We start from the raw sequence: 55,996 nt of genomic DNA, 5'->3' as shown, positions 1-55,996 counted from the left end.
CCCTGGCGATGACGTCGTCACCGAGCGCCGCCAGATGCCGGTTCGTCTCCTCGGACGTCTGGCCCTCCGGCATGACCCAGACCGGGGTGGTGCCGTAGTGGTTCACGTGGTCCGCGACCTCGTCCAGATCGGCCCGGGTCCGGCAGACGTACTTGAACACCGTCCCGGGCACGGCCGCGAGCGCGATCAGTGCCTCGGGCACGATCCGCCGTTCCTCCCGGTCGCCCGAGTGCGCCAGCTTGGGCGAGATGTTGAACCGCACTCCCGTCGCGATGAGTTCGGAGCGGGGCACGATCGTCCCGTTGCTCTCGATCTCGACCCGGTGGCCGGTGGCCACCAGCGCCCGGATCAGCGGCACCAGCCGCGTCTGCTGGGAGAGCGGCTCCCCGCCGGAGATCACGATCAGCGGGACGTTGTAGGAACGCAGTTGCTCGAACACCTCGTGCCAGGGCGTCGGATGCAGTTCATCGCGGGGGTTGTAGGCCCGCCGACCGTCACTGACCCCGGTCCAGTCCCAGGTGTACGGGGTGTCGCACCAGCGGCACGACAGATTGCAGCCGCCGAGCCGGAGGAACGCGCACCGCTGGCCCGCCGACGGTCCTTCTCCCTGGACGGCCCTCAGGTGGGGCCGAAGATCTCGTTCACGACGAGCTTCGAACCCACAGCGGCATCACCTCCTCCGATGCCGAGCGTCGTCCGCCCGGTCACGGCCGGTACTCCGCCCAGGTCTTGGCCGTCTCGCTGACCCGGACCGAGCTCAGCTCCGGGTAGTGCGGCAGCCAGCGTTCGAAGAGCCACCGCGACAGGTTCTCCGCCGTGGGGTTGACGCCCACCAGCAGATCGTTGAGGTGCCGGTGGTCGACATCGTTGTCGAGCCATTTGCCGAAGTCGCCCAGCTCGCCGTAGTCGCGGACGAACCCGATCGCGTCCAGTCCGTCACCGGCCGCCGAGAGCTCCAGCTCGACCACGTAGTTGTGCCCGTGCAGCCGGCCGCACGGATGCTCCGCCGCCAGCCCGCCGAGCCGGTGGCTGGCGGAGAAGTGGAACTCCTTGCTGATCCTGAATCCCATGTCGTACCTCCCGCGTTCATCGTGCGCGGGCCGCGGTCCGCCGCACATCACGGCAGTGACCGTGGTAAGCGGAGGGACGGCACCGAGAAGCGGCACCCGTCCATGCCGAAGGAGTGCGTCGGAGCCCGCCCCGGCAGCCGGTGTCCGGACCGCCGACAGCGCGCGTTCCGACCGCGCCGGTGGTACGCGCCGCCGACCGGGGAGGGGATCGGAGGGCCCGGAGCCGCCCTCCGTGCGGGACGGTGAAAGCGGGACCAAAGGCCCCTGGACTCTTCGACCCGGAGAGTTACAGTGAGCTATGAAGATCCTGATCAGTGCCGATATGGAAGGCGCCACCGGTGTCACCTGGCCGGCCGACGTACTGCCGGGCACACCCCAGTGGGAGCGCTGCCGGCATCTGTTCACCTCCGATGTGAACGCGGCGGCGTTGGGCTTCTTCGACGGCGGCGCCGACGCCGTCCTCATCAACGAGGCGCACTGGACCATGCGCAATCTGCTCCTTGAGCAGTTGGACGAGCGGGTGGAGATGCTCACCGGCAAGCACAAGGCGCTCTCCATGGTCGAAGGCGTCCAGCACGGCGACGTCGACGGGATCGCCTTCATCGGCTACCACACCGGCGCCGGCGATGAGGGCGTCCTCGCCCACACCTACCTGGCCAACTCCATCACCGGCGTCTGGCTGAACGGCACCCGCGCGAGCGAGGGCCTGCTGAACGCCCATGTGGTCGCCGAGTACGGCGTGCCCGTCGTCTTGGTCACCGGGGACGATCTGACCTGCGTCGACGCCGACGGGTACGCCCCGGACGCCCGCAAGGTCGCGGTCAAGGACCATGTGTCGCGGTACGCGGCGGTGTGCCGGACCCCCACCCGTACCGCCGCCGACATCCGCGCCGCGGCCCGGGAGGCCACCGCGCTCGCCGTCCGGTACGAACCGGTGGACGGCGGGCCGTTCACCGTGGAGCTGGAGTTCGACGCGGAGCACCTCGCCGCCGCGGCCACCGTCGTGCCCGGAGTCGGCAGGGGCGGCGGCGAACGGCGGATCACCTATCTCAGCACGACCATGTACGAGGCCATTCGGACCTTCAAAGCGGTCACGACGATCGTCTCGGCGGCAGTGGAGGAACAGTATGGCTGATGTGACAGCGCCCGGGGGCCGTACGGTGCCCCCCGGCGGACGCGATGGATCGACCCCCGTCGACGCCGTGGCCCTCGACGAGGTGGTGACCTTCACCTCCGAGCTGATCCGGATCGACACGACCAACCGGGGCGGCGGGGACTGCCGGGAGCGGCCCGCCGCCGAGTACGCGGCGGAGCGGCTGGCGGCGGCCGGACTGGAACCCACCCTGCTGGAGCGCACCCCCGGCCGTACCAATGTCGTCGCCCGGATCGAGGGCACCGACCCCTCCGCCGAAGCCCTGCTGGTCCACGGCCATCTCGACGTCGTGCCCGCCGAGGCCGCCGACTGGTCGACGCACCCCTTCTCCGGTGAGGTCCGCGACGGCGTCGTCTGGGGCCGGGGCGCCGTGGACATGAAGAACATGGACGCGATGATCCTCGCGGTCGTCCGGGCCTGGGCGCGCGCCGGCGTCCGCCCCCGGCGCGATATCGTCATCGCCTTCACCGCCGACGAGGAGGCCAGCGCCGCCGACGGCTCCGGATTCCTCGCGGACGAGCACCCCGGCCTCTTCGAGGGGTGTACGGAGGGCATCAGCGAGTCGGGTGCCTTCACCTTCCACGCCGGACCCGGGCTGACGCTCTACCCGATCGGGGCCGGCGAGCGCGGCACCGCCTGGCTCGAACTCACCGCCCACGGCCGGGCCGGTCACGGCTCCAAGGTCAACCGGAACAACGCGGTCAGCGCGCTCGCCGGCGCCGTCGCCAGGATCGGTGAGCACGACTGGCCGGTGCGGCTCACCCCCACCGTCCGCGCCGCCCTCGGTGAACTGGCCAGGCTGCACGGCCTCGACATCGACGCGCAGGCGCCCGACCTCGACGTGGACGCGCTGATCAACAAGCTCGGCCCGGCCGCCGCCCTGGTGGAGCCGACCGTCCGCAACAGCACCAACCCGACCATGCTCGACGCCGGCTACAAGGTCAATGTGATCCCGGGGCACGCCACGGCCTTCATCGACGGCCGGATGATGCCCGGCGCCGAGGACGAGTTCCAGGCGACGATCGACCGCCTCACCGGCCCCGACGTGGACTGGAAGTTCCACCACCGCGAGGTGCCGCTCCAGGCCCCCGTCGACTCACCGACCTTCGCCAAGCTCCGCGCCGCCGTCGAGCGCTTCGCCCCGGAGGGCCATGTCGTGCCCTACTGCATGGCCGGGGGCACCGACGCCAAGCAGTTCTCCCGCCTGGGGATCACCGGCTACGGCTTCGCACCGCTGAAGCTGCCCGTCGGCTTCGACTACGCGGCGATGTTCCACGGCGTCGACGAACGCGTCCCGGTCGAGGCGCTGCACTTCGGTGTCGACGTCCTCGACCACTATCTGCGGTCCGCGTGACCACCCGGTCCACGTGACCACCTGGTTCGCCGGGACCATCCAGCTCACCGAGACCACCGAGACCACCGAGACCACCGAGAACACTCAGCTCACCGAGGGGGAGCGGTACATGGTCAGCACGGGCGCCTACGGCACCTGGCCGTCACCGATCGACGCGGCGCTCGCCGCATCGCACGACGGCCGGCCCGATTTCCTGGGCACGGTCGGCGACGAGGTGTGGTGGACCGCCCCGCGCCCGACCGAGGGCGGCCGGCGCGCCCTCATCCGGGGCCGCGCCGACGGCCGCGAGGAGTCGCTGCTCCCCGCCCCTTGGAACGTGCGCAGCCGCGTCATCGAGTACGGGGGACACCCCTGGGCGGGCACGGTCCGCGGCGACGGCACGCCGTTCGTCGTCTTCGTCCACTTCCCCGACCAGCGGCTGTACGGGTACGAGCCGGACACCCCCGGCGCCGTGCCGTACCCCCTCACCCCCCTCTCCCCGACCGGCGACGGGCTGCGCTGGGCCGACTTCCGGATCGTCACGGACCGGCACGAGGTGTGGTGTGTGCTGGAGGAGTTCACCGGGGACTCCCCCACGGACGTCCGCCGGGTGGTCGCCGCCGTCCCGCTGGACGGTTCGGCGGCCGATGACCGCTCCGCCGTACGGGAACTCTCCGACGACCGGCACCGGTTCGTCACCGGTCCCCGGCTCTCCCCGGACGGCCGGTACGCCGCCTGGATCGGCTGGGACCACCCCCGGATGCCGTGGGACGGCACCGAAGTGCTGCTCGGCGAGGTGACCGGCGACGGGCCGTTCACCGGGGTACGGCGGATCGCCGGGGGAGCGGACGTCTCGGTCTGCCAGCTCGACTGGGCCCCCGACGGCTCGCTGATCCTGCTCTCCGACCTGGACGGCTGGTGGGAACCCCGGCGGCTGGTGCCCGGGACGGGCGACGACCGCGGGGTCCCGCTCTGCCCCGGCCGGGACGAAGAGTTCGGCGGACCGCTCTGGAAGATCGGCCTCCAGTGGTGCCATCCGCTGGCCGACGGACTGATCGCCGTGATCCACGGCAGGGGCACCACCACCCTCGGCATCCTCGACCCCGCGACCGGTGAGGTCGTCGACGCGGTCGGCCCCTGGACGGAGTGGGCGCCCACCCTCGCCGTCCAGGGCGAGCGCGTCTTCGGGGTGGCGGCGGGCCCCCGCAGCGGTTACGAGATCGTCGAGCTGGACACCCGTACCGGCCACACCCGGGTCGTCGGCTCGGCCCACCACGACGCGGTCGACCCGGCGTACTACCCGCCCTCCCGGTCCCGGGTCTTCACCGCCCCCGGCGGGCGGGAGGTGCACGCCCATATCCATCCGCCGCACCACCCCGACCTGACCGCGCCCGACGGCGAGCTGCCGCCGTTCGTGATCTGGGCGCACGGCGGCCCCACCGGACACTCCCCGCTCGTGCTCGATCTGGAGATCGCCTACTTCACCTCGCGCGGCATCGGCGTCGCCGAGGTCAACTACGGGGGCTCCACCGGATACGGGCGGGAGTACCGCGAGCGGTTGCGCGAACAGTGGGGTGTCGTGGACGTCGAGGACTGCGCCGCCGTCGCGCGGGCGCTCGCCACCGAGGGCAGTGCGGACCCGGCGCGGCTGGCGATCCGGGGCGGCAGCGCCGGAGGCTGGACCGCGGCCGCCTCGCTCACCACCACCGACGTCTACGCCTGCGGCACCATCATCTTCCCCGTACTGGATCTGCTGGGCTGGGCCACGGACGGCACCCACGACTTCGAGTCCCAGTACCTGGAGTCGCTGATCGGACCGCTCGCTGAGGTCCCCGACCGCTACCGCGACCGCTCTCCGATCCACCAGACCGACCGGCTCGATACCCCGTTCCTGCTGCTCCAGGGGCTGGACGACGTGATCTGCCCACCCGCGCAGAGCGAGCGGCTGCTCGCCCGGGTCGCCGGGCGCGGCCTTCCGCACGCGTACATCGCCTTCGCCGGCGAGGGCCACGGCTTCCGGCGCGCGGACACCATGATCCGCGCCCTGGAGACCGAACTCTCCCTCTACGCGCAGACCTTCGGGGTCGCCCGCCCCGACATCCCGCCGCTGGAGCTGACGGTATGACCCCCGCGCCGCTGCCCCTCACTCCGCTGACCCGTCCCCATCGGCTGCGACCGGGCGCCCGGGTCGCGATCGTCGCCCCCTGCGGGCCCGTACCCGACGACCGGTTGGACGAGGGGCTGGCCATCCTGCGCGGCTGGGACCTCGATCCCGTCGTGATGCCGCATGTGCGCGGACGGCACCCCGGGTTCGGCTATCTGTCGGCCTCCGACGACGACCGTGCGCGGGACCTGACCGACGCCTGGTGCGATCCGGCCGTCTCCGCCGTCATCTGCGCCCGCGGCGGCTACGGCGCCCAGCGGATGGTCGACCTGGTCGACTGGACCGCGATCCGGGCGGCCGGGCCGAAGGTGTTCGTCGGCTACAGCGATGTCACCGCCCTGCACGAGGCGTTCGCCACCCGGGTGGGACTCGCCACCCTGCACGGACCGATGCCCGGCGCGGCCACCTTCATCGAGGACGAGGCCACCAGGGAGTCGCTGCGGGCCACCCTCTTCGAGCCCGATTCGGTGCGCTCCCTCGGGCTGCCGACGGCCCGTGCGATGGTCCCCGGCCGGGCCGTGGGCGTCACCCTCGGTGGCTGCGTCAGCCTCCTCGCTGCCGATCTGGGCACCCCGCACGCGCGGCCGTCCGCCCGCGGCGGGCTGCTGCTGCTGGAGGACGTGGGGGAGGAGGACTACCGCCTCGACCGGATCCTCACCCAACTGCTGCGCGGCGGCTGGCTGGACGGGGTCGCCGGCATCGCGCTCGGCTCCTGGGCGGAGTGCGGACCGTACGACCGGGTACGGGCGGTGCTGCTGGACCGGCTCGGCGGGCTCGGGGTCCCGGTCGTGGAGGAGTTGGGGTTCGGCCACTGCGCCACGACCCTGACGATGCCGCTGGGGGTTCCGGCGGTGCTGGACGCGGACGCGGGGACGCTGACCCTGACGGTGCCGGCGCTGCGCTGACCGGGCGGGGGTGCGGAGCGTCGGTGCGCCGCCGTAGCCATCCCTCGTTCGCCATCGACGATCTGGGCTTCCGACTGGCGCGGACCATCCAAGCACCGACGGACGGAGGACGATGACCTCATCGCGACGGACCATCACCCGGCGCACTCTGCTGGGGACGGCGGCGCTCGTGCTGCTGGCCGGGTGCACGAAGGACACGGAGCCGACATCGGCTGCATCCCCTTCCACCGCCTCCCCTTCCACCGCGGCGCCGTCGCCCCCCGCGCCGTCGGCCGCCGCGCCGTCGGCCGCCGTGGGGGAGGGGCGCCGCCACCGCCGCCTGGTCGAGCTGGAGCGGGAGTTCGGCGCGCGGCTGGGGGTCTACGCCCTCGCCACCGGCACCGGGGTCACCATCGCCCACCGGGCGGACGAACGGTTCGCATTCTGCTCGACGTTCAAGGGGATCGCGGCGGCGGCAGTGCTGCACCACCGCCCGATGTCGTACCTGGACACGGTCGTCCGATACACCGAGGGCGACCTGATGAAACACTCACCCGTCACCCGGCCCAAGCTGGGCACGGGAATGACGATCCGCCAGTTGTGCGACGCCGCGGTCCGTCAGAGCGACGGCACGGCGGGGAACCTCCTGCTCCGTGATCTCGGCGGGCCGGGCCGGCTGACGGCGTACGCGCGGGGCCTCGGCGACACGGTGACCCGGATGGACCGGATCGAACCGGCGATCACGGAAGCCACCCCGGGGGACCCCCGCGACACGACGTCCCCCCGGGCCTTCGGCACCAACTACCGGAAGATCGTGTTGGGGGCCGCCCTGCCGGCCGACAAGCGCGACTTCCTCCGTGACCTGCTGGAGCGCAACACCACCGGGGACCAGCGCATCCGGGCGGGTGTGCCGCGGGGGTGGCGGGTGGCCGACAAGACCGGCACCGGTGACTACGGCACCCTCAACGACATCGCTGTTGTCTGGCCGCCGAAATCCGCGCCGCTCATGATCTCGATCATGTCCAGCAAGGCCACCAAGGACGCCGCTTATCAGCAGGCCCTCATCGCCGAGGCCGCCGCTTACGCCGTGGCCACCCTCACCTGAGCGGGGGGCCTCCCCCGCGACCCGCCCGCCCGGTCGCTGGTCAGACGGCGCGCAGCGCCGCGTACCCCGGCCGGACGACCTCGTCGATCAGTCGCCGGCGCTCCGGCAGCGGTAGGAACGCCGACTCCAGCGCGGCGACCGTGAACTCCTCGAAGACCTCCGGGCCGTAGCCGAACGCCGTCACCAGGTGCTGGAACTCCTGGCTCATCGAGGTGCCGGAGACCAGCCGGTTGTCCGTGTTGAGGGTGACCCGGAAGCCGAGCCGGCGCAGCAGGTCGATGGGGTGCGAGGCGTAGTCCTTGGCCGCGCCGGTCTGCAGGTTGGAGGTCGGGCAGACCTCCAGGGCGATCCGGTTGTCCCTGAGGTAGGAGGCGAGCCCGCCCAGGGTGGCCGTGCCGTCGTCATGGACGGTGATGTCGTCGGTGATGCGCACCCCGTGCCCGATCCGCTCGGCGCCGCAGATCTGCACCGCCTCATGGATCGACTCCGCGCCCACGGCCTCGCCCGCGTGGATCGTGAAGTGGCAGTTGTGCCGCTTCAGGTGCTGGAAGGCGGGCAGGTGGCGGGCGGGCGGATTGCCGATCTCGCCGCCCGCGATGTCGAAGCCGGCCACCCCGCCGTCGCGGTGGGCGACGGTCAGCTCGGCTATCTCCAGGGAGCGGTCGGTGTGCCGCATCCCGGTGAGCAGCGCGCGGACCGTGATCCGGCCACCCGCGCGGCGCTCGCCGGCACGGAAGCCCGCGTTCACCGCGGCCACCACCTCGTCGAGGCTCAGCCCGCGCTCCAGATGCTGTTCGGGGGCGTATCGCACCTCCGCGTAGACCACACCGTCGGCAGCCAGGTCCTCGGCGCACTCGGCGGCGATGCGCTCCAGCGCCTCGGCCGTCTGCATCACGGCGCAGGTGTGCGCGAAGGTCTCCAGATAGCGCTCCAGCGAGCCCGAGTCCGCCGCGTCCCGGAACCAGACCGCCAGCGCGGCCGGGTCCTCGGTGGGGAGGTCGCGATAGCCGTAATCGCGGGCCAGTTCGATGATCGTCGCGGGGCGCAGGCCGCCGTCGAGGTGGTCGTGAAGGACGACCTTGGGCGCGCGGAGGATGTCAGACAAGTGCATACGCCGGGAGTGTACGGCACCCGCGATCGGGGTGCCGTGACGCCCGTCTCGTGCGGCCGGCGAGGTCAGCGGGGGTCGGTACGGTGCCGAGCAGGGGGCCTCAGTTCGACTGGAGCACGGGTAGCGCGGGCGCTCCCGTCGGCAGCATCTGCTTGGCCGCCAGGACCGGGGTGTCCCCGACCCGGACCACCTGGGTGACCAGGACCGCCGGGGTGTCCGGGGCGCGGTCCAACTGCTCCCCGCGCCGCTGCCCCAGCAGGGTCGCGGTCACCCCGCCGTGGCCGGTCAGCGGTACGCCGACGGAGGCCCCCACCAGTACCGCGAGCATCGAACCGCCGGGCGCGCCGGGGGACCGCAGGGCGTCGGCGAACGCCGGATGGGCCCGTTCCAGGACGTCGTCGGGCGCCGCCCACTCCTGGCTGAGCGCCGCCGCCACACCCGCTCCGGCCAGCACTGACTCCCAGAATCGCAGCTCCGCCCCGGCCGGTGCGAGTAGCTGCTGTGTGGTGAAGTCGGTCGGCTCTTCGACGGTGCGCAGCAGGGGACGGACCCGAACCGCCCCCTGCTGCGCACCGTTCGACAGCAACTCCTCCAACGGCCGCAGCCGCTCGTAGCCGCGCTGCGGGGGGCTGTCGTTGACGGTCCGCCCGACCCCGCGCCGTACGGAGAGGAGTCCGTCCTCCTGGAGCAGGAGCAGCGCCTCCCGGAGCGCGGGCCTGCTCACCCCCAGCTCGGTCGCGAGACGGGGCTCCGACGGCAGGGTCGAGCCTGGCGGATAGGTGCCGTCGCGCAGGGCGTCGGCGATCCGCTCGTACAGGACGACGACCGGCCTGCGCTGCTGCCCGCTGACTGCCATGGCTCCTCCTCGGCTGGGAAATCCATCCCCAGCTTGTCAGACAAGAGTGGTGAATGTGTGTCGGTGTGGCCGATGCCTGTCGGTGTTGGTCGGGGTTGGTCGAGGTCGATCCGGGGTTGGTCGGTATCCGTCGGGGCGCCGGCTCTCACCCGTACGGCCCGCTCCATCGCACCCGGGAGGGGACCGCCGTCCATCCTGGTGCCATGAGAGCGAACGATGGGTCGAGAGGGGGGCGGGACGGCCTCCGGGAGTGGTTCACGCCCGGGCGGATCGTGGTCCTGCTGATCACGGTCCTGGCCGTGATCTTCATCTTCGAGAACACCCGGGAGGTCAGGATCCGGCTGCTGATCCCTGAGGTCACCATGCCGCTCTACCTGGCCCTGCTCGCGATGTTCGTCGTCGGCGCACTGTGCGGAGGCTACTTCTTCCGCCGTCGCCGGCCTCGCTGAGCCCCCCGCCGAGGGCGACGGATAGCCTCACCGGATGCCCGAGTCCGCCACGCCTCCCCCCGCCACGCCTTTCCTCGCCACGCCGGAGTCCACTGTGCCGGAGTCCACTGTGCCGGATCCCGCTGTGCCCGGCCCCGCGCCGCTCGCCAGTGGGCCGCGGATCGCGATCCGCCCCTTCACTCACGACGACGGCGACGCGTTCACGGCGGCGGCCCGGCAGAGCGTCGCCCACCACCGGCCCTGGCTCTTCCCGCCCCTCACCACCCAGGAGTACGCCGCCTACGCGGCGAAGCTCATCGAGGACCCCGCGAAGACCGGATTCCTCCTCTGCGAACACCAGCGGGCCGACCGGATCGCCGGCTTCATCACCATCAACAACATCGTCGCGGGCGGCTTCCGCTGCGGGGCGATCGGCTACGGCGCCTTCGCGCACGCCACTGGCCGCGGACTGATGCGCGAGGGCCTCGCCCTGGTGCTGCGCCACGCCTTCGGCCCGCTCGGCCTGCACCGGTTGGAGGCCAACATCCAGCCGGGGAACGCGGCCTCGATCGGACTCGTGCGCGGCGCCGGATTCCGGCTGGAGGGCTTCTCGCCCGACTTCCTCTTCATCGACGGCGCCTGGCGCGACCACGAGCGCTGGGCGATCACCAGCGAGATGGTGACCGGCTGACGGTCGGTGTACCCGGGGGCACCACCAGGCCCGCGCCTGCCTTCCGCGGCTTCGTCGGGCGGGCGTCTCACCACCTCAGGCGGGGGACTTTGCCGAAGACTGACGCCCGGAACCCCTGTTCGGCACGGCGCTGACACTGTTCCATGGTCATCGGGCCGCGGCACCGGAGCCGGCCGGCCCGTCCCGAGGGACGTGAGCGAAGTGAGGTTGCCTTGGCCACCACCGTGCGGCGTACCGTACTGACCCTGCCCGCGGCCCCGGTGGGCCCGGCCAATCCGTTGCCCGCCCTGCGCCCCCTCGGCGAAACGCACTCCTTCGACGAGCTAGACGAGCGCGCCAAGAGGGATCTGCCGCGCGAGATGGCACGGCAGATCGGCTACGAGCCGCTGCGCACCCTGTTGCCCGTACGAGTCCTCGACGGATACGGCCGGGACCGGGTCCCCACCGGCTTCGACGCGATCGTGATCGAGAACGAACGGCTCCGCGCCACCGTCCTCCCGGGCCTCGGCGGCCGTATCCACTCGCTCCACCACAAGCCCACCGGCCGGGAACTCCTCTACCGCAACCCCGTCTTCCAGCCCGCCGACTTCGCGCTCAACGGCGCCTGGTACTCCGGTGGCATCGAGTGGAACATCGGCGCCACCGGCCACACCACGCTCTCCGTGGCCCCCCTGCACGCCGCGATCGTGCCCGCCCCCGACGGCGGCGAGATGGTCCGGCTCTGGGAGTGGGAACGGCTGCGGGACCTGCCGTTCCAGGTCGATCTCTGGCTGCCCGCCGACTCCGACTTCCTGCACGTCGGCGTCCGGATCCGCAATCCGCACGAACGGACGGTACCGGTCTACTGGTGGTCCAACATCGCCGTCGAGGAGCATGAGCGGACCCGGATCATCGCCCCCGCCGACGAGGCGTGGCACTACGGCTACGAACGCACCCTGAACCGGATCCCAGTCCCCGACTACCGGGGCGAGGACCGGACCTACCCGCTGCACGGCGACTACCCCGCCGACTACTTCTACGAAGTGTCCCCGGACGCCCGGAAGTGGATCGCCGCCCTGGACGCGGACGGGCGCGGCCTCGTCCAGACCTCCACCGACGCGCTGCGCGGGCGCAAGCTCTTCACCTGGGGATCGGGACGGGGTGGCCGGCGCTGGCAGCGCTGGCTCACCGAACCGGACACCGTCGGCTACGCCGAGATCCAGGCGGGGATAGCCCGTACCCAACTGGAGCATGTGCGCCTCGACGCGGGCGAGGCGTTCAGCTGGCTGGAGTCGTACGGGCCGCTGGCCGCCGACTCCGGCACGGTGCACGGCGCCAACTGGGCCGCGGCCCGCGCCGAGGTCGAGTCCCGGCTCGCCGCCGCGTTGCCCCGGGAGGCGGTGGACGCGGCCTACGCCGCGTGGCTGCCGTACGCCGACGCCGAACCGGTCCGCACCCTCGCCACCGGCTCCGGCTGGGGCGCCCTCGAAGTGCTGCGCGCCGGGTTCGACCTGCCCGGCACCCCCTTCGCCGAATCGACCCTCGGGGACGAGCAGGAACCCTGGCGTGAGCTGTTGGCCAATGGGGTGCTCCCCGAGCCACGCCGGGTCGCCCCGCCGGGGGCGTCACTGGTCGCCCCGCACTGGCGGGACATGCTGGAGACCGCGCCCGCCGACCCGCTCACCGAGTACCACCTCGGGATCGCCCAGTGGCACGCCGGTGATCTCGCCCAGGCCGTACGGAGCTGGGAGCGCGGCCTCGGGCTCGCGCCGTCCCGCTGGCCGCTGCTGCGCTGCCTGGCCGTCGCCGACGAGGAGGGCGGCAATGGCGAGCGGGCCGCCGTCCGGTATCTGGAGGCGTTCGACGACCTCTGCCAGGAGCGCCGTGACGACGGCGAGGTCTGGACGGCGGCCACCGCCGCCCTGGGCCGGGAGGCCATCGACGCACTGCTGACGGCGGGCCGCGCGGCCGACGCCCGCTCGGTCTGGGCCCGGCTCCGCCCGGCCGTCCAGGCGCGCGGCCGGTTCCGGCTGATCCACGCCAGGCTGCTGCTGGCCGAGGGGAACCGGGAGGAGGCGCGGGCGGTCTTCGACGCGGGGTTCGAGGTCGCGGACCTCCGGGAGGGAGCAGAGATCCTCAACGAGGTGTGGACGGAGCTGACGGACGATCCGCTGCCGGAGGCGTACGAGTACCGGATGCGCCCCGCGTCCTAATGTGTGTCGCGAAAGTCCCCCTGGCCCGCGACCCCCGGCACGCACTCCTCCTCCGCCCTGGGGGCGCGGGAGGCGCCCCCTCGCTGTGTTGTCGGAGTAGGTCCAGTACGAGGACGATCTCCCCCTGGCTTCACCGGGGAGCCTCCACCGCCTTGCGATGCGTTCCCTAGGGAGTGTCTTCACAGTAGCGTCGCCCGCCCGGAGGGCGGGTCTGGCGGGGTCTGGTGCATGGGATCTCCCCAGGCCCCACAGGGCCGAAGCGTGGGGTCTCCCCAGGCCCGCAGGGGCCGAGGGGACGGATCCCAAGGCGGAGGATGGGGGCACCTCCCGGCCGGAGGCTGGGGGAGAGTCAATGCGGTGTATTGGCGACTGACGACAACGCAGGGTGGGGGGTCCCCCAGGCCCGCAGGGCCCAGGGGGCGTGCGGGCCAGGGCACGGCAGACAGACGGGACTTTGAAGACACGACCTAGGCCCTGTGGGGCTTGGGGAGACCCCATACCTCGGCCTGTGGGGCTTGGGGAGGCGTCACGCCTCGGCCCGTGGGCCTGCGGAGGCCCCACGCACCGGACGTCGCAGGCCCGGTCCTGCGGGCGGACGGCGTTACTTCGCAACACGCCTTGCCGTGCCCGCAGGCGTGGGCCTCGGCCCCCCGGACGCCCTTCCGTTCGGCACTCGGGGGCCGGGGAGGCGGGAGGCCCGGGTCCGACGCGTCATTGGGGTTCTTTATCGGGATTCCGTGGAGCGGCGTTATAAGGATTCCTTGGAGTGGCGGGCGGAACGCCTTGGATTGCCCCGGCTCGCGTCTTCCCGCACGCTTCCTCCATGGACTCACCCAGGGACCACTTCTCGCACCAGGTCTGCTACCTCAACACCGCTTCCTACGGACTGCCACCGCGCGCCGCGCACGAGGCCGCGCTGGCGGCCGAACACGCTCGGGCGCTCGGGCGGCTGGACATCGTCGGAGTGGACGCGGCCATCGCCCGTTCCCGGGCCGCCTTCAGCCGGCTGATCGGCCTGCCCGCCAGTCGGGTGGCGATCGGCTCCCAGGTCTCCCAGTCGGTCGGCGTGGTCGCGGCCTCGCTGGCGCAGGGCGCCGAAGTGCTGGTGGTGGACGGCGACTTCACCTCGCTGCTCTTTCCGTTCCTCGTCGCCCAGGAGCGGGGGGTGACCGTCCGTTCCGTCCCGCTGGAGCGGGTCGTCGACGAGGTGCGGCCCGGTACCGATCTGGTGGCGGTCTCGGCGGTCCAGTCGGCCGACGGCGCCATCGCCCCCCTCGACCGACTGCTGGACGCGGCGGCGGTGCACGGTGCCCGCGTGCTCGTCGACGCCACGCAGGCCGTCGGCTGGCTGCCGATCCCGGCCGACCGTATCGACCTGCTGGTCTGCGGCGGTTACAAATGGCTGCTCGGCCCCAGGGGCACGGGCTTTCTCGCCGGGACCGACGAGGCCCTGGCCGAACTGCCTCCGGTGGCGGCCGGATGGTACGCGGGCCAGGACGTCTGGGACAGCATCTACGGGGCCCCGCTGCGGCTCGCCGCCGACGCGCGGCGACACGATCTCTCGCCCGCCTGGAACTCCTGGGCGGGGCAGGCGCCGGCCCTGGAATTCCTCGACGGCTTGGGCGTGCCGCTGATCCATGAGCACAATGTCGCCCTGGCCAACCGGTTCCGGGCCGGGCTCGGGCTGGCGCCGGGAGACTCCGCGATCGTCTCGCTGGAGGTCCCCGACGGCACCGCCGAACGCCTGGCGGCGCACGATGTCGTCGCCGCCGTACGGGCCGGCCGGCTGCGCTGCTCGTTCCACATCTCCACCTCGGAGGAGGATGTGGACCGGGCCCTGGATCTGCTCACCGGCTGAAGCCACGGGCTCCGGCCGGCCCGGGGTCCGTCGGCCCGGGGGTCCGTCGGCCGGGGGGTCCGTCAGACGGTGATCTTGGTGTCCACGTACTCGAAGACCGACCCGTCCGGGTGCACGGCGATCAGATTGCGGCCGGCCGGAGTCGGAATCGGGCCCGCGACGATCTGTGCGCCGCCCGCTGAGAGGGTGGCGTACGCGTCTGTCACGTCCTGCACGGCGATCGTCGCCGTGACCTTGCGCAGCACGTCCAACTCCGCTTCCGGACCGCTCATCAGCAGGAAGCAGCCCACTGCGGCGACGGAGACACCGCCGCGTTCGAAGCGCAGGGGGGTGCTTCCGGTGAGCTGCTCGTAGAAGGCCGTGGCGGCCTCCAGATCGTCGACGCAGATGCGCAGCGTGGTTCCCAGGATCTCCATGGAGGGGAGCCTAGTTGGCCGTGGCGGGCGACGGAATCCGTTCCGGCGAGCGGCGGACAGCCCGACCGTGTGAGGTGCCTGCGGCGGTGGGCGGGGGCGGTGTGCGAGGTGGGCGGGGGCGTCGTACGCGGTCGTGGCGTCGGGCCGGGCTCCCCGCCCCCGCCCACGACCCGACCCGCCGACCCGATCCGGCCGTCCTCTTGCCCGCCCTGCCCCTGCCCGTGTCGGCCCAGGCCCGGAAGGGGTCAGACCCGGCAGAGGAGTTCACCGTGGGGCACTATGAACCAGGCGTCGTCAACGGCGCCCCACTCCCGCCAGCCCGCCGCGATCCCGGCCAGCCGCTCCGCCGTCGCGTGCCCGCCGTCGACCGCCAGTTGTGCGTACCCGGATGCGGTCGTGCGCTCCGCCCACAGGCCGCTCCACCAGGCGCGTTCGTCCGGTGTGGCGTAGCACCAGTTGCTGGTGGTGGCGGTGATGTCGGTGAAACCCGCGCTCCGGGCCCAGGAGAGCAGCCGCCGCCCGGCGTCGGGTTCGCCGCCGTTCGCCCGCGCCACCCGCTCGTACAACTGGAGCCATTCGTCCAGGACCGGCCGCTCCGGGAACCAGGTGAACGCGCCGTAGTCGGCGTCCCGGACGGCGACGACCCCGCCGGGGCGGCAGACGCGCCGCATTTCGCGGAGTGCGTGCACGGGGTCGCCCAGATGCTGGAGCACCTGGTGGGCGTGGACGACGTCGAAGGAATCGTCGGGGAAGTGCAGGGCGTTGGCGTCGGCCACGGCGAAGTCGGTGTTGCCGAGGCCGCGTTCGCGGGCGTGCGCCCTGGCCCGGTCGACGATGTCCGGCGCCCGGTCCACGCCGGTGACCCGGCCATCGGGGACCAGCGCGGCCAGATCGGCGGTGATCGTCCCCGGGCCGCAGCCGATGTCGAGGATCCGCGCGCCGGGCGTCAGTTCGCCGACGAGGTACGCGGCGGAGTTGGCGACCGTCCGCCAGGTGTGCGAGCGCAGTACCGACTCATGGTGTCCGTGCGTGTAGACGGCGGTCTCCTCGCGCATGGGAGGGCTCCCTCTCAGATCCGTGTCGACGATGGGCCCACCCTACGGTCGTGGACCGCATGGTGAGACCCCCGTCTTGAGATACGGACATGAGGCGGAGCCGTGCCACGGTCAGCGCAGGACGCGGGGGCGGTAGACCGTCAGCGCCCCGGCCTCCTTCTCCACCAGTAGCTCCGGGGGCGCCTCGCCCACTTCGCCGTCGTACGCCAGTGGGGTACCGGGCGCCAGGCCGGTGATCCGGATCCGGTGCAACTGCCGGGCCGCGTGGACCGGCGACCGGCTCAGCGGCCCCGCGAGCGCCGCCGCCACCAGCCGCAGACCGGGCCACCGACCGCCGTGCACCACCCGGACGTCCAGCAGACCGTCCGCCAGGTCCTGGCGGTGGCCGGGCGTGGGGCCCATCCGCTGGTAGATCCCGTTCCCGGCGAACAGCAGCCACAGCGGATGCCGGCGACCGTCGACCTCCGCGTCCAGCGGGCGGCCCCGCCGCAGCACCCGTACCGCCGCGAGCACACCGGCGGGCCAGCTCCCGATGCGCGGGGACCAGTGCTCCCGAATGTTCACCAGCTCCGGATAGACCCCCAGGCTGAAGGTGTTGAGGAAGAGCCCGGGGCGGCCGTCGGCGTCGGCCGGGCCCGGGGTGAAACGCCCCAGGTCCACCTGGACCGCCTCGCCGCCGGCGAGGGCCCGGCAGGTGTCCTGGTACGTCTCGATGCCCAGGTCGTAGGCGAAGTGGTTGAACGTGCCCCCGGGGAACACCGCCAGCGGGACCTTCCGTCCAGCGGCGACCGCCGCCACCCGGTTGATCGTGCCGTCGCCACCGATGACACCGAGCGCCAGGCAGCGCTCCGCCGCCTTCTCCGCCGCCGGGCCCAGTTCGCCGGGACCGCACTCCACGATCTCCGCCAGCGGCAGCGCCTCCCGCACCAGCGCCGCCGAGTCCGCCGACCCGGCCCGCTGGTTCACCACGATCACCAGACCCTCCCCGTGCGGCAGCTCGGGAGCCTCCGCACGCGGGAAGGTCGGCGCCGGGAACTGCGATCTCGTCGGCGACAGACCGCGCACCGCGAACGCCGCGATCACCCCGAGGGCCGCGCCCGCCAGCACATCGCTCGGATAGTGCACGCCGGTGTACACCCGCGAGAACGCGACCGAGGCGGCCACCGGCGCGACCACCGCGCCCCAGCCCTTCGACTCCAGGGCGACCCCGGTCGCGAACGCCGCCGCCGACGCGGCGTGCCCCGACGGGAAGGACGTGGTGAACGGCTGCCGCTTGAGCTGCCGTATCACCGGTACGGCGTCGAGCAGCGGACGCGCCCTGCGCACCGACCGCTTGCCCACGGTGTTGATCGCGGCGGACGCCGCCGCCAGCGACGCCACACCACGCACCGCGGCCCGCCGCGACCGGGCGCCCCGCCCGAGCACGGCGACCCCGGCGGCCACACCGAACCAGAGCAGGCCGTGATTGGCGCTACGGCTCAGCCGTGGCAGCACCGGCTCGGCGCCGGGCCACTCATGGGTGGCGACGGCGTCGAAGACGCTCCGGTCCCACCGGCCGAGCAGCCCGGCCACCGCCGAACGCCGGTGCGGATTCCCGTGTGCATACGTAGCTGACATGAGACGCGGGTACCCCGTGCGGAGGGCTGCCACGCAGCCGGGCGCCCATTCGGATATATCGGGCTTCCCGGGTGGTCGGAGCAGCGCGTGCCGAGCCCCGCCGCACCCCCGGCGAACAGGTGTGATTTCCGCTTGATGAACAGGTCCGCGCGCCCTGCCCGCGCGCCGCGCGCCGCCGTTACGATCGCGGACAAGCTCGACCCCGGGGCAACCGCCGTGCCCCGGCCGTCCGTTCGGGCCGCGCCCCGCCGCCGCCGTCGACCTCCGGCCCGGGGCCCCCGCCCGCACGACCCACCCCCGCCAGGAGGCCCCGATGCCCGCTGCGCCCGCCGCCGCTCCCGGTCGCCGTACGCTGCTGAAGCTGCTCGCCGCCGCTCCCGCGGCCACCGCGATCCCGTTCGCCGCCGCCCCACCGGCCCGAGCGACCGCCCGCACCGCCCCCGCCCCCGGCACCGGATCCGCGCCGGGCACCGCTCCCGCGTCCACCCCGCCGTCCGCCCCGGGAATCGCGCCGAGATCCGCGCCGGGAATCGTCAAACCACTACCACCCGAGCTGTTCACCATCCGGGGCACCAACGCCGAGACCAACTTCACCGCGCTGCGCCCCACCGGTCCGCTCACCCCCGCCGACCGCTTCTTCGTCCGCAACCACACCTCCACCCCCAGGATCAGCGAACGCGACTGGAGCCTGACCGTCTGGGGCAGCGGACTGCGCGGTCGCCTCCCGGTCCGGTTCAGCTACGAGCAGCTCCGCTCGTTGCCCTCCGTCACCCGGACCGCCGTGATCGAGTGCGCGGGCAATGGGCGCTCCTTCTTCGCCTCCCAGCAGCGCGAGCCCGTCAGCGGCACCTCCTGGACCCTCGGCGCCATCGGCGCCGCCCGCTGGCGCGGGGTGCGCCTGCGCGACGTACTGCACCGCGCCGGGATCTCCGCCTCCGCCGTGGACGTGATGCCGCGCGGCCTGGACGACGAATTCATCGGCGACGGGGTGAACCACGGCAGGGTGCGCCGCCCGCTGCCCGTGGCCAAGGCCCTGGACGACGTGATCCTGGCGTACGAGATGAACGGCGAGCCCCTCCCGTACGACCACGGCTTCCCGGTCCGGGTCGTCGTCCCGTCCTGGATCGGGATCGCGTCCATCAAATGGGTCGGCGACATCGAGGTCAGCGACACCCCCCTCACATCGCCGTGGAACACCCGCTTCTACCGGCTCTTCGGCAGCGCGTATCCGCCGGGCGGCAGCGAGCCCCTCGGCCGGCAGACCCTCAAGAGCGCGCTGGAACTGCCCCTCGGCGCCACTCTGGAGGCGGGCAGGACCCACCGGCTGACCGGCCGCGCCTGGTCCGCCGCCGCGCCGGTGCGCGAGGTCGGGTTCAGTACCGACGGCGGGGTGAGCTGGCGCCCCGCCCGGCTCTGCGACACCCCCCGGCGGGACGGCTGGGTCCGCTGGACGGCGGAGTGGCGCCCACGCGAAACCGGCCCGGCCGAACTACTGGCCCGCACCACCGACCTCGCGGGCAACACCCAGCCGGCCCGGACGGTCCACAACACCCAGGGCTACCTCTTCGACGCCGTGGTCCGCCACCCGGTCACCGTCGCCTGACCCGGCGCACCGGGCGGCGGCGCGGGAACTTCCGTATAAAGGGATCGCGGGGGATCGCGGGCCGGTACTCGTGGCGGGTGCGGGGGCCGGTGTGCTCCGGAGAGCGGGAGGTGGCGCGATGCGAGGAACCGCGTCCGACGGCCGGGGGACCGTCCACCACGGGCCGGCCGCGCCCGAACCGGGCCTCCCCGTCCTCGAAGACCTCGCCGACGTCGTCGCCGGCGCCGCCCGCTCGGCCCGGGGCGAACCGCCCGGCGGCGGCCCACTGCTCCGGGAGGCGGCCTGCGGCTACTGGTGGCGGCGCGGGCTGACCAGCCGGGCCGACGAGGTCGTCGCCGCCTCCGGGCCGCAGCCCCTGCTCTCCGCCCTGATCGGCGCCTACGGCGGGGACGTGCTGATGCCCCGGCCCTGCCCGGCCGGCTGGGCGCTCCAGGCCAGGCTGCTCGGCCATCCCGCCTACCGGGTGCCCACCCCGGCTGAGTGCGGCGGCGTCCCCGACCCGTACGCCCTGCTGGAGACCGTCCGGCGGGTGCGCGCCGAGGGCGGTGATCCCCGGCTGCTGCTGCTCTCCGTCGCCGACGACCCCACGGCGACCGTCGCGCCGCCGGAAACCCTGCGGGAGGCGTGCGAGGCGGCCGTCGGCGAGGGGCTGCACATCATCAGCGACGAGACCTGGCGTGACACGCTGCACCGGCCGCACGACACCGTGCTGCTCAGCCCGGCCGAGATGTGCCCCGACGACGTCACCGTCGTCAGCGATCTGGCCGGCGCCCTGCTGCCGTCGTCCTGGCCGGTGGCCGTCGCCCGTTTCCCACCGACCGGGGAGAGCGTGGCCCGCCGGGCCCGGACGCTCGACCTGCTGACCGCGCTCGGCGCCGTCGTCGCGGAGCCCGTCGCGGCCGCCGCCGCGTACGCCCTGGACGAACCGGGCCCGGTCGCCCGCCGTACGGAACGGGCGGCGGCACTGCACGGCCGGGTCGCCGCCGCCGTCCACCACACGGTGCTCGCCGCCGGGGGGCTCGCCCGCCCGCCGCAGGCCGGCCGTCACCTCTACGCCGACCTCGGCCCGCTCCGCGCCGGGCTGGCCGAGCGGGGCGTGAGCGACTCCATGGAGCTGGAGGAGTACCTGACGGAACGGCTGGGGACGCCCGTGCCCGGGGGCCACCGGTTCGGGGACGAGCTGGGCGCGCTACGGGTACGGCTGGCGACGGCACCGCTGCTGGGCGCCACCCCGGAGCAGCGCGAGGAGTCCCTCGACGCGCCGGATCCGCTGGAACTGCCCCAGGTGGCGGAGGCGCTGGCGGCGCTGGGAACGGCCCTCGGCGAACTGCGCCAGGGCGTGTCGCGCATATAGCGCCGCCCGCCCGCGGCGCGTCGGGCGCACAGGGCCTCCCCGGGCCCGCAAGAACCTGGCCACGGGGTCCCCCCAGGTCCGGTGGCCGGAGGCGTGGGGTCTCCCGGGCGGAGCAGTGGTCAGGCGCGCCCACCGGGCGCGTCCGAAGACCCCGGCGAACCCGGCGGCCGGTGCCGCAGTCTCCGCCACAGCGCCGGAGCCCCGCTGATCAGCACCGTGAGCCCCACCGCCAACAGCACGCCCTGCCACGGCTCGGCGAACAGCGAACCGCCCAACACCCCGATGAGCTGGTACGTCACCGCCCACGCCAGACAGGCCGGGACATCACCCCGCACGAAGGTCCGCAACGGCATCTCGGACAGCAGACAGGCCAGCATCACCGGTATCCGCCCGGCCGGGATCAGCCGCGAGAGCACCAGCACCGCGATCCCGTGGTCCTCCAGTTTGGCCCTGGCCTGCTCCAGCCGGTCCGGCGCTGCGTGGTCGCGCAGCGAGTTCAGCCAGCGGGAACCGTTCTTGGAGCGCACACCGCGCTGACCGAGCCAGTACAGCGTCACATCCCCGAGGAACGCGGCGAACGCCGCGATCAGGAAGATGAACAGCAGCGTCAGCGGGGACCCCTGGTGGAAGGCGACCACCGTCGCCGAACTCACCACCGCGCCCGTCGGCACCACCGGTACCAGCGCGCCCAGCGCCACCAGCAGGAACAGCGACGGATAGCCGACGGCCTGCTGGGTGGAGTCCGGCGGGAATCCGCCCGCCGCCTCCGACAGGCCACCGATCACGTCCGACAGCAGCGAACTCACCGGGCGGCCTCCGGCCTGAACCGTTCCCCGTGGCCCAGCGGATGCACGGTCACCTCAGGCGCCAGCCGGGCGGCCTGCCGGACGAATTCATCACCCGGCGCGTAGAACTCGTGCGGCCGCACCCCGTCCATCCCGATCGGCCAGTACGTGCCGTAGTGCACCGGCACCGCGGCCCGGGGCCGGAGCGCGGCCAGCGCCTGCGCCGCGCGGCCCGCGTCCAGATGACCGTGCCCGAGGAAGGGGCCCCAGCCGCCCACCGGCAGCAGCGCCACATCGACCTCTCCGACCTCCTCGGCCATCGAGTCGAAGAGCCCCGTGTCCCCGGCGAAGTACGTACGCGCCTCGCCGCTGATCACATAGCCGAGCGCGGGCGAGCGGTGCGGCCCCACCGGCAGCCGCCGCCCGTCGTGCAGTGCGAACACGGCCCGGACCGTCAGCCGCCCGACGGCCACTTCGTCACCCGGGGCCACCTCCGTGATCCGCAGCCCCAGCCGGGCCAGGGCGGGCACGGAACGGCTCGCACCGCGCGGCACGATCAGCCGGGTACCGGGCGCCAGCCGGGCCAGCGACGGCAGATGCAGATGGTCGGAGTGCAGATGGGAGACGAGGACCGCGTCAGCGACGGCGGCCTCCGGCGGCGGCAGCTCCCCGCGCCGCCGGCGCAGATGCGCGAGCCGCCGCACGAAGAGCGGATCGGTGAGCACCCGGGCCCCCGAGTCCTCGACCGTGCAGGTGGCATGACCCCACCAGGTGACCTCCACCGGCACCTCCGGACCCTCCCTCTCCCTGGATGACGTCGACCGCCTCCCGCGACCCCCGCCGCGTATGAGCCTAGGCCCTGATCCGGAGTAGGGTCGGCGGCGTACGACGCGAGCAGAAGGAACGACCATGAGCGGCTTACGTGTGGCCACGATCGCGAGCCTCACCCCCCTCGAAGAACTCGACCGCCAACCCTTTCTGGTGGACACCCGCGGACAGCAGACGATGTGCGCGCACTGGGCCGCCGCCCGGGGCCACACCATCACCCGGCAACTGGTCTTCTACGGGCTGCGCCCCGATCATCCCGGGCTCTGGACGGATGTCGACGAGGGCGGGGTCGATCTGTTCCTCGCCGCCAGTGAACGGGTGCTGGCGAGCGCGCTGACCTCGGTGGCGGACTTCGCCGCTGAGTGCGCGCGCCGGGAGGTGCTGTTGGTCACCGCCGACCTGGAGGAACCGGTGTACGACGCGTCGATGAAGGCGGACGTCCACCGCAGGCTCTCCATGCCGACGGCGGGCTACGACGGCTGCTGAGCCCCGCGCCCCACGGTCCGGGACGGCCGGCCGTGCGGGACCCGGGAGTCGGGTCGCGACGCCCCCACGGTCCCGACGGCCCGCCCCACGACACGCGGACCCGGGAAGCCGGGCGGTGACCCCGCCGGGACCATCCCCGCCGCTGTGCCAGTCTGGAGACCTGATCCGAAGACGAGGTGACATGGCGTGGCCGATGGCCGATGGCGCAGGGCCGGCAGCGCCCTGCTGAGCGTGATCGTGGTGTGGGCGGTGTCCACACTGACGATGCTGGTGCTCGCCGGACTGCTGCCCGACTTCCAGCTCCAGTCCGCCGACGGGGAGAGCATCACCCGCACCGCGCTGACCGCCGCCTGGGGCGCGGGAGCCTTCGGTCTGCTGAGCGCGCTGGTGTGGCCGCTGGTGGTACGGGCCCTGCTGCTGGTGCCCGCGCTCGTCCTCGGTCTGCTGGTCTTCTTCCTCAACGGCTCACTGCTGCTGATCGCCCTCCGGCTGATCCCGGACGGGCGGGGCGACGCCGCGCCGGAGACCGCGGTGGTCGTCGCGGCGGTGATGTCCGCCGTCGCGTCCGCCACCTCCACCGCGCTCGCCGTCCGGGACGACAACGCCTACCGGCGCCGGCTCTCCCGGCTCGCCTCCCGGCGACGGCGCAGAGCCGGCAAGGCGGCCGGTGGCGGTGCAGACGGCGCCTGCTGCCCCGGCATGATCTTCCTCCAGCTCGATGGCGTCGGCCATGAGGTGCTGCTGCGCGCCGCCAAGGACGGGGTGATGCCGACCGTCGCCGAGTGGATCGACGGGACGCACCGACTGACCCCCTGGCGCACCGACTGGTCCAGTCAGACCGGCGCCAGCCAGCTCGGCATCCTGCACGGCTCGAACCACGACGTCCCCGCCTTCCGCTGGTACGAGAAGGACACCGGTCGGATCATGGTCAGCAACCGGCCCGCCAGCGCCGTGGAGCTCCAGCGCCGGGCCGTCGCCCACACCGGCGACGCCGGTCTGCTCACCGTCGACGGTGCCAGCCGGGGCAATCTCTTCAGCGGCGGCGCCGAACAGGTCGCGCTGGTCCTCTCCGTCTCCACCCGGCGCGGTCGGGCCAACCGCTCCCGCGCCGGCTACTTCGCCTACTTCTCCGATCCGGCGAACGCGGTGCGCACCGCGCTCTCCTTCGGCGCCGAGGTCTGCCGGGAGATCCGGCAGTCGACCCGCGCGCGGCTGCGGGGCGACACTCCGCGCGTCGGGCGCGGCGGCCTCTACCCCTTCATCCGCGCGTTCGCGACGGTCGTCGAACGGGATGTGGTGGTCGCAGCGGTGATCGGGGACATGCTCGCGGGGCGCACCGCGGTCTACGCCGATCTCGTCGCCTACGACGAGGTGGCCCACCACTCCGGCCCGCACAGCAGGGACGCGGTCCAGGTGCTGGAGTCCCTCGACCGGTCGCTGGCGCTGATCGCCAAGGCCGCCGAACACGCGCCGCGCGGCTACCGGATCGTGCTGCTGTCCGACCATGGCCAGAGCCCGGGGGAGACCTTCGACGGCGCGTACGGGCTGAGCTTGAAGGATCTCGTACGGGCCGGCTGCGGGCTGCCGGTGTCGCGGCGGGCGGAGCGCTCCAAGTGCGGTGCCGAGGCCCGCGACGCGGCGGGGGACGCGCTGCGGAGCGCGCTCCACCGCCGGCTGGAGGACGGCGAGTCCGATCCCGCCGCCGATCCGGCGGCCGGCTCCGACCCGATCGTGCTGGCCTCCGGCAATCTGGCGCTGATCTCCTTCCCCGATGTGCCGGGACGGCTCAGCCGGGAACAGATCGAGGCCCGCCACCCCGCCCTGCTGAGCACGCTCGCCAACCATCCCGGCATCGGCTTCCTGCTGGTCCGCAGCGAGGAGCACGGTTCGGTGGTGCTCGGCGCCGGCGGGGTCGAGGTGCCGATCGCGGAACTGACCGACGACGGGCCGCTCGCGGTGTTCGGCGAGGGTGCGGCGGCCGCCGTCCGCCGCACCGACTCCTTTCCGCATGTCGCCGACATCATGGTCAACTCGATGTACGACCCGGAGACCGGCCGGGTGCACGCCTTCGAGGAACAGATCGGCTCGCACGGCGGTCTCGGCGGGGAGCAGTCGCAGGCGTTCCTGCTCTCGCCCATGGAGGTCTCCGACCCCTTGACCGGCATCGATGGCATCGATGGCACCGATCTCGACCGTGCTGCTGCCGTTTCCGACGCAGGCCACGGCCACGGCGCCTACGGTACGGAGCTGGTCGGCGCGGAGCAGGTGCACCGGGTGCTGAGGCGCTGGCTGCGGGAGTGCGAGGGGCCCCAGGTGCCGATCGCACCTGCTTCCGCACCAACACCCGCACCGGCACCGGACGCCGCCGACCCGGCCTGAGCGCGGCGGCGCCATCGCATCGGCACTGGCCGGCGCCGCCCCGAGCCCCGTCGACCTGACCCGACCTGCCCCGACCTGCTCCGGGATTGCCCGACCCGACCCGACCCGACTCGACCTGACCTGACCTGACCTGACTCGACCCGACCCGACCCGACCGACCCGGGCCGCAGCCGGGGGCACACCCATGGGGCGCTTCGGCCGAATGGACGTCACCCGGTCGGGCGGAACTGAGCCCGGACCGGACGCGGCGGCGGCGTCGCGGGGCACTGGACGCATGTCCAGGAGGTCCCGCCCCATGCCCCAGCCCCCGGCCGTCGCCACCGCCGTCCGCACCCTCGTCGGGCGGAGCGCGCCCGTCGTGCTGCTGGCGCTGCTGGCCCTGCTGGGATCGACACAGGGCGCGGGGGCACAGGTCGTCGGCGGTGTGGAGCCCCGTACCCCCGCGCCAGCGTCGGCGCCCTTCGATCCTGCGAGCGGCGGCCAGTCCGAGGAGACGGACACCAGCGCGCCCGCCTCGGGCCGCGCCCGTACCTCCGCACGCGCATCCGGGCCGAACGCCGCGCGGGGCGCGGCACCGATCGGCATCGCCCCGGCCACCCCGTACGGCCAGGGCCACGCGGGGCCCTCGGGGCCGCCGCCCGCCGCGCGCCGGGTGGTGCTGCGCTGCTGACAGCCGCTGGTATCCCCCGGCCATCAGCTCCCGCTACCCCGTACGAGGTGCATCGCCATGCCGATCGACCCCTTCGCCGTGCTCAACGCCATGATCCGGGCCGAGGCCGCCCGTGCCGACACGCCCTCCGAACGCCGCCGTCCGGACAAGAACGACCGGGACGCCGAGAACGACCGGGACGCCGGGTCCGGGGCGCCGGATGAACGGCGCCCGGAACCGGACGGCACCCGCGCCCGGCCCACCCGCGCCTGACCCACCCCGCGCTCCGGCTCCGGGCCCCCGCCGTCGGGGGGACAGCGGCCGGAGCGCGCGGGGGACGCGCCGTGGGCGGCGGGCCCCGGAGCGCGCGGCGTTCAGTGGCCGAGCGTGGCCAATTGACCTGCCAGGGTCTCCTTCGACTGGAAGGTCGCGCCGAACAATCCGACGTGCTTCCAGTGCAGCGTCCCGTCCCCGGCGACGACGAACACCGCCCGCCGCAACCCGATCCCGGGCGCCGCGATCCCGAAGGACCGGGCCACCGCCCGGTCGGTGTCGGCGAGTAGCGGCATCCGCAGCCCGTGCTTCCGGGCGAACGCCTCATGGCTGTCCACGCCCTGCGGGCTGATCGCCCACACCTCCGCGCCCGCGTCCGTGAAGACGTCCAGACCGCTGGAGTACGAGCAGAGCTGCTTGGTGCAGACGCTGGTGTCGTCCCCGGGGTAGAAGGCCAGCACCAGCGGACGCCCCCGCCGCTCGCTCAGGGTGAAGTCCCGCCGTTCGAAGACCCCGTCGGCGGCATCGCCGACGAGCACCCCTCCGGGGAGCGTGAAGTCCGGGATCGGACGGCCGGGTTCGGGTGAGGCTGCCATGGGAACTCCCGCGATGGTGTGGGGCGAACAGGGACGGATGTCGGCGAGTGCGGACGGACGGGCCCGTCGACATTACCTGCCGCGTAATCGACCCGCCCCCGCCCCGACCGGCAGTCTTACCGCACCGGAACCCGAGCGGCGCACTCCGCCCGGGCTCCGGCCCCAAACCCCCGCACGACCTCGATGGAGGCTGATCCGCCATGTCCGCCACACTGCTCACCGGTATCGCCCGCACCACGGAGCCGCAGTTGATCCTGCGCCGGATCCTCGCCCTGGACGCCGTGGTGACCGGGGCCAACGGGGTGGTCTACGCCGTCGTCCCCGGCCCGGTCGGGCGGCTCCTCGGGGTGGACGAGGGGCTGCTCCTGGGCATTGGTCTCTTCCTCGCGGCCTTCGGTGTCGCCGTCGGTCTCCTCGCCTCGCGACCCAGTCCGCCGGTCCCCGCCGTCACGCTCCTCATCGACGCCAATCTCCTCTGGGCGGTGCTGAGCCTCGTCGCCCTGGCGCTCTGGGTCGACCCGACGACCGCGGGCGCCGTCTGGATTCCGCTTCAGGCCCTGATCGTCGCCGGATTCGGCGTCCTTCAGTGGTCGTCGCAGCGCGCCGTTGCCGGTCGTGGTGTCTGACGGTTCGGGACAGCGCCCGTCCGCTTGAGCCGCTGAGCGGCGGAGGCCGGAGAATTCGACCAGTGGTTCGGTGCCCGGAAAAGGTGTCACCGGGTGATAATTCGCGTCGAATACCGAAGGTTCGGCGTGGGGGTCGGTGACACATCGCTGACCGCTCACTGACGAATCACTGACACATTCCTGACGAATGACTGACGTAGCGCTGATCAAGGACTGACATACGGATACGGGAAGGCTGACGTTCCGTTTGTGGGGGAATACCGTGACGGGGGAAGGGGGAGCCGCGGCGCCGCGAGAACGGCACGCGGCGTACGGTCGAAACCATGGTGGTACGGGCCCGGTGTGGCGGTGGGCGGGAGCACGATGGCACGAGGTCGGGGGAGGGGCGGAGTTTCCGGGTCCGGCGCTGTCGAATCCGGAATCAACTGGTCCGGAATCGGGTGCCGGAAAGGCCAACCCCCACTCCGTCCTTCGATATTTCCGATTCCCGCGCGTTCCCTCACCTTCCCGCTCGCCGATTTTCTGCGACAACTGGCAGTGCCGGCAGCGGTATTCATGCCGCCGATCTCTGGCGCTCACCCCGCCGCATGGCCAGAATATCCCCCACTTGCTTTCATCGGTCGAGTGCAGAGGATAGTCATGACGCGTATCAACCGCCTTCTCCCTGTGGTCTCCGCGGCCGTGCTCCTGGCCGCGGGCACCGCCGCTCTCCTCCCCGGGGCCGCGCAGGCGCGCGAGTCCGTGGTGCCGTGCGACGGGGCCGCGCTCGTGGCGGCGGTCGACGCCGCCAACGCGGCGGGCGGCGGAATCATCCCGCTGACCCCGCAGTGCACCTACACCCTGAACTCGGCCCACGGCGCCGACCCGGTGCACGGCCCGTCCGGCTTACCGGTCATCACCACCGAGATCCGCTTCGAGGGCGACGGCAGCGAGATCACCCGTGGCGGGGCGGCCGCCTTCCGTATCGCCCAGGTCGCCGCCAGCGGCAACCTCAGCCTCAAGGGGACGCGGATCACCAACGGCTCCGCCACGGGCGCCGGTTCGGCCGGTCACGGCGGTGGGGTGCTCAACCTCGGCCTGCTGACCGTCGCCAACAGCATCGTGTCCGGTAATTCGGCCACCGGCAGCGGTGGCGGTGTGTACAGCGCCAACGGCACGGTGGTCACCATCAAGAACAGCACGGTTTCGGGCAACACCGCGGCCGGCAGCGGTGGCGGTGTGCACAGCGGCACCGCCGCGGCCACCATCAAGAGCACCGCGGTCTCCAGCAACACCGCGACCGGTGACGGCGGCGGTTTCTACGGCTCAGGTCTCGCGACGGTCGGCGACAGCCCCTTCACCGCCAACAAGGGCGCCAGGGGCGGGGCCATCGCTTCGGTCGGCGGAAACCTCACCGTCACCAACAGCCCCGTCATCGCCAACACCGCGACCGTCACAGCGGGCGCGATCTTCCGGCTGGGCGGCACCGCGACCGTCTCCGGATCCCCCCTCATCGTCAACGCCCCGAACAACTGCGCGGGCAGCGCCCCCGCCGTCCCCGGCTGCCTGGGCTGACCCGGCACCACCTCCGGAGAACCGACCCGGCCCGCCGCCCGGCACCCTCACCGGTGCCGGGCGGCGGGCTCTTCCGCGCGCCGTCAGCGGGCGCGGAGATAGGCGACCGTGGTCGGGTCGGCCGGGAGGAGTGTCTCGATGGCCAGCTCGGCCACCGTCACATCCGTCGGGGTGTTGAAGGTCGAGATGGACGACACGAAGGACAGCACCTGGCCGTCGTGTTCGATCCGCATGGGCAGCGCGAAGGAGGGGTACGGGGCGGCGGGCTCGTCGTCGGCGGCCCCGTCCACCGGATAGGCCGCGACCTCCTCGTACAGCGCGCGCAGGGCTTCGGAGCGGGCGAGCGCGAGCTGGCTCTCCAGCCGGGCCAGCAGATGACCCCGCCACTGCCGGAGATTGCGGATGCGCGGGGCGAGGCCCTCGGGGTGGAGGGTGATCCGCATCGCGTTCGGCGCCGGTTCGAGCACCTGTCGGGGCAGGCCGTCCAGCAGCATCGCGATACCGCGATTGGCCGCGACCACGTTGTACAGACCGTCGACGATGAGCGCAGGATACGGTTCGAAGCCGTGCAGTAGCTGCTCAAGTCCCTCCCGCAGCGCCCCCATCGAGGGGTCGTCAAATGCGGTCTCGCGGTACCGGGGTGCGTAACCTGCCGCCAGTAGGAGGGAGTTGCGTTCCCGCACGGGGATGTCGAGGTGGTCGGCGAGCCGCAGGATCATCTCCTGGCTCGGGCGGGATCGTCCCGTCTCGATGAAGCTGATGTGGCGGGCCGACGAGTCGGCGCGCAGGGCCAGTTCCAGTTGGCTGACCCGGCGGCGGTCGCGCCAGCCGCGCAGCAGGGAGCCCACTCCCGTACCCGTATCGGATGCCAATGCCACAGTCGTCATGCTCCGACCGTAGTACGCCGGAGCTGGTCAGGTACGGGCCGGGATCACGGAGCTGGTCAGGTACGGGCCGGGGGTGCGGAGCCGATCAGGGGCGGGACTCCCGGAGCAGGGTCGCCAGTCCGCCGTCGATGTCTATCGCGCGGGACTCCAGCTCGGCGGGCACCGTCGCGTAGGCGTGCAGCAGGAAGTGGCGCAGCCGGGCGGTGGTGAAGCGCAGGAGGGCGACTCCCTCGGGCGACCGCAGTTCGACCATCGTCCGGTGTCGGTCGCCCGGCCAGACGCGTACATCGCCCGTGCCGGAGGGGGTGCGCAGCCCGGAGTCCAGCAGGGCGCGGGCGAAGGTCCAGGTGACCCGGGTGCCGTGGAGGGTCACCTCGGCGGGGAAGAGCATATGGACCGCGAGTGGGTCCGCCGCGCTGTAGGTCATTCCCACCGGTACGAGGATCGGCCGGGGGGCGTCGCTGATCAGGTGGGCCGGGATGGTCAGTTCGACAGTGGGGAACATCGAGTTGCTCCTCTGCGGCTGCTGGTACAGCTCCTCTCGCGCTACGACGCGGCCGGGACCCGGGCGAATGCGCGAGGACCATCACCGGGTGATGCGACCCGCGTCATGAAGACCCGGTGCCGGCACCGGTGTCGGAGTGCGGTTCGGTGCCGGTGCGCGGGTCGCCCGAGGCCACCTTCCACTCCTCCTCCGTCAACGGGGGCCCCGTCAGGAGTTCTCTGCCCGGTCCGCGCAGCGTAGCCACCACCGTGTCCGGATGTAGCCATGTCGACGGGGGCTCGGACAGGGTGAGCACTCCCAGGAATGCCCGCGTGAGCCGGGCCCGCCCCAGCGCCGAGTGGGCGAGTCGGTTGACATAGTGGTTCGCGACCGTCGATGCGGTGCCCGGCCGCCGCCCCACCGCGCCCGGATAGAGAATGTCCTGCGACGTCGCCAGGTCCCAGGCGAGACCGACCGGACGGGCCACGGCGCGCTGGACGCGGCCGGCGAGCCCCGGGGTCCCGATCCGGTGCAGCCGCAGGGTGTTCCGCAGCTCCACCAGCCCCTGGGCGGCCACGCTCATACCGTGCGCGTAGAGCGGGTTGTAGGTGGCCACCGAGTCACCGACCGCGATGAAGCCGTCCGGCCACGCGGGCACCTTCTCGAAGTAGCGGCGGCGGTTGACCGTGCTCCGGGTGAGCGTGACGGTGTCCGACAGCGGTGCGGCGAGGGAGATCAGCTCGCCGACGACGGGGTGCCGCATCTCCCGGAGGGCGAACTCCTCGAACCGGGCCGGATCAGCCGTGGGTTCGCCGCCGCGGGTGCCGGAGAGCGTCACCAGCCAGCGGCCGTTCTCGACGGGCACGATGGTCGCCGTCCGGCCCGGCACCGGTTCGGCGGCGTTGGCCTGGACATTGACCACGGGGAAGTTCTCGGCCCCCGCGGGCGCCCGGTAGACCCGGGTGGCGTACACCAGCCCCGAATCGACCTCGGCCTCCGTGACACCGGTGACGCCGAGACCGCCGAGCCAGCCGACGGCCCGGGAGCCGCGACCGCTGGCGTCGACGACCAGGTCGGCGGGGAGCAGACGCTCCGAGCCGTCGGGTCGGCCCACCCGCACCCCGGTGACCCGCGCCCTGGTGCCCTCCAGAGCGCGCATCTCGTGCCCCTGGAGCAGGGTGACGGCCGGGAGGTCGAGCACCCGCCGACGGACCACCCAGTCCAGCAGGTCCCGGCTACAGGCGATCATGTGCTGCATCTCGGGCCAGCGCCGGAGCCAGCCCTGTGCGGTCATGGTCACCAGTCCCGTCGGCAACGGGATGCGCCGGGCCCCGGCGGCGAGCCACTCCGCCGTGATGCCGGGCAGCAGTTGTTCGAAGGCGCGGGCGCCCCCGGACCAGAGCAGATGCACATGGCGCGCCTGCGGCAGCGAGGTGCGCGGATCGGGCCCGGCCGGCAGGCGGTCCCGCTCCACGACCGTGACCTCGTCACTGAACTCGGCCAGGGCCGCCGCGGCCAACATGCCCGCCAGCCCGCCACCGATGACGACGGCACGGCGGCGGGGACGCCCGGTCCGGGCGGTGTTCTCGGTCTTCTCGGTGGGCTGGGTGGCTGCGGTGTTCTCGGTGGCTGCTGTGGGCTCGGTGGCCTTGACGCTGTCGGGTCTGTCGGCGGGGGTGGGGCGGATCATCGCGTGGGGGTCTCCGCGTTCTCTGAGTGGCCCGTGCTCTCCGTGCTCTCCGTGTGCTCTGTGCGGTCCGTACTCGCTGTGCTGTGCGGGCGGTTTGGGCGGTCCGGGCGCTCGATACCGTCGGGGTGTTCGGTGCCACCGGGATCAGGGGTGGAACGCGCGGCGCGGCCAAGGGTGTTCCCGGCCCCCGGGGTCTCGCCGCCCCGGTCCGCGGTGTGCTCGACCGCATTCTCCGGGTCGCCCGCCGTGCTCCTGACCCGCGCCCGGTTCGCCGAGGTCCCGCCGCGTGTCGCAGCCGCGCCGGCCGGGGTGGCGGGGCGTGTCGCACCGGGCTCCACCACCCTGTCGGACCGTGCCGCCTGCGCCGGCTCGGCGGGCACCCTCGGGCGTGTCGGGTGCGCCGCTCCGTCGCCCTGCCGTGTGTCGCGTGCGGTGTCCCGCCCGTGCGCCGTGTCCGTTCCGCGTGCCGCCCCCCGCTCGTACGCCGCTCCCTGCCCGTCCTGCGCCGCGCTCGGTCCGCCGCCCCGCCTGTCCCCGACCCCTCCCGTGCCCCTCCCGGCCCGTGTCTCACTCCGTACGGCATCGGTGAGGAACGGCGACCGCAGGGTGCGGGAGAGCCGCACCAGCCGCTCGCGGCCCGGGCTCAGCGCAGCCGTCAGCGCTTCCGCCCCCGCCCGGGACGACTCCTCGTCACCCGGCGCATCCCCACCGAGCCGCGCGGCCACGGCGACGAGCACCATCGCCGCCACGCTCACGGACCGCGCGTGCTCCCTCGGCGCATGCGCGACGATCGACGCGTCGTACGCCCGCCGCCGCACCCGGTCGTCGAGATACGGCTGGAGGCGGAGCAACTCATCGTGGATGACGGTCTCCCGTACGGTCAGCCGCAGTCCGGGCGCCGCCCACCAGGGGATCATCGGCAGCGGCGCGTCCTCCCTCGGCAGTACCCGCAGCCGCCGCCACAGCGTGCCGAGACGGGCATAGGTGAGCCAGGCGCGCCCCAGATCGCTCAGCCGCGGGCCCACCAGCGGCAACAGGAACCCGACCGTGGTGACCAGCCCCCCGGCGGCGGCCAGCGGCGGCGCCACCGTCGTGCTCAGCGCGTCCCAGTCCCGGCCGGTCCAGCGGGCCACGACGGCCGTGAGTTTGGAGACGCCGAAGAGCAGATTGAAGACGAAGCCGAAGACCAGCACCACCAGACCGATCCGGAGCCACTGCCCCACGGCCCGCGCCCAGCGCAGACACATCGTGGTGGTGACGAGGGCGGAGACGATGTGCGCCGCCAGATAGGTGATGATCATTTCCCGGATGAACGGGGTGTTCGCGTAGTACGTGTCGAGGTCCCGCAGCCGCTCGACCGGGGCGTCCCCCAGCACGAAGAGCACCGGCAGCGCGACGATCGCCGCCCCGTACGCGAGGATCCACCGCCGCACACCGCGCCGGACCCGCTCGCGGGCCCCGCCCCGCCAGTTGACGATGAGCACGAGACAGGCGCAACTGAAGGCGCACATGATGCAGTAGACCAGCGGGCCCGAGAGGTTCGAGACCCCGGTGATCCGGTTGACCGCACTGATGGTCGGCGGAGCCGCGAAGAAGAAGCAGACGCCCGCCGTGAACAGCAGGAAGTGCACGGAACGCACCAGCGGATCGCGCCAGCCGCGTTTCAGGGCGGGCAGTTTGGCGACGAAGGCGATGCCGAGCGCGACGGCGGGGAGGTAGTAGTCGCTGTTGCGCACGGTCAGCCCTGACGGTGTCCGAGGGACGCCTGGATGCGCCGGGCGACCGCGCTGGTCCCCGCGGGCTCCGCAGTCCCGTCCAGCCACCGCCGCAGATGGGTGCCCAGCTCCAGGCCGAACGTTTCCGCCTCGGTCTCCTGGGACTGCCGGAAGTCGGTGCGCGCCGCCACGTTCTGTACGGCGGAGTCCAGACCCGCGTCGTCCGCCGCCAGCCGCGCGGCGGCGGCCGGACCGGTCGCCGGGTCCGCCGTCGGAAGGGGCTCGGGGAGACCGCCATGACCGGCGATCATGTGCCAGACCTCATGACCGAAGATGATCAGTTGGTGCAGGGGCTGAGTGCCGGCCTGCACACAGATGACGTCCCGGTCCGTCATATCGAGATAGAGCCCGCTGGCGGTGCCCGGGGGGAAGTCCACCAGATGGAGCACGACGGGTCTGCCGCGCCGCTCGGTGAGATGGGCGCAGAGCGCGGCGAACACCTCGTCGGGTGCGGTGGGTCCGGCGTCGTCGAGGGCGCGCGCCAGTCCGTCGCGGAGCTCGCGCATGGCGCTCCTGGTGCCCATGTCACTCCCCCCGGTCGACCACCTCAGTGTGGGACCACACCGTACCGAGGGTTGGTGGCGCCGGGCGCGAGGTCCGGTGAAGGTCCTGAGGTTTCCGGACACGCCCTTCGGGTGTCCGGAGTGGGCACCGGGACCGGGCCGGTCCCGCTCGGCGCCGGTGCGCGCGCCGCCGCGGTGGGCCGCTAGGCCGTCGTCCGGGGGGTGGTGCGCGCCGACGCCCCCGAGCCGCCCGGCGGGTCGTCGTCGGGGGAGAGGAGACCGCGTTCGCGGGGGGTCAGCGGCGGCCCGGACAGCCGGGGGCGCCGGGGGCCCCGTACGGCTGCGATCAGCACATCCGGGCGGATCAGCCGGTCGAGTCCGGACTGGAGCGTCATCACGTCCGTGAGCGCCCGCGCCATGCCGTACGACCCGGTGGACGTCGCCACGAGCCGGTTCACATAGCGGCTGACCAGGCGATCCACCGGGTTCGGCGCCCGGCCCCTGGAGCCGGGGAAGAAGACGTCCTGTCCGGTGGCGAGCCCCCAGGCCACCCCGGTCGGCCGGCCGATCGCGCGCCGCGCCCGACGGGCGAGCCCCGGTGCCGTCACCCCGCCGCGCCGGAGTTCGCTGCGCAGCGCCAGGGCGCCCAGGGCGGCGACGGACATCCCGTGCCCGTACACCGGATTGAGCGCCGCGACGGCGTCGCCGACGGCCACGAAACCCTCCGGCGCTGACCGGCACCGCTCGTAGAGCCGGCGGCGGTTGGCGGTGCTGCGGGTGACCGTGATCCCGCTCAGCGGTTCCGCATGGGTGAGGAGTTCCCCCACCAGGGGATGCCGGACACCTTTGGCGAAATTCAGATAGGCGGACTCGTCGTCCGTGGGCTCCCCGCCCCGGGTGCCGGAGAGGCTCACCAGCCACCGTCGGTCCTCTATGGGAATGATGGTGGCGATCTGTCCCGGGCCGCCCTGGCGGGGGTCCGCCTGGATGGTGATGATCGGGCAGTCCTCGGCTCCGTCGGGCGCCCGGTAGAGCCGGCTGGCGTAGGTGACACCGGCGTCCACGGTCAACTCCCGCACCGGTGGGGCGCCGAGGGCCGCGAGCCGGCGCGGCCCCCGGGAGGAGCGGCCGGTGGCGTCGATGACGAGATCGGCCGCGATCCGCTCGTCGGGCCCCTGCCCGGACCGGACCAGTACGCCGTCGACCCGGCGCGCGTCGCCCGTCAGCCCGCGCCACTCCGTGTCCGGGAGCACCCGGACCCGTCCGTCGCGCAGCACCGCGTCCCGTATCGCCCAGTCGAGGAGATCCCGGCCGCACGCCATCACATAGTGCGATTCCGGCCAACGCCGGTACCAGCCCTCCGGGGAGAGCGACACCATCCCGGTGGGCAGCGGGATGCGCCGGGCGCCGGCGTCGAGGAGTCTGCCCGTCACCCCGGGCACCAGCGACTCGACGGCATCGGCCCCACCCGCCCACAGCATGTGCGCATGACGCGCCTGGGGCAGCCCCCGGCGGGGGAGGGGACCCGCGGGGAGCGTGTCGCGCTCCACCACGATCACCTCCCGGACGAAGGCCCGGCACGCGGCGGCGGCCAGCATCCCGGCGAATCCGCCGCCGACGACCACCGCCCGGCGAGGTGCGGGGTTACGGGCGGATCTGAGGGGGTCGCTCGGTTCGCTCGCGTCACTCATGGGGGATCGCTCTCCGACAGGCCGCCGCGCGACGGCACGCTTCGTGGACCAGGGGCGAACGGCGCAGCGCCAGGGACATCCGCACAAGATCATCCGCCCGGGTGGACGGTTGCACGGACTCCTTGCCTTCGGCAAGAGCGGTGCGGCCCGGATCTGCCACCCGGGCCCGGCCGGCGGCGGCGATCATCGCGGTGTCGGCGAGGATCAGCGCCTCATCGGGCGGGTGCCCCAGCGCGAGCGCGCCCTCCCGGACGTCGTGGTGCACCGTGTCGTCGAAATAGGGCCGCAGCCCGATGATTCCGTCGTGGATGGCGGCCTCGCGCCGGGTGAGCCGCAGCTCCAGAGAGGCCCAGGTGCCGATCGCCACGCCCGGCATCCCCTGCCCCGTCGGACCCGCCAACTCCTGGGCCAGGGAGCGGAGTCGCCGGTACCGGACGGCGGTGCGCCAGCCGATGGCGATCCGCTGTGCCACCAACGGGAGGATGAATCCGGCGCCGATCAGCAGCGCGGAGACCGAGGCCAGCCGCTGCGCCACATGGGTGCTCAGATGGTCCCAGTCGTGCCCGGCCCAGCGGGCGCCGATGGCCGCGAACTTGGCCGCGTCGTAGCAGAGGTTCAGGATGTAGCCGCCGACGATGAGGGTCAGACCGGCCCGCAGTACCCCGGTGACCCGGCGGGACCAGCGTCGGCAGAGCGCGGTCATCACCACCGCCGCGACCGTGTGCGCCAGCAAATAGAGAATGATCATCTCGCGGATGAACGGGGTGTTCGCGTAGTACGTGTCGAGGTCGCGCAACCGCTCCACGGGAGCGTCCCCCAGCGCGAAGAGCACATACAGCGCGACGATCACCACGCCGTAGGCGAGCACACAGAGCAGGGCTGCGCGTCTGGTCTGCTCGGTGGTCCCGCCGCGCCAGATGATGATCAGTACGACGCAGGCGCCGCTGAAGGCGGACAGCACGCTGTAGACCACGGGGGCGGCGAGATTGGGCACCCCGGAGATGCGGTTGATCGCGGCGATCGTCGGGACGGAGGCGAGCAGGAAGACCAGCCCGGCGACGAGGAGCAGCCCGCAGACGGCGCGCAGCAGGATGTCCTGGCGGTTCCGCCAGAGCGCGGGCAGTTTCAGCAGGAAGGCTCCGAAGAGGATGAGGGCCGGCAGGGTCATGCTCGGATCGTTCATGTGCCACCGGCTCTCAGTGGGCGCATCTCGGCCCGGAATCCCGCGCCGCACGGCACGGCTCGCGCGGCGCCGCGGTGCGTACGTCGGTCAGCCGTACGGAACCGGTGGCCCCCGGTGCCCCGCCCCCGCCTCTGCTGATGCTTCTCCTGCTGTCGCTGTCGCTGTTGCCGCGCACGGCACCCACCCCGTCCGAGCCCTGCCTCCGACGCCGGCCCGTGCGGGTCCGGCGTCCTGCTGAATCGCCCCTCCCAGCACCAGACTTGGGACGATTTCTCCTGCGCAACCGTACTTCGCGCAAGTGTGCCCCGCACGTGACCGCCCCCCGCCACCCCCGGTCGCGCCGGTGCCAGAGCCTGAGGGGGGTGCGTATCCGACGACGGGCAAGATACATGCATAAGCCAGTCAAAACCTCGCCCGGCACCGGAGGTGACCGTCGCCGCGGGTGCGGCCCACGACCGGGCGACGCACCATGGACCCATGCTGCTGGCCCGGCTCGCCGAAGTCTCCCGTGACGTGTCCGCCACCTCCGCGCGCTCACGGAAGACGGCCCTGCTCGCCGACCTGTTCGCGGACACCCGGCCCGAGCACGCCGCACTCGTCATCTCCTATCTCGCCGGACGCGTCCCGCAGGGCCGTATCGGAGTCGGCTGGAGCACCCTCAAGGACCCGCCGCCCCCGGCCGGGGCACCCACGCTCACGGTCGCCGGGACCGACGCGGCGCTCACCGCGCTCGCCGCGCTCCGGGGCCCCGGCTCCCAGCACGACCGCCGCCGCCTCGTCCGCGAGCTGCTGGCCGCCGCCACCGAGGAGGAACAGCGGTTCCTCACCCGACTCCTCATCGGAGAGGTACGGCAGGGGGCGCTCGACGCCATCGCCCTGGAGGCCGTGGCGGTGGCCGCGTCCGCCCCCGCCGACGCCGTGCGCCGGGCCGTCATGCTCGACGGCTCACTGCCCCGTGTCGCGCGCGCCCTCCTCGCCGAAGGACCCGCCGCGCTCGAAAGCTTCCGGCTCCGGGTCGGCCACCCCGTGCTCCCGATGCTGGCGCACACCGCCGCCTCGGTCACCGACGCCGTCCGAACCCTGGGCGCGCCGTGCGCCGTCGAGGAGAAGCTCGACGGCATCCGCGTCCAGGTCCACCGCGACGGCGACACCGTCCGGATCCACACCCGCTCGCTCGACGACATCACCGACCGGCTCCCCGAGGTCGTCGAGGCGGCCCGGCGGGCGGCGGGGGACCGGTTCATCCTCGACGGCGAGGTCATCGCCCTGCACCGGGACGGCCGGCCCGTCGCCTTCCAGGAGATCGCCTCCCGCGTCGGCTCCCGGACCGACGTCGCGGCGGCCCGCGCCACCCTGCCCGTGTCCCCCGTCTTCTTCGACGTCCTCACCGCCGACGGGATGGACACCCTCGACCTCCCGGGCTCCCAGCGCCACGCCGTACTCGCCCGGCTGGTCCCGGAACCGATGCGGGTCCGCCGTACGGTCGTCACCGACCCGGCCGACCCCGCCCAGCTCGCCGCCGCCGAGGAGTTCCTGGCCGCGACCCTCGCCAGGGGCCACGAGGGAGTCATGGTCAAGGCCCTCGACGCGCCCTACGCGGCCGGCCGCCGGGGGCGCGCCTGGCTCAAGGTGAAACCGGTCCACACCCTCGACCTGGTGGTCCTCGCCGCCGAATGGGGCCACGGCCGCCGCACCGGCCTGCTCTCCAACCTCCACCTCGGGGCGCGCGCCGCCGACGGCACGTTCACGATGCTCGGCAAGACCTTCAAGGGCCTCACCGACGAGATGCTGCGCTGGCAGACCCACCACCTGAGCGAACTCGCCGTCGCCGACGACGGCTTCACGGTCCGCGTCCGCCCGGAGCTGGTGGTGGAGATCGCCTACGACGGGGTGCAGCGCTCACCCCGATACCCGGCCGGAGTGACCCTGCGCTTCGCGAGGGTGCTCCGGCACCGCCCGGACAAGACGGCGGGGGAGGCGGACACGGTCGAGCGGGTGGTGGCGGGGCTGGGGTGAGCTGGGCGGGGTTCGGGTGGAGTGGCCATAAGGCTCGTATGGAGTAGCCCACTTGAGGGGTACCGCTCCCCGTGGATGCCAGGAATGGGGGTACAGGATGCCGCACTGGAGTGACTACAGCACCGGCGAGCGAATCAAGATCCTTCGAGGCAGGGATATCCGGCAGAGCGACCTTGCCGAGATGACCGGTCTGTCATTGCCGCCCATTCAGCACGCCGAGCAGGACCGGCGCCTGACCCTGCAAACCCTTACGAAGATCGCCGCCAGCCTGGGCGTCGACACCTCGGTCGTCCTCGGCCAGCAGGCGCTGAGACGGACGATGCAGCGGGACGATCGCACGATCATGCGAGCCCTGTCACAGGCTGTCCAAGACAGTGCGGCCGGTTTCCTTCCCGACACGGTGGCGACGCCCGCCATGGAGACGCTCACCCGGTCCGTCGCGCAGTGCTGGGACCAGTACTGGCGGGGCGGTTGCGTCGCGGCCGGGGCCCTGGCGGGCCCGCTCATCACCGAAGCGTCGGCCCGACTCCGTGAGCAGCCGGTCGGCGAGCAGGGCGAGGCGTGGGGCCTGTTGGCCGATGCATACCGGCTGGCTGGATACGTGGCGAATCTGATGGGGTCCAGGGACCTGGCGTATGCGGCGATCGGACATGCGCAGACCGCCGCGGATCACGCCGGGGACGATCTCCGCCAGGCGCTCGTCATGTCCGGACGGTCATGGGTCTACCTTCGTGACGCACGTCTGCCGGAGGCCCTCGACCTCGCGGAGCGCGCCGCCGTGGACATCGAGCCCACCTTCTCCCGGGCCACCAAGGAGCAGTTGGTGGCGTACGGCAGTCACATCAATTTCGCCGCGGTGGTCGCCTCCCGGCTCGGGGACGAGGACCGGACGGCGGACTATCTCAGTCAGTCGCACGCCACCGGTGCGCGCATGGGGCAGGAGCACCAGGCGCATGGCGGCGCACCCCGATCGCTGCGGCGACGACCCGCGTCCTGGATAGGGGCAGCGTCGGCCGGCGAACCCCCGAGGCCCGGTCAGGCCCCCTCCCATCTGGTGGTGTCCCACAGTCCCGAGAGCCGCAGGGACTGCGGACAGTGGAGGTACACCTCGTCGATCTCGATCAGCACCGCGAGGTCGGGGCGTCGGCCCGCCGATGTCATCGCGTCGAAGAAGGGGGCGTCGGTCAGGACGCGGGCCCTGCCGTTGATCCGCAGCACGTCCCGGCTGCCGGGGACGAGGTACAGCAGTCCGGCGTGCGGGTTGGCGAGGATGTTGTGGAGGCTGTCGCCCCGGCGGTTGCCCTGGCGCTCCGGCAGGGCGAGGGTGCCGGCGTCGACGATGTGGGTGAAGCCGGGGGCGCCGCCGCGGGGGGAGACGTCGCAGGCGCCCTGCGTGTCGGACGTGGCCAGCAGGCAGAACGTGGAGCGGGCCAACAGCGCCCGGTCGTCGTCGGCGAGTCGGCCGTGCACCTTGTCGATGACGATCGGGTGCGGCTCGCCCAGCAGCTCCCGCAGCTCCGCGCGCGAGCGGAGTTCGGTGAAGCCGGTCCCGGTTGCTTCGGCGGGCGGGGCCGCGGTGTGCTCCGCGGCGGTGGCGACGGTTCTGTTGGGCAAGGCGACTCCCGATGGTGGGTGCGAGGTGCGCGAGTGGGCCGGGCGGTCCCCCCGCCGGGGGGCTCGTATCCGTGGCGGGGCGGCGCCCGTCAGCGGGGCTGGGTGGCCGGGACGGACCCCGGTCGTCTGTCCACCGTAGGCCGGACACCGTGCCTTCCGATGGGAAGCATGAGCGGCCGGCCGGAGACGGGGTCCTCGATGATGCGGCTGTCGAGGCCGAACACCGCGCGGACGTTGTCCTCCGTCAGCACCTCGTGCGGCGCCCCGGCCGCGTGCAGCCGGCCCGCCGCGAGGGCGACGACGTGGTCGGCGTACCGGGCGGCCAGGTTGAGGTCGTGCAGGACCATGACGACGGTCGTGCCGCGCGCGTGGTTCAGGTCCGTCAGCAGGTCGAGGACCTCCACCTGGTGGCTCGCGTCGAGGAAGGTGGTGGGCTCGTCCAGCATCAGGATGTCGGTCTGCTGGGCGAGCGCCATCGCGATCCACACCCGCTGGCGCTGTCCCCCGGACAGTTCGTCCACGGAGCGGTCGGCGAGGGACGTGGTGTCCGTCGCCTCCAGTGCCACCGCCACGGCCGTGTCGTCCTCGGCGTTCCAGCGCGAGAACATCCGCTGGTGCGGATGGCGTCCGCGTCCCACGAGGTCGGAGACGGTGATGCCCTCGGGAGCCACCGGCGACTGGGGCAGCAGCCCGAGCGTGCGGGCGAGCTCCTTGGCGGGCAGCCGGTGCACCTCCTTGCCGTCGAGGACGACACGGCCCGCGCGGGGCGCCAGCAGCCGGGACATGGACCGCAGCAGCGTCGACTTGCCGCAGGCGTTCGCGCCGACGATGGCCGTGATCCGGCCGGGCGGTACGGCCAGGTCGAGGGAGTCGACGACGGTGCGGTCGCCGTAGCCGAGGGTGAGTCCTTCGGCCGCCAGGGAGTGGGACGTGGTCACAGGGAACCTCCTGCCCGGTTGGTGCGGACGATCAGATAGACGAGATAGGGCGCGCCGAGCACACCCGTGACGACGCCGACCGGGAGGCGCGTGTCGAAGGCGAACTGACCGGTGAAGTCGGCGACCAGCACCAGCAGGGCGCCGACCAGTCCGGCGGGCACCAGCGGCGAACCGCCGGAGCCGGTGATCCGTGCCGCAATGGGCCCGGAGAGGAAGGCGACGAATGCGATCGGCCCGGCCGCCGCCGTGGCGAACGCGATCAGGCCGACGGCGGCGACGATGACCGTGATACGGGTGCGTTCGACGCGGACCCCGAGGGCGGACGCGGTGTCGTCCCCGAGCCCCATCGCCGACAGGTTCCGTGCCTGCGACAGCAGTACGGGACAGAGCACCGCCAGCGCGACCGCGGCGGGCACGGTCTGGTCCCAGGTGGTGCCGTTGAGGCTGCCGGTCAGCCAGCGCATCGCCTCCTGGAGGTCCCACTCGGCGGCCTGGGACAGCACGTAGGCGACGACGCTGTCGAGCATCGCGGCGATGCCGATGCCGATGAGGATCAGCCGGGTGCCGACCACCCCGTCCTTGAACGCCAGGGTGTAGACGAGCAGCGCCACGGCGAGCGCGGCGGCGATGGCGAAGGCCGACACCTGCGTCTCGCCGAAGGAGAACAGGACGATCGCGACGGCCGCCGCCGCGCTCGCGCCCGAGCTGATGCCGATGACGTCCGGGCTGGCGAGCGGATTGCGGAGCATGGTCTGGAAGGTGACGCCGGCCAGGCCGAAGCTGAAGCCCGCCACCACCGCGAGCACGGCTCGCGGCAGTCGTAGCCGCCCGACCGTGAACGACGCCCCCGGCACCTGTTCACCGAGGACCACCCGGACCACGTCGTCGAACGGGTAGTACGTCTGACCCGCCATCAGGGTGACGGTGAACATGACCACCACGAGCGCGGCCAGCAGCAGGGCGACCGCGCGCCGGCGAAACGCCCGGCGGGCCCGGCCGCGGGCGACGGCCGCGGTGGACGGCGGTCGGACGGAAAGGACGTCGGCGCTCACAGGGCACGCACCTTCTGCCTACGGACGATCCAGATGAAGAAGGGGGCGCCGATCAGCGCCGTCACGATGCCCACATCGATCTCGGCCGGCCTGGCCACCACCCGGCCGGCCACGTCGGCCGCCGTGAGCAGCGCCGCGCCCAGCAGCGCGGCGAAGGGCAGCAGCCAGCGGTGGTCCACCCCGATGAGCAGCCGGCAGGCGTGGGGGACGACGAGTCCGACGAAGGCGATGGGCCCGGCGACCGCGGTCGCCGCGCCGCACAGCACGACGGCGCCGAGGGCGGCGACGCCCCGGGCCACGGCGACCCGCTCGCCGAGGCCCGCCGCGAGTTCCTCGCCCAGCGCCAGCGAGTTCAGCCCCCTGGCCGACAGCAGGGAGATCACGAACCCCGCCGCCAGGAAGGGCAGCACATGCCCGATGCGTTCGTAGGAGGCACCGCCCACCCCGCCGATCTGCCAGAGCCGGAAGCTCCCGGCGATGTCGTTGCGGGGGAGCACCACGGCGGTGACGAGGGAGGCGAAGGCGGCCGAGGTCGCGGCCCCGGAGAGGGCCAGCTTCAGGGGTGTGGCACCACCCCGTCCGAGCGTGCCGACGCTGTACACGAACAGCGCTGACAGCGCCGCCCCCGCCATCGCGACCCACACGTAACCGGTCGGCGAGGAGAGTCCGAAGTACGCGACCCCGGTGACCACTGCGAGCGACGCGCCCATATTGACCCCGAGGATGCCCGGATCGGCGAGCGGGTTGCGGGTCACTCCCTGCATGACGGCGCCCGCGAGCCCCAGCGCCGCGCCGATCAGCGCGGCGAGCAGGGTCCGGGGTATCCGCTTGGCGGCGGCCGCCTGCTCCAGCGTCGCGTCCGCGCCGCCGAGCGCGGCCCAGACGTCGGACCAGCCGACGGCCCGGGAGCCGAACGCGACGGATGCCACCATGAGCGCGGCCAGTGCCAGGACCGCCGCGAGGAGCCACAGCGACCGGACCCGCGCCGGACGCCGCACCACGGCGGCGTCCGGCGTCCGGCTGGCGGTGGCCGTTCTCACTTGACCTTGTCCGCGGCCTTGGCGAGCGCGGCGACGTAGTCCTCCAGCACCCAGGAGATCGACAGCGGTGTCGGGTTGGCCGCCGTCGCGAGGGGCGAGCTGCCGGGCAGCAGGTACGTGGAGCCGCGTTCGATCGCGGGGATCTTCGACAGCAGCGGGTCCTTGCGCAGCGTGGTGGCGAGTTCGCCCTTCGCGTCGCCGTAGCCGGTGATGAGGTCGACGTCGTTGAACACGTCGACCTGCTCGGCGCTGCGGGTGAGCGCGAACTTGTCCGTGCCCCGCGACGCCTTGGCGATACTGCCGGGGATCTTCATGCCGAGGTCTTCGAAGAACAGCGTCCGGGTGTCGTGCGCGGTGTAGAAACCGATCTTGCTGACATCGCCCGGGTCGACATGCGTCATAAACATCGCCGACTTACCCTTGATCTGGGGGTACTTGGCGACGGTCCGGCCGATCTCGCCCTCCAGGTCCTTGATCATCTTCTCGCCCTCGGCGGCGAGTCCGATGGCCTCGCTGTTCGTCCGGACGATCTCCCGCCACGGCGTCGCCCACGGGGCGTCGGGGTACGCCACCACGGGGGCTATATCGCTGAGAGTGGCGTAGTCCTGCTTCGTCAGGCCGGAGTAGGAGGCGAGGATGACGTCCGGCTTGGTGTTGGCGACCGCCTCGAAGTCGATGCCGTCGTTCTCGTCGAAGAGGACCGGGGTCTTCGCGCCCAGCTCGTCCAGCTTCTTCTTCACCCAGGGCAGCACCCCGTCGGTGTTGTCGTCGCCGAAGTTCGCGGCGGCCATGCCGACGGGCACGACACCGAGCGCCAGCGGCACCTCGTGGTTGGCCCAGTTCACCGTGGCGACGCGCTTCGGCTTCTCGGGGATGGTCGTCTTGCCCAGGGCGTGTTCGACGGTGAGCGGGAAGGTGCCGGACGAGGATGAGTCCTTGGCCCCCTTGTCGGCCTTGTCGTCCTTGCCGCCGTCGTCCTCGGCGGATGAGGGACTGCCGCAGGCGGCGAGAGTCAGGAGAGCGGCGGTCGCGGTGAGCAGCCGCAGTCGACGTGAACGCATGTTTTTCCAACCCCACTGGTCCGGATGCCAGGTGCCGGTCCTCGCACGCCCGGGTCCCGGGATGCCGTCGTGGAGTGTGTGCACCGCACTGAGTGCAAGCGCTTAGGTAAGGCTTGCCTTCGCACTGTAGGAGAACGTCGAATGATGTCGCAATCGAGCTTATGGGACACCGGATGTAGCGATCGGGACGCGCTCCGGTGTGGGCCCGGGGGCATCCCGCGCCCGGCCGAAAAGGGTGACTCAGGACATCCCTCATGACGCCATGACTCCATGACTCCATGACTCCACGGCTTACGGGACACCCCTCGCGACTCAGGGCCCGGCCTTTCAGGGCGTCGGGGCGCCGCGAGCACTCTTCAGGGCGCGTCGGGGCGCCGCTCAGGACACCCGGGCCTCAGGACACCCGGAACGTGCCCGGGGTGAGCCCCGTCGTCCGCCGGAAGGCCGCCCCGAAGGCGCTCGCCGACTGGTACCCGACCTCCTCGGCCACCGCCTCCACCTCCCAGCCCCGGGTGAGCAGCGCGACGGCGTGCTGGGCCCGGACCGAGGCGATCCAGCGCGCGAAGCTGGTGCCGGTCTCCGCATTGAACGCCCGGCTGATCGTCCGGGCGCTCACACACAGCTCCGCCGCCCAGTGCGCGAGCGTGCGCTGGTCGCCCGGATCCTCGCGGAGCGCCTCGGCGATCGGACGCAGCAGGGCCGAGGTGGGCGCCTGGACGAGGAGTTCGCGCGGCGACGGTTCGAGCACGTCGAGCACCATCGCCTCGGTCGTCGCCCGCGAGGCCGCGGTGAGCCGGGAGTCGCCGAGCCGTTCCAGCAGCAGCCGCAGCAGCGGGGTGATCTCCACGGCCACCGGGGTGTCGGAGATGGACGGTGTGGTGTGGAAGCCGAAGAAGCTCGCCCGGAACCAGGTCCCGGCGACCGCCGAACCCGAGTGCAGCGTGCCCGCGGGCATCCACAGCCCGAGCGCGGGAGTGATCGTCCAGACGCGTGCCCCGACCACGGCCGTCGACGCGCCGCGCCCGTTCCAGAGCAGCTCGTGGAAGGGGTGCGAGTGCTCGCCCCAGGTGGTGTCGTGCGCGACGACCTCGTCGTACGCCTGGATCGCGAACGGCATCACCACCGCGCCCGCGGCGACCACCGGCAGCGAACGCGCCTCCCGGGTCGGCCGCGGGGTCCCGACCGCCCCGTGCGCTCCGCCGGTACGGCCCCCCGGCGGCGCGGCGGCGGGCGGCCGGGACGCGTCGGCCCGACAGGGGGCGGACTGCTGGCGGGAGGACGGCATGTCCTCACCCTAGGTCGTGTCTGCAAAGTCCCGTTTGGCTGCCGTGCCCTGGCCCGCACGCCCCCTGGGCCCTGCGGGCCTGGGGGACCCCCACCCTGCGTTGTCGTCAGTCGCCAATACACCGCATTGACTCTCCCCCAGCCTCCGGCCGGGAGGTGCCCCCATCCTCCGCCTTGGGATCCGTCCCCTCGGCCCTTGCGGGCCTGGGGAGACCCCATGCCTCGGCCCTTGCGGGCCTGGGGAGACCCCATGCCTCGGCCCTTGTGGGCTTGGGGAGACCCCATGCCTCGGCCCTTGTGGGCTTGGGGAGACCCCATGCCTCGGCCCTTGTGGGCTTGGGGAGACCCCATGCACCAGACCCCGCCAGACCCGCCCTCCGGGCGGACGACGCCACTTTGAAGACACTCCCTAGAGCTCGCCGTCCACCACCAGTCGGGGGGTGTCCTGCCCCGGACCCTCCCCGCGGCGGCCGCGCCGCCGGTCAAGTGGCGTCTGTGGCAACGCCATTAGGCCCGATCCGGTGGGGGCGGCGGCAAGCTCCCTGGTAGGGTCCGCGGCAGGTACTCACAACGCGATAGAGATGGTTCATGAAGCTGCTCCCGCTCTTCCTCCGACGGCCGATCGAGGCGGTGTACGAGCGCCGACTGGCCGCCACGCTGACGGGGCTGCCGCGCCCGCGACACGTCGGGATCATGCTCGACGGCAACCGGCGCTGGGCCCGGCAGGCGGGACTCACGGACGTCCGGGAGGGCTACCGGGCGGGTGGCGCCAAGGCGACCGAGTTCCTCGGTTGGTGTACCGCAGCCGGGATCGAGCACGTGACCCTCTTCATGCTCTCCGACGACAACCTCGGGCGTCCTGCCGAGCAGCTCGGCCCGCTGATCGAGATCATCGAAGAGACCGTCCGGGACATCACCGCCGCCGGCCGCCCCTGGGAGGTCCAGGTGATTGGCTCGCTCGACATGCTGCCCGGCACCAGCGCCCAGGTGCTCAAGGCGGCCGCCGCCGCGACGACCGGGCGCGCCGCGCTCAAGGTGGACGTCGCGGTCGGCTACGGCGGCCGCCGGGAGATCGTCGACGCGGTGAAGAGCGCCTTCGAGGAACACATCGCGGCCGGTGGCGATCCGGCCGCCCTGGTCGAGCGGTTCGAGATCGAGGACATCTCCCGGCATCTGTACTCGCCGACCGCCGACCGCACCGACTTCATCATCCGGACCTCCGGCGAGCAGCGGCTGTCCGGCTTCCTGCTCTGGCAGTCCGCGTACGCCGAGATGCACTGGGTGGACTGCTACTGGCCGGCCTTCCGCCGGGTGGACTTCCTGCGCGCGCTCCGCTCGTACGCGAACCGGGAACGCCGCTTCGGCAAGTGATCGCGTGGCGCCGTACGCCCCCGCAGCGGGGGGCGTACGGACCTGCCCCCCGCCGGCGGATCAGACGCCCCACGCCCCCGTGCCCGCCGCCTCCCGGACGAACTCCGAGAAGTCCTTCGGGTCACGGCCCAGGACCCGGCGCACGGTGTCCGTGGTGGAGGCGTTGTGGCCGTCCATGAGCATCGCGAACAGCCAGGCCAGCCAGGCCGACTCGTCCTCCGTGAGGCCCGCCAGCGGGAGGATCGAGCGGTACTCCTCCTCGGTCACCGGGACATAGCGCACCTCCCGGCCCGCCGCCCCGCTCAGCTCGGCCGCCACCTCGGCGAAGGTCAGCAGCCGGGGGCCGGTCACCTCGTAGATCTCGCCCGCGTGGCCGTCCTGGGTGAGGGCTGCCACGGCCACCGCCGCGATGTCGTCCACATCGATGAACGGCTCGGCGGTCGTGCCGGCCGGGAAGGGGATCTCGCCCAGGGCGACACCCTCGGCGAGCGCGCCCTCCGAGAAGTTCTGCGCGAAGAACGCGGCCCGCACGATCGTGAGCTCCACACCTGACTCGCGCAGCGCGTCCTCCGCCGTCACCGCCTCGGCTTCACCGCGCCCGGAGAGCAGCACCAGGCGCCGCACCCCCTGCTCCGCCGCCGTCCGGCCGAAGTCGCGCATCGCCTCGGGGGCGCCCGGCACGGCCAGGTCCGGGTAGTACGCGACATAGGCGGCGTCCGCGCCCTTCAGGGCCGGTGCCCAGGTCGACGGGGACTCCCAGTCGAAGGCGATCTCGCCCGCGCCTGGCCCCGGCTTGCGGGAGCCGGCCCGTACCGTCACACCCAGCTCGGTGAGCCGCCGCGCCACCCGGAGGCCGGTCTTGCCGGTGGCCGTCGTCACCAGCGTCGTTCCCTGCGTGTTCTCTGTCATGACCTCAGAATCCCGGACCGTGGTTGGACTCTCCATGCTTCAGAGGCTCAATTCCATACGCGTGCGTCTACGCTGCTTCGTATGGATGCTTTCGCCGGACTTCTCGACGGGCCGCGTGCCAGGGGTGCCTTCCTGCTGCGGATGGTGATGGAGCCGCCGTGGGCCGTGCGGGTCGAGGACCGGGCCCCGCTCGCCCTGATGTGTCTGACGGAGGGGGAGGCGTGGATCATCCCAGGCGGCCCTGACGGCCCTGACGGCGCGGGTGGCGGTGGCGGCCCTGCCAGTGCGGGCGGCGGCGCGGGCAGCCCCGGCGCGCCTGACGGCGCCGGCGGCGGGAAGCCGGTGCTGATGCGGCCCGGCGATGTGGCGATCGTCCGCGGCCCGGCTCCGTACACCCTCGCCGACAGTCCGGGGACCGAGCCGCTGGCGGTCGCCGGACCGGGCGGCACCTGCCATGACCTGGGCGGTGCGCCGCTGATGCAATCCATGCTGATGGGCGTGCGGACCTGGGGCAACGACCCCGACGGTTCGGCCGTCATGCAGATCGGTACCTACCAGATGGAGGGCGAGATCAGCGGCCGGCTGCTGGAGGTGCTGCCGGAGCTGATCCATTTGCCGGCCGGCGCCTGGCACTGCCCCCTGCTGCCGATCATCGGTGACGAGCTGGGGCGGGACGAGCCGGGACAGAGCGCGATGCTCGACCGGATGCTGGACCTGCTGCTGATCAGTGCGCTTCGGGCCTGGTTCGCCCGGCCCGAGGCGCGGGCCCCCGCCTGGTATCTGGCCATGGGCGATCCGGTGGTGGGCCGGGCGCTGCGGTTGATCCAGGACGATCCGGCCCGGCCGTGGACCGTCGCCGCGCTCGCCACCGAATGCGGGGTCTCCCGGGCCCAGCTCGCCCGCCGCTTCCACGAACTGGTGGGGGAGCCCCCGATGGCGTATCTCACCCGCTGGCGGCTCGATCTCGCGGCCGATCTGTTGCGCGGTTCTGACAGCACCGTCGACGCGGTGGCGAGGAAGGTCGGCTACAGCGGCTCCTTTGCGCTGAGCGCCGCGTTCAAGCGGGTGCGGGGCATCAGCCCGCAGGAGCACCGGACGGGTCGCCGCTCCGGCGCGACTTTGCCGGAACGGCAACCTTCCTTGCTGTAGCGGTGCGGTTGAGTGAGGCTGGGGCCATGAGCCATCGCCACGACAAGCACGGTCACCACCACGAGAAGCACGGTCACCACCACGGCGGCCACGAAGTCGACTGGGACGAGATGGCGCCCCTTCTGGAGCGCGGCGCCGAGATCGAGAGCCCGCTGTACCGCCAGGCCGCGGCCTGGCTCGGTGAGCTGACACCCCCGGCCGGGGTGCGCCGGATCCTGGATGTCGGCAGTGGCCCGGGGGTGCTGACCGTCCTCCTCGCCGAGGCGTTCCCGCACGCCGAAGTGGTCGCCGTGGACGCCACCGAACCACTCCTGGAGCGGGCCCGGAAGCGCGCCGCGCGGGCTGGTATCGCCGACCGCTTCTCGACCCGGCACGCCGAACTCCCCGGTGGACTCGACGGGCTGGGCGAGGCGGATCTGATCTGGGCGGGGAACGCGATCCACCACATCGCCGATCAGCGGGCCGTCCTCGGTGAACTGGGCGGGCTGCTGGCTCCCGGCGGGGTCCTCGCGGTGGTGGAGGGCGGGCTGCCCACCCGTCGGCTGCCGCGTGACATCGGGATGGGGCGGCCGGGCCTGGAGGCACGGCTGGACGCCGCCCACAGCGCCTGGTTCCAGCGGATGCGCTCCGAACTGCCCGGCGCGCGGCATGAGACCGAGGACTGGCGGGCCCTGCTCGCCGCCGCCGATCTCACCCCGAGCGGCACCCGGACCTTCCTGCTCGACATCCCCGCCCCGGTCCCGGCCGAGGTGCGCGACCATCTCGCCCAGGGCTTCGCACGGGCCCGCGACGCCATGGAGGGGCTGGTGGAGGACGACGACCTCGCCGTGCTGCGCCGGCTGACGGACCCGGAGGACCCGGCGGGACTGGCCCACCGCGACGACACGTACCTCCTCGCCGCGCGCACGGTGCACACCGCCCGCCGCTCGGACAGGACCTGACCGCGTGCGGTGATCAGTCGCAGGGTTCGAGCCGCCACTGCTGGGCGGGTGTGTCCGTGTCCTCCCACTGGCGCACCCGCGCCCCCTCCTCGGTGCTGCCGTCGGCGACCTCCAGCAGCAGCCCGCTGATGAAACTGACGACGGCGACCGTGCCCGGCGCGTCCAGATGCCGTTCGATGATCCACTCCTGGGCGCCGAAGTTGTTGGCGCGCCACTGCTGGATCGCGGCACCGTTCTCGGTGGCCGCGTTCGCGACGTCGAGGCGCTTGCCGCTGGCCACGTTCACGAAGTGGTAGAGCCCGCTGCCGTTCGGCACGGGGTCGATCTGCCACTGCTGGGCGGGGGTGCCGTTCGCCACGGCCTGTTGGACGACGGCGCCGCTGCCCCTGGCCCCGCCGTACACCTCCAGGACCAGCCCGCTGCCGACATTGCGCACCAGATGGCGGCCCGGTCGAAACGCCCCGCTCATGACCCGTACTCCTCGTTCGGCGCTGTGCTGTTCAACCGGATGATCGTACGAGAGGGAGACACGCCGACGCCCCCCGTCACGGACTTCGGGCCGTGGCGGGGGGCGTCGGTGTGCGAAGGGGGAGTCGTGCGGTGGTGCGGGACCGGGGCGCGGGGGCCGTACGGGTTCGGGCCCGGGGGGTCAGTGCACGGTGACCGTGAACGGCTTGGACACCAGGCCGCCGCCGATGATGCGCAGCGTGTTACGGCCCTTGAGGCCCAGGTAGACCCGCATCTTGTAGGTCGCCTTGCGTGTCGTGTTCATGGAGGCGGGCAGGGTCACCCAGCGCTTGCCACGCTTCTGCTGGAGCGCCACCCGGGTGCCGGGGCGCAGCTCCTTGGCCGACCCGTACACCCGGAACTGCCGCCATGCCTGGATGCCCGCCGCGGTGGATCGCGCGGTGAGCGCGTGCCTCTCGTGCTTCCCGTCGGCGGCTGCCGAGATCGAGGTCTTCTTGGCGTTCGCGGCCGGCTTCGGCTCGATCACGGCCGCGGCCACGCCCATGGATCCGGCGAGCAGGGCGGCGGTGACGATGCCGGTGAGGGTGGTACGGGTGAAGCGCTCCATCGCGCTGCCTCCATGGTGCGGGGGACGTAAGGGGCACCAAAAGTAGGCAGATAAACCGTAAATATGATGATACGGCGCGCAAAGGGCGCGGAGATTAGCACGACCGGCGCAGCCACCCATACGCGGCTGCGCCGGAGTCATCGGGCCGCCCCATGCACCGGGGGAACGTCACCACGGGCGAGGGGCTCCGGTTCGGGAAATGCCTAGCCGAAGGTCGCCGGGTCGAAGCCCAACCGCTTCCCCTCGTCCAGCGCCGTGAACGCCGCCAGGTCGTCGGCGTCCAGCTCGAAGTCGAAGACATCGAGATTCTCCCGGATGCGGGAGGGGGTCACGGACTTGGGGATCACCACATTGCCGAGCTGGAGGTGCCAGCGCAGCACCACCTGGGCCGGGGTCCGCTCGTGCTTCTGGGCCACCGCGACCACCGTCGGGACCTCCAGCAGGCCCTTGCCCGAGCCCAGCGGCGAATATGCCTCGGTCGCGATGGTGTGCCGCGCGTGGGCGGCCCGTGCATCCGCCTGCTGGAGCTGGGGGTGGAGTTCGATCTGATTCACCGCGGGGACGACCGAGGTCTCCTCGATCAGCCGCTCCAGATGCTCCGGCAGGAAGTTCGACACGCCGATCGACCTGGCGCGGCCGTCGGCCAGGATCTTCTCGAACGCCCGGTAGGTGTCCACATAGGCGTCGTTGGCCGGTGCGGGCCAGTGGATGAGGTAGAGATCGACGTAGTCGAGGCCGAGCTTGTCGAGCGAGGCGTCGAAGGCGCGCAGGGTGGTGTCGTACCCCTGCTCGCTGTTCCACAGCTTCGTGGTGATGAAGAGGTCCTCGCGGGGGAGACCGGAGGAGGTGACGGCACGCCCGGTGCCCGTCTCGTTCTGGTAGATCGCCGCGGTGTCGATGCTGCGGTAACCGGCCTCCAGGGCCGTGGCGACCGCACGCGTCGCCTCGTCATCGGGCACCTGCCACACGCCGAAGCCGAGCTGCGGCATCGCGACACCGTTATTGAGGGTGATGGAGGGGACCTTGCTCACGAGGGGTCGATCCTTACGTCGTCGGTTGGATGTGTCATCTCCTTCCTTGGACAACGATCAAGGCGGCGTAGGCATTCCCGCTCATCGAAGGTGGCGGAATGCCGATCCGTCCCCTGGTTCACCTGGTGGAACGCTTCAGGGGGGATCGGAATCCTGTTCCGGATGACTGAACATCAGTCATGGATATGAACAAGCCTCGCGAATTTCGCTGTTCCCGGAAGGGCCACGGTGAGCCGCTCCCAGCCCGCTGGGCCGCTCAGTCCCCGCGCGGCCCCGCAGCCCGCTCAGTCCCCGGGCGGGCTGCGCCCCGATCGCCCTCGGCGGAAGCCATCACCACCCATCCTGCACGGCAACGACGGGAACGCCGCGGCCACTTCGGCCATCTCGACGTGGGGACGGCCGAACCGTTCCCGGTCCGGGAGCCGCCGGTCGTGCCCCTCGGGCCGGGCGGCCCCCGGTCCCAGCAGCGACCCCACGGAGGAACGCAGATGCGCAGTGGCAGGAACACACGGCTCCGGCTCGGCACCGGTGTGGTGGTGGGCGCGGCGGCGCTCGTCGCCGGGCTCGTCCAGCCGGCCGCGGCCGCCGGCCAACAGGAAGCCGTCGCCGCGGGGAAGCCGACCGGAGTGAAGACCGTCTCCACCGGCTGGACCATGCCCTGGGGCACGGACTGGCTGCCCGGCGGAAAGTCGGCACTGGTCACTGAGCGCGACTCGTTCAAGGTCTACAAGGCGACCCCGGCCGGTGCGCGCACCGTCGTCGGCACCGTCCCCTACACGCGCACCACGGACGCCGAGGGCGGGCTGATGGGCGTCGCGGTCGACCCGCGCTACAAAACGAACAAGTACGTGTACTTCATGCACACGTCGACCGACGGCACGCGGATAGCCCGGATGACCTATGACGGCACCTCGCTCACCGGCTACAAGACCCTGGTCCGCGGCATCAAGAAGGCCATCGTCCACAACGGCGGCAGGCTGGCCTTCGGCCCGGACGAATATCTCTACGCGGCCACGGGCGACGCCACCGAAACCTCGCTCTCCCAGGACCGGAAATCCCTCAACGGCAAGATCCTGCGCCTGACGAGGGACGGCAAGCCGGCGCCGGGCAACCCCTTCGGCACCCTCGTCTACAGCCTCGGCCACCGGAACCCGCAGGGCCTGGCCTTCGACACCAAGGGCCGTCTCTGGTCGGCCGAACTGGGGGAGAGCTCCAGGGACGAGCTGAACCTCATCAAGCCGGGCCGGAACTACGGCTGGCCGATCTGTGAGGGCCGGTGCGCCAAGGCCGGGATGACCGACCCGAAGAAGACCTGGAAGGTCTCGGTGGCCTCGCCGAGCGGGATCGCCATCGTGGACAACGCCGTCTACATGGCATCCCTGCGGGGGGAGCGGCTCTGGCGGATACCGATCGACCCGAAGAACGAGAGCGTCGGCGCGGCGACATCCCACTACCGGGGCACCTACGGTCGGCTGCGGACCGTGACCAAGGTGCCCGGGTCGGACCAGCTCTGGCTGTCCACGTCCAACGCCGACGCATGGGGAGGACGTCCGGCTGGCTCGGACCGGATCCTCCGCGTGACCATCGGCTGACGCCCCGCTGACGAGCGGTCCCCCCGGCCCGCGGGGGGACCGCCGTCCTACGCCACGCCCAGATAGGCCGCCACCACCCGCGGGTCCCGCCGGACCTCGTCCGCGGTGCCCTCGGCGAGCACCGAGCCCAGGTCGAGCACGACGACCCGGGTGCACAGCTCCATCACGAACGCCACATTGTGCTCGACGAGCAGGACCGCGCAACCCTCGTCCTCCGCCAGCCGCCGCACGACGGCGGCGAGCCGGGCCCGCTCCCCGGCCGACATACCCGAAGCGGGCTCGTCCAGCAGCAGTACGCGCGGCGGGTCGGCCAGCGCGCGGGCCAACTCCACCATCCGGGCCCGGCCGACCGGCAGGGCCCCGGCGTAGGTGTCGCCGTACGCGTCGAGGCCGCACTCCCGCAGCACCTCAGCCGCCCGCTCACGGCGCGCGTACTCCCGGGAGCGGCGCCCCGGCGCACCGGCGAGATCCGCCACGAGCCCGCCACCACCGCCGCGCCACTCCTGCGCGACCAGCAGATTGTCGGCGACCGTGAGCTGCCCGAACAACTGCTGCCGCTGGAAGGTGCGGCGCACACCGTGGCGGGCGCGCCAGACGGGCGAACGGCGGGTGATGTCCTCGCCGTCGAGCCGCACCAGCCCGTCGTCCGGGCGGCGGATCCCGGAGACCACGTCGAAGAGGGTCGTCTTGCCCGCCCCGTTGGGGCCGATCAGCCCGCAGACCTCACCGGGACTCACCCCGAGACCGACGCCGTCCAGCGCCCGCACACCGCCGAAGCGGACCCCGATGCCGACGGCCTCCAGCACATATCGGCTCATGGGCGGGCCCCTTCCGCGAGGCCGAGGTACGCCTCGGTGAGCCGGTCCGTCTCCACATCGGCGCGCGGACCGCACCAGGAGATCCCGCCCTGCGCGAGGCAGGCGACGGTGTCGGCGATCCCGAGGGCGCCGGTCGCCTTCTCCTCCACCAGGAGCAGCGCGGTGCCGCGCGAGCGGAGTTCGGTGAGGAGGGTGAACACCTCCGCGACGATGCGCGGGGCGAGCCCGAGGGACGGCTCGTCGGCGATCAGGACATCGGGCGGGCGCTCCAGGAGCGGGGCGAGGGCGAGCAGTTGCTGTTCACCGCCGGAGAGGGACCCGGCAACGACGGTACGGCGCCTGGCCAGACCGGGGAAGCGGGTGTAGACGGCGTCCCGGGCGTCGGCCTCGGCGAGTTGCAGGGCGAGGTTCTCCTCGATCGTGAGCGAGGGGAAGATCCCGCGTCCCTCGGGGGCGAGGAGCACACCGTCCCGGGCGCGCCGTACGGGACCGTCCCGGGTGGCGTCCCGCCCGCGGACCCGGAGGGTGCCACGGACGGGGGTGAGGCCCCCGGCGGCGACCCGGCAGACGGTGGACTTTCCGGCGCCGTTGGGTCCGAGGAGGGCGAGGACCTCACCGGGGGCGAGGGCGAGCCGGATCCCGTGCAGTACGGGGGCGGTGCCGTAGCCGGCGTCCACCCCGTCGAACTCCAGCAGGGGTGCCTGGCCGGCCGGTTGGTCCTCCGCGCCTGCCGAGCGGGCCCCGGGGACGGTGGCCCCCGGCTCTGGTGCACCCGCCCGTGAGGCCCGGTCACGTACTCGGTCCCGTACTCGGTCGCGCGCCTGGA

At 72.7% G+C, this 55,996-nt stretch carries 51 protein-coding genes and 1 pseudogene (2 of these 52 only partly in view); 23 read left to right on the top strand and 29 right to left on the bottom strand.

The genetic code is table 11. The features are described from left to right. Positions 1–550, bottom strand: partial view of a 7-carboxy-7-deazaguanine synthase QueE gene (locus ACH4S7_RS15900; RefSeq protein WP_398521891.1) — the 5' portion only. 59 nt of this gene lie to the left of the window's left edge; only the first 550 of its 609 coding nucleotides appear in the window; the start codon lies at positions 548–550; its stop codon lies beyond the left edge, outside the window. Positions 551–704: 154 nt separating this feature from the next. Next, positions 705–1,070 (bottom strand): 6-pyruvoyl trahydropterin synthase family protein, encoded by a 366-nt coding sequence (locus tag ACH4S7_RS15895; protein ID WP_398521744.1) that lies wholly within the window; start codon positions 1,068–1,070, stop codon positions 705–707. Positions 1,071–1,368: 298 nt separating this feature from the next. On the opposite strand from ACH4S7_RS15895, the gene ACH4S7_RS15890 reads away from it, so the two are divergent. The 5 genes from ACH4S7_RS15890 to bla all read left to right on the top strand — a co-directional run bounded on the left by ACH4S7_RS15890 (position 1,369) and on the right by bla (position 7,709). Continuing rightward, positions 1,369–2,205 (top strand): M55 family metallopeptidase, encoded by an 837-nt coding sequence (locus tag ACH4S7_RS15890; RefSeq protein ID WP_398521743.1) that lies wholly within the window; start codon positions 1,369–1,371, stop codon positions 2,203–2,205. Then, positions 2,198–3,577: a M20/M25/M40 family metallo-hydrolase gene (locus ACH4S7_RS15885; protein ID WP_398521742.1), complete on the top strand. Its 1,380-nt coding sequence runs from the start codon at positions 2,198–2,200 to the stop codon at positions 3,575–3,577. Before ACH4S7_RS15890 ends, ACH4S7_RS15885 begins: the two co-directional genes overlap by 8 nt. Before the next feature lie 109 nt (positions 3,578–3,686). Next, the gene (locus ACH4S7_RS15880) at positions 3,687–5,681 is read left to right on the top strand and encodes a prolyl oligopeptidase family serine peptidase (RefSeq protein WP_398521890.1); all 1,995 of its coding nucleotides are present in this window, start codon (positions 3,687–3,689) and stop codon (positions 5,679–5,681) included. Beyond that, entirely contained in the window at positions 5,678–6,625 is a 948-nt protein-coding gene (locus ACH4S7_RS15875; protein ID WP_398521741.1) for an LD-carboxypeptidase, read from the top strand. Before ACH4S7_RS15880 ends, ACH4S7_RS15875 begins: the two co-directional genes overlap by 4 nt. A 112-nt stretch (positions 6,626–6,737) precedes the next feature. Next, complete coding sequence (gene bla, locus ACH4S7_RS15870) at positions 6,738–7,709, top strand: class A beta-lactamase (protein WP_398521740.1); 972 nt, start codon at positions 6,738–6,740, stop codon at positions 7,707–7,709. A gap of 40 nt (positions 7,710–7,749) precedes the next feature. On the opposite strand, the gene ACH4S7_RS15865 is transcribed toward bla, so the two are convergent. Together ACH4S7_RS15865 and ACH4S7_RS15860 are read right to left on the bottom strand one after the other, a co-directional pair. Continuing rightward, on the bottom strand, positions 7,750–8,820 hold the full coding sequence (locus tag ACH4S7_RS15865) for an adenosine deaminase (protein WP_398521739.1): 1,071 nt from the start codon (positions 8,818–8,820) through the stop codon (positions 7,750–7,752). Positions 8,821–8,920: 100 nt separating this feature from the next. Continuing rightward, entirely contained in the window at positions 8,921–9,676 is a 756-nt protein-coding gene (locus ACH4S7_RS15860; protein WP_398521738.1) for a GntR family transcriptional regulator, read from the bottom strand. Between the two features lie 203 nt (positions 9,677–9,879). Here ACH4S7_RS15860 and ACH4S7_RS15855 point away from each other — a divergent pair, with 203 nt between their 5' ends. From ACH4S7_RS15855 to ACH4S7_RS15840, 4 genes are all read left to right on the top strand, one after another. After that, a complete protein-coding gene (locus ACH4S7_RS15855) occupies positions 9,880–10,125 on the top strand; it encodes a lipopolysaccharide assembly protein LapA domain-containing protein (protein ID WP_398521737.1) in 246 nt (81 codons plus the stop codon). A 34-nt stretch (positions 10,126–10,159) separates the two neighbouring features. After that, positions 10,160–10,795: a GNAT family N-acetyltransferase gene (locus ACH4S7_RS15850; protein WP_398521736.1), complete on the top strand. Its 636-nt coding sequence runs from the start codon at positions 10,160–10,162 to the stop codon at positions 10,793–10,795. Positions 10,796–11,007: 212 nt separating this feature from the next. Then, positions 11,008–12,987 carry a DUF5107 domain-containing protein gene (locus tag ACH4S7_RS15845; protein ID WP_398521735.1) on the top strand — a complete coding sequence of 660 codons (1,980 nt, stop codon included), beginning with the start codon at positions 11,008–11,010 and terminating at the stop codon, positions 12,985–12,987. 823 nt (positions 12,988–13,810) lie between these two features. Further along, the gene (locus ACH4S7_RS15840; protein ID WP_398521734.1) at positions 13,811–14,845 is read left to right on the top strand and encodes an aminotransferase class V-fold PLP-dependent enzyme; all 1,035 of its coding nucleotides are present in this window, start codon (positions 13,811–13,813) and stop codon (positions 14,843–14,845) included. A 62-nt stretch (positions 14,846–14,907) separates the two neighbouring features. Here the strand turns inward: ACH4S7_RS15840 and ACH4S7_RS15835 are convergent, their stop codons facing one another. From ACH4S7_RS15835 to ACH4S7_RS15825, 3 genes are all read right to left on the bottom strand, one after another. Then, positions 14,908–15,261: a VOC family protein gene (locus ACH4S7_RS15835; protein WP_398521733.1), complete on the bottom strand. Its 354-nt coding sequence runs from the start codon at positions 15,259–15,261 to the stop codon at positions 14,908–14,910. Between the two features lie 245 nt (positions 15,262–15,506). Then, positions 15,507–16,316 (bottom strand): methyltransferase domain-containing protein, encoded by an 810-nt coding sequence (locus tag ACH4S7_RS15830; RefSeq protein WP_398521732.1) that lies wholly within the window; start codon positions 16,314–16,316, stop codon positions 15,507–15,509. Positions 16,317–16,427: 111 nt separating this feature from the next. Beyond that, positions 16,428–17,933, bottom strand: a complete 1,506-nt coding sequence (locus ACH4S7_RS15825; protein WP_398521731.1) for a bifunctional phosphatase PAP2/diacylglycerol kinase family protein — start codon at positions 17,931–17,933, stop codon at positions 16,428–16,430. Between the two features lie 313 nt (positions 17,934–18,246). Here ACH4S7_RS15825 and ACH4S7_RS15820 point away from each other — a divergent pair, with 313 nt between their 5' ends. Continuing rightward, positions 18,247–19,536 carry a sulfite oxidase gene (locus tag ACH4S7_RS15820; protein WP_398521730.1) on the top strand — a complete coding sequence of 430 codons (1,290 nt, stop codon included), beginning with the start codon at positions 18,247–18,249 and terminating at the stop codon, positions 19,534–19,536. A gap of 118 nt (positions 19,537–19,654) precedes the next feature. Next, positions 19,655–20,890 carry an aminotransferase class I/II-fold pyridoxal phosphate-dependent enzyme gene (locus ACH4S7_RS15815; protein ID WP_398521729.1) on the top strand — a complete coding sequence of 412 codons (1,236 nt, stop codon included), beginning with the start codon at positions 19,655–19,657 and terminating at the stop codon, positions 20,888–20,890. 119 nt (positions 20,891–21,009) lie between these two features. Here ACH4S7_RS15815 and ACH4S7_RS15810 read toward each other — a convergent pair whose 3' ends face one another. Together ACH4S7_RS15810 and ACH4S7_RS15805 are read right to left on the bottom strand one after the other, a co-directional pair. Beyond that, positions 21,010–21,696 (bottom strand): DedA family protein, encoded by a 687-nt coding sequence (locus tag ACH4S7_RS15810; protein WP_398521728.1) that lies wholly within the window; start codon positions 21,694–21,696, stop codon positions 21,010–21,012. After that, positions 21,693–22,463: an MBL fold metallo-hydrolase gene (locus tag ACH4S7_RS15805; protein ID WP_398521727.1), complete on the bottom strand. Its 771-nt coding sequence runs from the start codon at positions 22,461–22,463 to the stop codon at positions 21,693–21,695. The genes ACH4S7_RS15810 and ACH4S7_RS15805 overlap by 4 nt, the downstream gene beginning before the upstream one ends. A gap of 121 nt (positions 22,464–22,584) precedes the next feature. On the opposite strand from ACH4S7_RS15805, the gene ACH4S7_RS15800 reads away from it, so the two are divergent. From ACH4S7_RS15800 to ACH4S7_RS15785, 4 genes are all read left to right on the top strand, one after another. Then, the gene (locus ACH4S7_RS15800; RefSeq protein WP_398521726.1) at positions 22,585–22,989 is read left to right on the top strand and encodes a hypothetical protein; all 405 of its coding nucleotides are present in this window, start codon (positions 22,585–22,587) and stop codon (positions 22,987–22,989) included. 186 nt (positions 22,990–23,175) lie between these two features. Next, positions 23,176–25,368, top strand: coding sequence for an alkaline phosphatase family protein (locus ACH4S7_RS15795; protein ID WP_398521725.1), 2,193 nt, complete (start codon positions 23,176–23,178; stop codon positions 25,366–25,368). Positions 25,369–25,663: 295 nt separating this feature from the next. Further along, on the top strand, positions 25,664–26,038 hold the full coding sequence (locus ACH4S7_RS15790) for a hypothetical protein (RefSeq protein ID WP_398521724.1): 375 nt from the start codon (positions 25,664–25,666) through the stop codon (positions 26,036–26,038). 57 nt (positions 26,039–26,095) lie between these two features. Continuing rightward, a complete protein-coding gene (locus ACH4S7_RS15785; RefSeq protein WP_398521723.1) occupies positions 26,096–26,290 on the top strand; it encodes a hypothetical protein in 195 nt (64 codons plus the stop codon). Between the two features lie 101 nt (positions 26,291–26,391). On the opposite strand, the gene ACH4S7_RS15780 is transcribed toward ACH4S7_RS15785, so the two are convergent. Beyond that, positions 26,392–26,886, bottom strand: coding sequence for a peroxiredoxin (locus tag ACH4S7_RS15780; RefSeq protein ID WP_398521722.1), 495 nt, complete (start codon positions 26,884–26,886; stop codon positions 26,392–26,394). A gap of 200 nt (positions 26,887–27,086) precedes the next feature. Between ACH4S7_RS15780 and ACH4S7_RS15775 the strand changes: the two genes are divergently transcribed. Together ACH4S7_RS15775 and ACH4S7_RS15770 are read left to right on the top strand one after the other, a co-directional pair. Beyond that, complete coding sequence (locus tag ACH4S7_RS15775; RefSeq protein ID WP_398521721.1) at positions 27,087–27,512, top strand: hypothetical protein; 426 nt, start codon at positions 27,087–27,089, stop codon at positions 27,510–27,512. A gap of 639 nt (positions 27,513–28,151) precedes the next feature. Continuing rightward, positions 28,152–29,066, top strand: coding sequence for a hypothetical protein (locus ACH4S7_RS15770; protein ID WP_398521720.1), 915 nt, complete (start codon positions 28,152–28,154; stop codon positions 29,064–29,066). An 83-nt stretch (positions 29,067–29,149) separates the two neighbouring features. Here ACH4S7_RS15770 and ACH4S7_RS15765 read toward each other — a convergent pair whose 3' ends face one another. From ACH4S7_RS15765 to ACH4S7_RS15735, 7 genes are all read right to left on the bottom strand, one after another. Then, a complete protein-coding gene (locus ACH4S7_RS15765; RefSeq protein WP_398521719.1) occupies positions 29,150–29,953 on the bottom strand; it encodes a helix-turn-helix domain-containing protein in 804 nt (267 codons plus the stop codon). A gap of 85 nt (positions 29,954–30,038) precedes the next feature. After that, positions 30,039–30,458 (bottom strand): SsgA family sporulation/cell division regulator, encoded by a 420-nt coding sequence (locus ACH4S7_RS15760; protein WP_398521718.1) that lies wholly within the window; start codon positions 30,456–30,458, stop codon positions 30,039–30,041. A 103-nt stretch (positions 30,459–30,561) separates the two neighbouring features. Further along, the gene (locus ACH4S7_RS15755) at positions 30,562–32,127 is read right to left on the bottom strand and encodes an NAD(P)/FAD-dependent oxidoreductase (protein WP_398521717.1); all 1,566 of its coding nucleotides are present in this window, start codon (positions 32,125–32,127) and stop codon (positions 30,562–30,564) included. Next, positions 32,124–33,863, bottom strand: coding sequence for an MAB_1171c family putative transporter (locus ACH4S7_RS15750; protein WP_398521716.1), 1,740 nt, complete (start codon positions 33,861–33,863; stop codon positions 32,124–32,126). Before ACH4S7_RS15750 ends, ACH4S7_RS15755 begins: the two co-directional genes overlap by 4 nt. A gap of 2 nt (positions 33,864–33,865) precedes the next feature. After that, the gene (locus ACH4S7_RS15745; RefSeq protein ID WP_398521715.1) at positions 33,866–34,408 is read right to left on the bottom strand and encodes a hypothetical protein; all 543 of its coding nucleotides are present in this window, start codon (positions 34,406–34,408) and stop codon (positions 33,866–33,868) included. Positions 34,409–34,608: 200 nt separating this feature from the next. After that, positions 34,609–36,096: an NAD(P)/FAD-dependent oxidoreductase gene (locus ACH4S7_RS15740; RefSeq protein WP_398521714.1), complete on the bottom strand. Its 1,488-nt coding sequence runs from the start codon at positions 36,094–36,096 to the stop codon at positions 34,609–34,611. Then, positions 36,089–37,264: an MAB_1171c family putative transporter gene (locus ACH4S7_RS15735; protein WP_398521713.1), complete on the bottom strand. Its 1,176-nt coding sequence runs from the start codon at positions 37,262–37,264 to the stop codon at positions 36,089–36,091. Before ACH4S7_RS15735 ends, ACH4S7_RS15740 begins: the two co-directional genes overlap by 8 nt. Positions 37,265–37,756: 492 nt before the next feature. Here ACH4S7_RS15735 and ACH4S7_RS15730 point away from each other — a divergent pair, with 492 nt between their 5' ends. Next, positions 37,757–39,295, top strand: a complete 1,539-nt coding sequence (locus ACH4S7_RS15730) for an ATP-dependent DNA ligase (protein WP_398521712.1) — start codon at positions 37,757–37,759, stop codon at positions 39,293–39,295. A 97-nt stretch (positions 39,296–39,392) separates the two neighbouring features. Next, positions 39,393–39,515, top strand: a pseudogene (locus tag ACH4S7_RS15725) (XRE family transcriptional regulator); the annotation flags it as partial. Positions 39,516–40,330: 815 nt separating this feature from the next. Here the strand turns inward: ACH4S7_RS15725 and ACH4S7_RS15720 are convergent. From ACH4S7_RS15720 to ACH4S7_RS15695, 6 genes are all read right to left on the bottom strand, one after another. Further along, a complete protein-coding gene (locus ACH4S7_RS15720; protein ID WP_398521711.1) occupies positions 40,331–40,909 on the bottom strand; it encodes an MSMEG_1061 family FMN-dependent PPOX-type flavoprotein in 579 nt (192 codons plus the stop codon). A gap of 89 nt (positions 40,910–40,998) precedes the next feature. Beyond that, on the bottom strand, positions 40,999–41,847 hold the full coding sequence (locus ACH4S7_RS15715) for an ABC transporter ATP-binding protein (RefSeq protein ID WP_398521710.1): 849 nt from the start codon (positions 41,845–41,847) through the stop codon (positions 40,999–41,001). Further along, entirely contained in the window at positions 41,844–42,899 is a 1,056-nt protein-coding gene (locus tag ACH4S7_RS15710) for a FecCD family ABC transporter permease (protein ID WP_398521709.1), read from the bottom strand. Before ACH4S7_RS15710 ends, ACH4S7_RS15715 begins: the two co-directional genes overlap by 4 nt. Next, positions 42,896–43,939, bottom strand: coding sequence for a FecCD family ABC transporter permease (locus tag ACH4S7_RS15705; protein WP_398521708.1), 1,044 nt, complete (start codon positions 43,937–43,939; stop codon positions 42,896–42,898). The genes ACH4S7_RS15710 and ACH4S7_RS15705 overlap by 4 nt, the downstream gene beginning before the upstream one ends. Continuing rightward, positions 43,936–45,000 carry an iron-siderophore ABC transporter substrate-binding protein gene (locus ACH4S7_RS15700; RefSeq protein WP_398521707.1) on the bottom strand — a complete coding sequence of 355 codons (1,065 nt, stop codon included), beginning with the start codon at positions 44,998–45,000 and terminating at the stop codon, positions 43,936–43,938. The genes ACH4S7_RS15705 and ACH4S7_RS15700 overlap by 4 nt, the downstream gene beginning before the upstream one ends. A gap of 394 nt (positions 45,001–45,394) precedes the next feature. Beyond that, a complete protein-coding gene (locus ACH4S7_RS15695) occupies positions 45,395–46,117 on the bottom strand; it encodes a helix-turn-helix domain-containing protein (protein WP_398521889.1) in 723 nt (240 codons plus the stop codon). Between the two features lie 755 nt (positions 46,118–46,872). On the opposite strand from ACH4S7_RS15695, the gene ACH4S7_RS15690 reads away from it, so the two are divergent. Continuing rightward, positions 46,873–47,655, top strand: a complete 783-nt coding sequence (locus ACH4S7_RS15690) for an isoprenyl transferase (RefSeq protein ID WP_398521706.1) — start codon at positions 46,873–46,875, stop codon at positions 47,653–47,655. A 60-nt stretch (positions 47,656–47,715) separates the two neighbouring features. Here the strand turns inward: ACH4S7_RS15690 and ACH4S7_RS15685 are convergent, their stop codons facing one another. Beyond that, entirely contained in the window at positions 47,716–48,564 is an 849-nt protein-coding gene (locus tag ACH4S7_RS15685) for an NAD(P)H-binding protein (protein WP_398521705.1), read from the bottom strand. A gap of 81 nt (positions 48,565–48,645) precedes the next feature. Between ACH4S7_RS15685 and ACH4S7_RS15680 the strand changes: the two genes are divergently transcribed. Both ACH4S7_RS15680 and ACH4S7_RS15675 read left to right on the top strand, forming a co-directional pair. Beyond that, positions 48,646–49,713, top strand: a complete 1,068-nt coding sequence (locus ACH4S7_RS15680) for a cupin domain-containing protein (RefSeq protein WP_398521704.1) — start codon at positions 48,646–48,648, stop codon at positions 49,711–49,713. Positions 49,714–49,739: 26 nt separating this feature from the next. Then, on the top strand, positions 49,740–50,654 hold the full coding sequence (locus tag ACH4S7_RS15675; protein ID WP_398521703.1) for a class I SAM-dependent methyltransferase: 915 nt from the start codon (positions 49,740–49,742) through the stop codon (positions 50,652–50,654). A gap of 13 nt (positions 50,655–50,667) precedes the next feature. Here the strand turns inward: ACH4S7_RS15675 and ACH4S7_RS15670 are convergent, their stop codons facing one another. From ACH4S7_RS15670 to ACH4S7_RS15660, 3 genes are all read right to left on the bottom strand, one after another. Then, positions 50,668–51,123, bottom strand: a complete 456-nt coding sequence (locus tag ACH4S7_RS15670) for an RICIN domain-containing protein (protein WP_398521702.1) — start codon at positions 51,121–51,123, stop codon at positions 50,668–50,670. Between the two features lie 180 nt (positions 51,124–51,303). Then, positions 51,304–51,729, bottom strand: a complete 426-nt coding sequence (locus ACH4S7_RS15665) for a hypothetical protein (protein WP_398521701.1) — start codon at positions 51,727–51,729, stop codon at positions 51,304–51,306. A 203-nt stretch (positions 51,730–51,932) separates the two neighbouring features. After that, a complete protein-coding gene (locus tag ACH4S7_RS15660; protein ID WP_398521700.1) occupies positions 51,933–52,760 on the bottom strand; it encodes an aldo/keto reductase in 828 nt (275 codons plus the stop codon). A 488-nt stretch (positions 52,761–53,248) separates the two neighbouring features. Between ACH4S7_RS15660 and ACH4S7_RS15655 the strand changes: the two genes are divergently transcribed. Further along, positions 53,249–54,352: a PQQ-dependent sugar dehydrogenase gene (locus tag ACH4S7_RS15655; RefSeq protein WP_398521699.1), complete on the top strand. Its 1,104-nt coding sequence runs from the start codon at positions 53,249–53,251 to the stop codon at positions 54,350–54,352. Between the two features lie 47 nt (positions 54,353–54,399). Here ACH4S7_RS15655 and ACH4S7_RS15650 read toward each other — a convergent pair whose 3' ends face one another. Together ACH4S7_RS15650 and ACH4S7_RS15645 are read right to left on the bottom strand one after the other, a co-directional pair. Continuing rightward, positions 54,400–55,170, bottom strand: a complete 771-nt coding sequence (locus ACH4S7_RS15650) for an ABC transporter ATP-binding protein (protein ID WP_398521698.1) — start codon at positions 55,168–55,170, stop codon at positions 54,400–54,402. After that, positions 55,167–55,996 carry the 3' portion of an ATP-binding cassette domain-containing protein gene (locus ACH4S7_RS15645; RefSeq protein ID WP_398521697.1) on the bottom strand. 2,209 nt of this gene lie beyond the right edge of the window, so only the last 830 of its 3,039 coding nucleotides appear in the window; its start codon lies beyond the right edge, outside the window; the stop codon is at positions 55,167–55,169. Before ACH4S7_RS15645 ends, ACH4S7_RS15650 begins: the two co-directional genes overlap by 4 nt.

Source organism: Streptomyces sp. NPDC020965 (assembly GCF_044333555.1).
In the GTDB taxonomy this organism is placed as follows: Bacteria; Actinomycetota; Actinomycetes; order Streptomycetales; family Streptomycetaceae; genus Streptomyces.
The sequence above is the reverse complement of the archived record's forward strand: the minus strand, read 5'-3'. Positions and strand labels throughout refer to the sequence as shown.

Excerpts from the sequence above, each read along its gene's own strand:
- ACH4S7_RS15895 (WP_398521744.1), bottom strand. The coding sequence starts at position 1,070 with ATGGGATTCAGGATCAGCAAGGAGTTCCACTTCTCCGCCAGCCACCGG.
- ACH4S7_RS15890 (WP_398521743.1), top strand. The coding sequence starts at position 1,369 with ATGAAGATCCTGATCAGTGCCGATATGGAAGGCGCCACCGGTGTCACC.
- ACH4S7_RS15885 (WP_398521742.1), top strand. The coding sequence starts at position 2,198 with ATGGCTGATGTGACAGCGCCCGGGGGCCGTACGGTGCCCCCCGGCGGA.
- ACH4S7_RS15880 (WP_398521890.1), top strand. The coding sequence starts at position 3,687 with ATGGTCAGCACGGGCGCCTACGGCACCTGGCCGTCACCGATCGACGCG.
- ACH4S7_RS15875 (WP_398521741.1), top strand. The coding sequence starts at position 5,678 with ATGACCCCCGCGCCGCTGCCCCTCACTCCGCTGACCCGTCCCCATCGG.
- bla (WP_398521740.1), top strand. The coding sequence starts at position 6,738 with ATGACCTCATCGCGACGGACCATCACCCGGCGCACTCTGCTGGGGACG.
- ACH4S7_RS15865 (WP_398521739.1), bottom strand. The coding sequence starts at position 8,820 with ATGCACTTGTCTGACATCCTCCGCGCGCCCAAGGTCGTCCTTCACGAC.
- ACH4S7_RS15860 (WP_398521738.1), bottom strand. The coding sequence starts at position 9,676 with ATGGCAGTCAGCGGGCAGCAGCGCAGGCCGGTCGTCGTCCTGTACGAG.
- ACH4S7_RS15855 (WP_398521737.1), top strand. The coding sequence starts at position 9,880 with ATGAGAGCGAACGATGGGTCGAGAGGGGGGCGGGACGGCCTCCGGGAG.
- ACH4S7_RS15850 (WP_398521736.1), top strand. The coding sequence starts at position 10,160 with ATGCCCGAGTCCGCCACGCCTCCCCCCGCCACGCCTTTCCTCGCCACG.
- ACH4S7_RS15840 (WP_398521734.1), top strand. The coding sequence starts at position 13,811 with ATGGACTCACCCAGGGACCACTTCTCGCACCAGGTCTGCTACCTCAAC.
- ACH4S7_RS15835 (WP_398521733.1), bottom strand. The coding sequence starts at position 15,261 with ATGGAGATCCTGGGAACCACGCTGCGCATCTGCGTCGACGATCTGGAG.
- ACH4S7_RS15830 (WP_398521732.1), bottom strand. The coding sequence starts at position 16,316 with ATGCGCGAGGAGACCGCCGTCTACACGCACGGACACCATGAGTCGGTA.
- ACH4S7_RS15825 (WP_398521731.1), bottom strand. The coding sequence starts at position 17,933 with ATGTCAGCTACGTATGCACACGGGAATCCGCACCGGCGTTCGGCGGTG.
- ACH4S7_RS15820 (WP_398521730.1), top strand. The coding sequence starts at position 18,247 with ATGCCCGCTGCGCCCGCCGCCGCTCCCGGTCGCCGTACGCTGCTGAAG.
- ACH4S7_RS15815 (WP_398521729.1), top strand. The coding sequence starts at position 19,655 with ATGCGAGGAACCGCGTCCGACGGCCGGGGGACCGTCCACCACGGGCCG.
- ACH4S7_RS15800 (WP_398521726.1), top strand. The coding sequence starts at position 22,585 with ATGAGCGGCTTACGTGTGGCCACGATCGCGAGCCTCACCCCCCTCGAA.
- ACH4S7_RS15790 (WP_398521724.1), top strand. The coding sequence starts at position 25,664 with ATGCCCCAGCCCCCGGCCGTCGCCACCGCCGTCCGCACCCTCGTCGGG.
- ACH4S7_RS15785 (WP_398521723.1), top strand. The coding sequence starts at position 26,096 with ATGCCGATCGACCCCTTCGCCGTGCTCAACGCCATGATCCGGGCCGAG.
- ACH4S7_RS15780 (WP_398521722.1), bottom strand. The coding sequence starts at position 26,886 with ATGGCAGCCTCACCCGAACCCGGCCGTCCGATCCCGGACTTCACGCTC.
- ACH4S7_RS15775 (WP_398521721.1), top strand. The coding sequence starts at position 27,087 with ATGTCCGCCACACTGCTCACCGGTATCGCCCGCACCACGGAGCCGCAG.
- ACH4S7_RS15770 (WP_398521720.1), top strand. The coding sequence starts at position 28,152 with ATGACGCGTATCAACCGCCTTCTCCCTGTGGTCTCCGCGGCCGTGCTC.
- ACH4S7_RS15765 (WP_398521719.1), bottom strand. The coding sequence starts at position 29,953 with ATGACGACTGTGGCATTGGCATCCGATACGGGTACGGGAGTGGGCTCC.
- ACH4S7_RS15760 (WP_398521718.1), bottom strand. The coding sequence starts at position 30,458 with ATGTTCCCCACTGTCGAACTGACCATCCCGGCCCACCTGATCAGCGAC.
- ACH4S7_RS15755 (WP_398521717.1), bottom strand. The coding sequence starts at position 32,127 with ATGATCCGCCCCACCCCCGCCGACAGACCCGACAGCGTCAAGGCCACC.
- ACH4S7_RS15745 (WP_398521715.1), bottom strand. The coding sequence starts at position 34,408 with ATGCGCGAGCTCCGCGACGGACTGGCGCGCGCCCTCGACGACGCCGGA.
- ACH4S7_RS15740 (WP_398521714.1), bottom strand. The coding sequence starts at position 36,096 with ATGAGTGACGCGAGCGAACCGAGCGACCCCCTCAGATCCGCCCGTAAC.
- ACH4S7_RS15735 (WP_398521713.1), bottom strand. The coding sequence starts at position 37,264 with ATGACCCTGCCGGCCCTCATCCTCTTCGGAGCCTTCCTGCTGAAACTG.
- ACH4S7_RS15730 (WP_398521712.1), top strand. The coding sequence starts at position 37,757 with ATGCTGCTGGCCCGGCTCGCCGAAGTCTCCCGTGACGTGTCCGCCACC.
- ACH4S7_RS15700 (WP_398521707.1), bottom strand. The coding sequence starts at position 45,000 with ATGCGTTCACGTCGACTGCGGCTGCTCACCGCGACCGCCGCTCTCCTG.
- ACH4S7_RS15695 (WP_398521889.1), bottom strand. The coding sequence starts at position 46,117 with ATGCCGTTCGCGATCCAGGCGTACGACGAGGTCGTCGCGCACGACACC.
- ACH4S7_RS15690 (WP_398521706.1), top strand. The coding sequence starts at position 46,873 with ATGAAGCTGCTCCCGCTCTTCCTCCGACGGCCGATCGAGGCGGTGTAC.
- ACH4S7_RS15685 (WP_398521705.1), bottom strand. The coding sequence starts at position 48,564 with ATGACAGAGAACACGCAGGGAACGACGCTGGTGACGACGGCCACCGGC.
- ACH4S7_RS15680 (WP_398521704.1), top strand. The coding sequence starts at position 48,646 with ATGGATGCTTTCGCCGGACTTCTCGACGGGCCGCGTGCCAGGGGTGCC.
- ACH4S7_RS15675 (WP_398521703.1), top strand. The coding sequence starts at position 49,740 with ATGAGCCATCGCCACGACAAGCACGGTCACCACCACGAGAAGCACGGT.
- ACH4S7_RS15670 (WP_398521702.1), bottom strand. The coding sequence starts at position 51,123 with ATGAGCGGGGCGTTTCGACCGGGCCGCCATCTGGTGCGCAATGTCGGC.
- ACH4S7_RS15665 (WP_398521701.1), bottom strand. The coding sequence starts at position 51,729 with ATGGAGCGCTTCACCCGTACCACCCTCACCGGCATCGTCACCGCCGCC.
- ACH4S7_RS15655 (WP_398521699.1), top strand. The coding sequence starts at position 53,249 with ATGCGCAGTGGCAGGAACACACGGCTCCGGCTCGGCACCGGTGTGGTG.
- ACH4S7_RS15650 (WP_398521698.1), bottom strand. The coding sequence starts at position 55,170 with ATGAGCCGATATGTGCTGGAGGCCGTCGGCATCGGGGTCCGCTTCGGC.